General features: G+C 37.6%; 49 protein-coding genes and 1 pseudogene (1 of these 50 running past the window's edge). 31 read left to right on the top strand and 19 right to left on the bottom strand.

The annotated features are described in order from the left end of the window. From LY28_RS14045 to LY28_RS14055, 3 genes are all read left to right on the top strand, one after another. The coding region (locus LY28_RS14045) for a toxin C-terminal domain-containing protein (protein ID WP_207658111.1) at positions 1 to 1,283 on the top strand (1,283 nt) is incomplete at its 5' end. A 60-nt stretch (positions 1,284 to 1,343) separates the two neighbouring features. Further along, entirely contained in the window at positions 1,344 to 1,802 is a 459-nt protein-coding gene (locus tag LY28_RS14050; RefSeq protein WP_133250197.1) for a hypothetical protein, read from the top strand. A 252-nt stretch (positions 1,803 to 2,054) separates the two neighbouring features. Then, the gene (locus LY28_RS14055; protein WP_242981295.1) at positions 2,055 to 2,444 is read left to right on the top strand and encodes an IS3 family transposase; all 390 of its coding nucleotides are present in this window, start codon (positions 2,055 to 2,057) and stop codon (positions 2,442 to 2,444) included. A gap of 217 nt (positions 2,445 to 2,661) precedes the next feature. Here the strand turns inward: LY28_RS14055 and LY28_RS14060 are convergent, their stop codons facing one another. Next, complete coding sequence (locus LY28_RS14060; RefSeq protein ID WP_110462829.1) at positions 2,662 to 4,023, bottom strand: TrpB-like pyridoxal phosphate-dependent enzyme; 1,362 nt, start codon at positions 4,021 to 4,023, stop codon at positions 2,662 to 2,664. A gap of 285 nt (positions 4,024 to 4,308) precedes the next feature. Between LY28_RS14060 and LY28_RS14065 the strand changes: the two genes are divergently transcribed. Next, positions 4,309 to 5,100, top strand: coding sequence for a YwaF family protein (locus LY28_RS14065; protein ID WP_110462830.1), 792 nt, complete (start codon positions 4,309 to 4,311; stop codon positions 5,098 to 5,100). A 548-nt stretch (positions 5,101 to 5,648) separates the two neighbouring features. On the opposite strand, the gene LY28_RS14075 is transcribed toward LY28_RS14065, so the two are convergent. The 5 genes from LY28_RS14075 to LY28_RS14095 form a co-directional block, all read right to left on the bottom strand. Beyond that, positions 5,649 to 7,178, bottom strand: a complete 1,530-nt coding sequence (locus tag LY28_RS14075; RefSeq protein ID WP_110462832.1) for an FAD-dependent oxidoreductase — start codon at positions 7,176 to 7,178, stop codon at positions 5,649 to 5,651. Positions 7,179 to 7,352: 174 nt separating this feature from the next. Next, entirely contained in the window at positions 7,353 to 8,894 is a 1,542-nt protein-coding gene (locus tag LY28_RS14080; RefSeq protein WP_110462833.1) for a radical SAM/SPASM domain-containing protein, read from the bottom strand. A 165-nt stretch (positions 8,895 to 9,059) separates the two neighbouring features. Continuing rightward, positions 9,060 to 9,287 (bottom strand): hypothetical protein, encoded by a 228-nt coding sequence (locus tag LY28_RS14085; RefSeq protein ID WP_110462834.1) that lies wholly within the window; start codon positions 9,285 to 9,287, stop codon positions 9,060 to 9,062. A 179-nt stretch (positions 9,288 to 9,466) separates the two neighbouring features. Continuing rightward, a complete protein-coding gene (locus LY28_RS14090; protein ID WP_110462835.1) occupies positions 9,467 to 10,933 on the bottom strand; it encodes a PqqD family peptide modification chaperone in 1,467 nt (488 codons plus the stop codon). Positions 10,934 to 11,100: 167 nt separating this feature from the next. Then, positions 11,101 to 11,322, bottom strand: a complete 222-nt coding sequence (locus tag LY28_RS14095) for a hypothetical protein (protein ID WP_110462836.1) — start codon at positions 11,320 to 11,322, stop codon at positions 11,101 to 11,103. Positions 11,323 to 11,769: 447 nt separating this feature from the next. Here LY28_RS14095 and LY28_RS14100 point away from each other — a divergent pair, with 447 nt between their 5' ends. From LY28_RS14100 to LY28_RS14145, 11 genes are all read left to right on the top strand, one after another. Next, on the top strand, positions 11,770 to 12,477 hold the full coding sequence (locus LY28_RS14100) for a LytR/AlgR family response regulator transcription factor (RefSeq protein ID WP_110462837.1): 708 nt from the start codon (positions 11,770 to 11,772) through the stop codon (positions 12,475 to 12,477). Continuing rightward, complete coding sequence (locus LY28_RS14105) at positions 12,468 to 13,796, top strand: sensor histidine kinase (RefSeq protein ID WP_110462838.1); 1,329 nt, start codon at positions 12,468 to 12,470, stop codon at positions 13,794 to 13,796. Before LY28_RS14100 ends, LY28_RS14105 begins: the two co-directional genes overlap by 10 nt. 843 nt (positions 13,797 to 14,639) lie before the next feature. After that, the gene (locus LY28_RS19185; protein ID WP_165835575.1) at positions 14,640 to 14,777 is read left to right on the top strand and encodes a hypothetical protein; all 138 of its coding nucleotides are present in this window, start codon (positions 14,640 to 14,642) and stop codon (positions 14,775 to 14,777) included. A 64-nt stretch (positions 14,778 to 14,841) separates the two neighbouring features. Then, on the top strand, positions 14,842 to 15,318 hold the full coding sequence (locus LY28_RS14110) for a GyrI-like domain-containing protein (RefSeq protein WP_242981297.1): 477 nt from the start codon (positions 14,842 to 14,844) through the stop codon (positions 15,316 to 15,318). A 138-nt stretch (positions 15,319 to 15,456) separates the two neighbouring features. Then, on the top strand, positions 15,457 to 15,675 hold the full coding sequence (locus LY28_RS14115) for a hypothetical protein (RefSeq protein WP_110462839.1): 219 nt from the start codon (positions 15,457 to 15,459) through the stop codon (positions 15,673 to 15,675). 31 nt (positions 15,676 to 15,706) lie between these two features. Then, positions 15,707 to 15,931: a hypothetical protein gene (locus LY28_RS14120; RefSeq protein ID WP_110462840.1), complete on the top strand. Its 225-nt coding sequence runs from the start codon at positions 15,707 to 15,709 to the stop codon at positions 15,929 to 15,931. Between the two features lie 364 nt (positions 15,932 to 16,295). Further along, the gene (locus LY28_RS14125; protein ID WP_110462841.1) at positions 16,296 to 16,478 is read left to right on the top strand and encodes a hypothetical protein; all 183 of its coding nucleotides are present in this window, start codon (positions 16,296 to 16,298) and stop codon (positions 16,476 to 16,478) included. Positions 16,479 to 16,661: 183 nt separating this feature from the next. Continuing rightward, entirely contained in the window at positions 16,662 to 19,013 is a 2,352-nt protein-coding gene (locus LY28_RS14130; RefSeq protein WP_110462842.1) for a peptidase domain-containing ABC transporter, read from the top strand. A 1-nt stretch (position 19,014) separates the two neighbouring features. Beyond that, positions 19,015 to 20,892, top strand: coding sequence for a beta-barrel domain-containing protein (locus tag LY28_RS14135; protein ID WP_110462843.1), 1,878 nt, complete (start codon positions 19,015 to 19,017; stop codon positions 20,890 to 20,892). A gap of 114 nt (positions 20,893 to 21,006) precedes the next feature. Continuing rightward, positions 21,007 to 22,347, top strand: a complete 1,341-nt coding sequence (locus LY28_RS14140) for a hypothetical protein (protein WP_110462844.1) — start codon at positions 21,007 to 21,009, stop codon at positions 22,345 to 22,347. A 124-nt stretch (positions 22,348 to 22,471) separates the two neighbouring features. After that, positions 22,472 to 25,876 (top strand): insulinase family protein, encoded by a 3,405-nt coding sequence (locus LY28_RS14145; RefSeq protein ID WP_110462845.1) that lies wholly within the window; start codon positions 22,472 to 22,474, stop codon positions 25,874 to 25,876. A gap of 146 nt (positions 25,877 to 26,022) precedes the next feature. Here the strand turns inward: LY28_RS14145 and LY28_RS14150 are convergent, their stop codons facing one another. Continuing rightward, positions 26,023 to 26,580 (bottom strand): TetR/AcrR family transcriptional regulator, encoded by a 558-nt coding sequence (locus LY28_RS14150; RefSeq protein ID WP_242981307.1) that lies wholly within the window; start codon positions 26,578 to 26,580, stop codon positions 26,023 to 26,025. 186 nt (positions 26,581 to 26,766) lie between these two features. On the opposite strand from LY28_RS14150, the gene LY28_RS14155 reads away from it, so the two are divergent. Both LY28_RS14155 and LY28_RS14160 read left to right on the top strand, forming a co-directional pair. Then, the gene (locus LY28_RS14155; protein WP_110462847.1) at positions 26,767 to 27,468 is read left to right on the top strand and encodes an ABC transporter ATP-binding protein; all 702 of its coding nucleotides are present in this window, start codon (positions 26,767 to 26,769) and stop codon (positions 27,466 to 27,468) included. Between the two features lie 5 nt (positions 27,469 to 27,473). Beyond that, positions 27,474 to 30,518, top strand: coding sequence for an ABC transporter permease (locus tag LY28_RS14160; RefSeq protein WP_207658113.1), 3,045 nt, complete (start codon positions 27,474 to 27,476; stop codon positions 30,516 to 30,518). 126 nt (positions 30,519 to 30,644) lie between these two features. Here the strand turns inward: LY28_RS14160 and LY28_RS14165 are convergent, their stop codons facing one another. Together LY28_RS14165 and LY28_RS14175 are read right to left on the bottom strand one after the other, a co-directional pair. Continuing rightward, positions 30,645 to 31,838 carry a cation:proton antiporter gene (locus LY28_RS14165; RefSeq protein WP_110462849.1) on the bottom strand — a complete coding sequence of 398 codons (1,194 nt, stop codon included), beginning with the start codon at positions 31,836 to 31,838 and terminating at the stop codon, positions 30,645 to 30,647. Between the two features lie 353 nt (positions 31,839 to 32,191). Further along, positions 32,192 to 32,626, bottom strand: a pseudogene (locus tag LY28_RS14175) (asparagine synthase-related protein); the annotation flags it as partial. A gap of 345 nt (positions 32,627 to 32,971) precedes the next feature. On the opposite strand from LY28_RS14175, the gene LY28_RS14180 reads away from it, so the two are divergent. The 5 genes from LY28_RS14180 (at position 32,972) to LY28_RS14200 (ending at position 36,342) form a co-directional block, all read left to right on the top strand. Continuing rightward, complete coding sequence (locus LY28_RS14180; RefSeq protein WP_110462851.1) at positions 32,972 to 33,169, top strand: hypothetical protein; 198 nt, start codon at positions 32,972 to 32,974, stop codon at positions 33,167 to 33,169. A 420-nt stretch (positions 33,170 to 33,589) separates the two neighbouring features. Beyond that, the gene (locus LY28_RS14185) at positions 33,590 to 33,868 is read left to right on the top strand and encodes a hypothetical protein (RefSeq protein ID WP_110462852.1); all 279 of its coding nucleotides are present in this window, start codon (positions 33,590 to 33,592) and stop codon (positions 33,866 to 33,868) included. 220 nt (positions 33,869 to 34,088) lie between these two features. Further along, positions 34,089 to 34,595 (top strand): hypothetical protein, encoded by a 507-nt coding sequence (locus LY28_RS14190; protein ID WP_110462853.1) that lies wholly within the window; start codon positions 34,089 to 34,091, stop codon positions 34,593 to 34,595. A gap of 212 nt (positions 34,596 to 34,807) precedes the next feature. Continuing rightward, positions 34,808 to 35,773 (top strand): helix-turn-helix transcriptional regulator, encoded by a 966-nt coding sequence (locus LY28_RS14195; protein WP_110462854.1) that lies wholly within the window; start codon positions 34,808 to 34,810, stop codon positions 35,771 to 35,773. Positions 35,774 to 35,829: 56 nt separating this feature from the next. Continuing rightward, positions 35,830 to 36,342, top strand: coding sequence for a ClbS/DfsB family four-helix bundle protein (locus LY28_RS14200; RefSeq protein WP_110462855.1), 513 nt, complete (start codon positions 35,830 to 35,832; stop codon positions 36,340 to 36,342). A 27-nt stretch (positions 36,343 to 36,369) separates the two neighbouring features. Here the strand turns inward: LY28_RS14200 and LY28_RS14205 are convergent, their stop codons facing one another. Continuing rightward, positions 36,370 to 36,810 (bottom strand): hypothetical protein, encoded by a 441-nt coding sequence (locus LY28_RS14205; protein WP_110462856.1) that lies wholly within the window; start codon positions 36,808 to 36,810, stop codon positions 36,370 to 36,372. Between the two features lie 273 nt (positions 36,811 to 37,083). On the opposite strand from LY28_RS14205, the gene LY28_RS14210 reads away from it, so the two are divergent. Beyond that, a complete protein-coding gene (locus tag LY28_RS14210; RefSeq protein WP_110462857.1) occupies positions 37,084 to 37,443 on the top strand; it encodes a BlaI/MecI/CopY family transcriptional regulator in 360 nt (119 codons plus the stop codon). A gap of 58 nt (positions 37,444 to 37,501) precedes the next feature. After that, the gene (locus LY28_RS14215) at positions 37,502 to 39,037 is read left to right on the top strand and encodes a M56 family metallopeptidase (RefSeq protein ID WP_165835576.1); all 1,536 of its coding nucleotides are present in this window, start codon (positions 37,502 to 37,504) and stop codon (positions 39,035 to 39,037) included. A 95-nt stretch (positions 39,038 to 39,132) separates the two neighbouring features. Here the strand turns inward: LY28_RS14215 and LY28_RS14220 are convergent, their stop codons facing one another. Further along, positions 39,133 to 39,411: a DUF4491 family protein gene (locus tag LY28_RS14220; protein WP_110462859.1), complete on the bottom strand. Its 279-nt coding sequence runs from the start codon at positions 39,409 to 39,411 to the stop codon at positions 39,133 to 39,135. A gap of 37 nt (positions 39,412 to 39,448) precedes the next feature. After that, positions 39,449 to 39,919 (bottom strand): pyridoxamine 5'-phosphate oxidase family protein, encoded by a 471-nt coding sequence (locus LY28_RS14225; protein WP_110462860.1) that lies wholly within the window; start codon positions 39,917 to 39,919, stop codon positions 39,449 to 39,451. A gap of 150 nt (positions 39,920 to 40,069) precedes the next feature. Between LY28_RS14225 and pdxR the strand changes: the two genes are divergently transcribed. After that, positions 40,070 to 41,518 (top strand): MocR-like pyridoxine biosynthesis transcription factor PdxR, encoded by a 1,449-nt coding sequence (gene pdxR / locus LY28_RS14230; RefSeq protein WP_110462861.1) that lies wholly within the window; start codon positions 40,070 to 40,072, stop codon positions 41,516 to 41,518. Then, positions 41,515 to 41,994: a methylated-DNA--[protein]-cysteine S-methyltransferase gene (locus LY28_RS14235; protein WP_110462862.1), complete on the top strand. Its 480-nt coding sequence runs from the start codon at positions 41,515 to 41,517 to the stop codon at positions 41,992 to 41,994. Before pdxR ends, LY28_RS14235 begins: the two co-directional genes overlap by 4 nt. A gap of 237 nt (positions 41,995 to 42,231) precedes the next feature. Here LY28_RS14235 and LY28_RS14240 read toward each other — a convergent pair whose 3' ends face one another. Further along, positions 42,232 to 42,735, bottom strand: coding sequence for an amidase domain-containing protein (locus tag LY28_RS14240; RefSeq protein WP_110462863.1), 504 nt, complete (start codon positions 42,733 to 42,735; stop codon positions 42,232 to 42,234). 293 nt (positions 42,736 to 43,028) lie between these two features. On the opposite strand from LY28_RS14240, the gene LY28_RS19190 reads away from it, so the two are divergent. Both LY28_RS19190 and LY28_RS14245 read left to right on the top strand, forming a co-directional pair. Further along, positions 43,029 to 43,184, top strand: a complete 156-nt coding sequence (locus LY28_RS19190) for a hypothetical protein (protein ID WP_165835577.1) — start codon at positions 43,029 to 43,031, stop codon at positions 43,182 to 43,184. Between the two features lie 40 nt (positions 43,185 to 43,224). Then, positions 43,225 to 44,736, top strand: a complete 1,512-nt coding sequence (locus LY28_RS14245) for a recombinase family protein (RefSeq protein WP_110462864.1) — start codon at positions 43,225 to 43,227, stop codon at positions 44,734 to 44,736. Here the strand turns inward: LY28_RS14245 and asnB are convergent. The 6 genes from asnB to gatC all read right to left on the bottom strand — a co-directional run bounded on the left by asnB (position 44,643) and on the right by gatC (position 53,494). Continuing rightward, positions 44,643 to 46,214, bottom strand: coding sequence for an asparagine synthase (glutamine-hydrolyzing) (gene asnB / locus LY28_RS14250; RefSeq protein WP_110462865.1), 1,572 nt, complete (start codon positions 46,212 to 46,214; stop codon positions 44,643 to 44,645). The two genes, LY28_RS14245 and asnB, sit on opposite strands and share 94 nt — an antisense overlap. A gap of 257 nt (positions 46,215 to 46,471) precedes the next feature. Beyond that, on the bottom strand, positions 46,472 to 48,565 hold the full coding sequence (locus LY28_RS14255; RefSeq protein ID WP_110462866.1) for a glutamine synthetase III family protein: 2,094 nt from the start codon (positions 48,563 to 48,565) through the stop codon (positions 46,472 to 46,474). 272 nt (positions 48,566 to 48,837) lie between these two features. Continuing rightward, positions 48,838 to 50,151, bottom strand: a complete 1,314-nt coding sequence (aspS, locus tag LY28_RS14260; RefSeq protein ID WP_110462867.1) for an aspartate--tRNA(Asn) ligase — start codon at positions 50,149 to 50,151, stop codon at positions 48,838 to 48,840. Positions 50,152 to 50,154: 3 nt separating this feature from the next. After that, complete coding sequence (gatB, locus tag LY28_RS14265) at positions 50,155 to 51,600, bottom strand: Asp-tRNA(Asn)/Glu-tRNA(Gln) amidotransferase subunit GatB (protein WP_110462868.1); 1,446 nt, start codon at positions 51,598 to 51,600, stop codon at positions 50,155 to 50,157. Positions 51,601 to 51,721: 121 nt separating this feature from the next. Continuing rightward, complete coding sequence (gene gatA / locus LY28_RS14270; protein WP_110462869.1) at positions 51,722 to 53,188, bottom strand: Asp-tRNA(Asn)/Glu-tRNA(Gln) amidotransferase subunit GatA; 1,467 nt, start codon at positions 53,186 to 53,188, stop codon at positions 51,722 to 51,724. Between the two features lie 12 nt (positions 53,189 to 53,200). Next, complete coding sequence (gene gatC, locus LY28_RS14275; RefSeq protein ID WP_110462870.1) at positions 53,201 to 53,494, bottom strand: Asp-tRNA(Asn)/Glu-tRNA(Gln) amidotransferase subunit GatC; 294 nt, start codon at positions 53,492 to 53,494, stop codon at positions 53,201 to 53,203. 1,107 nt (positions 53,495 to 54,601) lie between these two features. Between gatC and glnA the strand changes: the two genes are divergently transcribed. From glnA to LY28_RS14290, 3 genes are all read left to right on the top strand, one after another. Continuing rightward, complete coding sequence (gene glnA / locus LY28_RS14280; RefSeq protein WP_110462871.1) at positions 54,602 to 55,927, top strand: type I glutamate--ammonia ligase; 1,326 nt, start codon at positions 54,602 to 54,604, stop codon at positions 55,925 to 55,927. An 85-nt stretch (positions 55,928 to 56,012) separates the two neighbouring features. After that, complete coding sequence (locus LY28_RS14285) at positions 56,013 to 56,582, top strand: ANTAR domain-containing response regulator (protein WP_110462872.1); 570 nt, start codon at positions 56,013 to 56,015, stop codon at positions 56,580 to 56,582. Between the two features lie 359 nt (positions 56,583 to 56,941). After that, positions 56,942 to 57,671, top strand: the 5' portion of a protein-coding gene (locus LY28_RS14290) for an ammonium transporter (RefSeq protein ID WP_110462873.1). 524 nt of this gene lie beyond the right edge of the window; the window shows 730 of its 1,254 coding nt (coding positions 1–730); it begins with the start codon at positions 56,942 to 56,944; its stop codon lies off the right edge, out of view.

Here is a 57,671-nt window from a genome sequence, read left to right on the forward strand (position 1 = left end):
ATACAGACCCGACAGGGCATGCAGTGGCAAAGTTAGGAACAAGAGGGGATACAGTACAAGCCATACAGGAAAAGTTGAATAAGTTAGGATATAATGTAGGCAAGGCTGATGGAATATTTGGGGAAAAGACAAAAGCAGCAGTAATAAAATTTCAAAAGGATAATGGTCTAACTGTTGATGGTATTGTCGGCAATCAAACATTAACAGAAATATACTTTGAGCAGAGTAAGCAAAGTGCAAAAGCTAATGGTATAAACTTACCGGAAGCACAGAAAGCAAAAGTCGGGCAGATAAGCGGTAATGTATCAATAATGACAGATGCGAAGTTCAATCAGGCCATTGCTAATATAGTAGAGACTAAAGCCAAGACAAACGGAGGTTCACTGAATACCGATGTAAAAAATAACGAAATAGTAGTTACAAAGGTAAATATAGGTACAAAAACGCCGACATCGGCTCCAGCTACAGTAACGCCAAAAACAGCTGTTCCGGCTGCATCATCTTCACAAATGAGTTCACTTACAAATACTGTGGCGAAGATATCATCAGCAATAGCGGAGTCAAATGCAGCAGCGGTAACAGCAAGCAAGTCTACGTCCAGTATAAGTAATGGAAATACAAAAAATATTCTTAATACTATTGTTAATACAGCCATAGAATTTGCTGCAGGAGCGGCAGTAGCAGCAGTAGCAGCAGATAATAATATGATGTTTGGGGCAGCTCAAGGAATAAGCGGGGAAAACATTCAAAGTGATTCTGTTGCTTTTAATACGGGAAAATTAACAGTTGATGCGGGTACTGCGATTAAAGGTATTTCAACTCTGGTCGGAGGACTTGGCGGAGAAATTATTGGGGTGGGACTTGATGGAACAATTATATTTGCTCCTGCCGGAGTTGCGGTAGCTGTGGCATCCGCAGGTGCAGTGGCATATGGCGGAGCAGTTACTTATAGAAGTATGAATAACTTGGTAAATGACAGCAGAGACTTGATTAATAGTGCTACTCAGGGGGGGAGTAATGCTTCTAGAATGACAACGAAAGAAGCTAAAGCGGCGGCAAAGGAGCTTGGATACGAACCCACAAATTATGTAACAAAGTCGGGTGAAAAAGTTTTCTATAATAAGAAAACAAAGACATATATAAGTCAAGATGTCGGAAGTGGTAATGGTATGGGTTCCCATAATGGTGGTGTTTGGAAAGCAGCAAAATCACCTGAAGCTTTAAATAGTAAAGATACAAGGCTTGGGACATATGATGCAAATATGAATAGGATTGGTGACTAAATGTATAAATATAACATATCAAAATATAATCCTGCTTTTAGAGATAGCAATTGGAGATATATGAAAGAGGATTGGACGGCAATATCTGATATTGGAAAAACTTTTGAGGGCAAGATATTAACTGTTGAAGACTATATTGCAATAGAAGATAGCTATATTAAAGCTATACAGACAATTTTTGAGTTCTTCAATCTTAAATACTTAAAAGTGTGCGATGTCAGAAAAAGTTTTGGTGATGACCAATTCTTGGATTTGATTAGTAGGCGTAAGGTTAAATATACTTCTGATACTTTGGAAATATACAATATTGCAGAAAGCATTGAAAAACTGGAATATAAGGATTTAGATTTGTTTTTCCGACTTATGTTGAGAGAAGATATTGGCGCAAAGATATTTTATCCTAGAAAGTTAAAAATATTTATATGCTATGACTATTTAATGGGGATTCACACCAGTCGGTCAATAGAAAAGATAATTCCAGAAATAGAAGCTTTGGGGCTATTTGTTGAAGCGTTTTAAGCTGATTAGCACAAAAATATTAGATATGAGATATGTGCAGAGCTAAATTAGATGTTGAGAATGGCGGTTGTCAATATTATGACCGTCTTTCTTTCTGTCTTGCAACAAGTAGACATAAAATCTGTAATACAAAACCTTTGTTATGCAAACTTTGTAAAATGCTTTTTACCACTTTTTAATTTGTAACAGTATAATTTACGTAAGCGATGGAACAAATAACGTAGTGTAAAAATACTCCAAACTTGATATTCTTTGGCATTTAAGATCAGAGATCATAATGATAATCCATTAGTCATTGATACCTTTGATGAAGCAATCAGGCAGGAGCCAGATGCTCATCCGCTGTTTCATAGTGACAGGGGATTCCAATACACAAGCAAACAGTTTTATCAGAGACTTAAGAATGCGGGAATGAAGCATAGCATGTCCAGAGTAGCTCATTGCATAGATAACGGACCTATGGAAGGCTTCTGGGGCATTCTGAAACGTGAGATGTACTATGGACATCGTTTTACCGATCGCGGCATTCTGATAAAAGAGATATCCGATTACATAGATTACTATAACAACAAGAGATTACAACGTAAGTTATTGGTCATGACTCCAATGTCATACCATAACAATTATAGGATTGCCGCATAAAAAACTGCCTGCCAGGAATGGACAGACAGTTAACCATAAAAATGAAATATTTCATTGTCCTCTTGACGGGGAGCACACCCATCTGAACCGTCCTCCAATCGTTAGCTTTTAGGTCTGCCTTTCGGAGAAAGGTTCAATAAGACAAAGTCTTTATATATAATTTTATTGCGGCTCAAGACAAAGCCCGGAGCTTTAGCCCGATTGCCTTATCTGCTTGTTATATTTTTGGTAAGCCTTCCAGATTGATTTGCGCCGATTCCGATACATATTCTATATCATCAAGAACTCCGTTAAAGTAATTTTCATATGCGGTAAAATCAAAGTATCCATGACCGCTCAGGCAGAACAGGATTACTTTCTCTTGACCGGCTTCCTTAGCCATAAGAGCTTCGTCCATAGCAGCAAGAATAGCATGAGCTGATTCGGGAGCAGGAACTATTCCCTCGGCTTTTGCAAATAAGACTGCGGCATCAAATACTGCTTTTTGTCCATAGGCTTTAGCTTCTATGATACCGTCATGGTACAGCTGACTTACAGTAGCAGAATCACCATGATATCTTAAACCGCCTGCATGTATTCCTGACGGAACAAAATCATGACCTAAGGTATACATTCTGGATATGGGCGCCATTTTAGCAACATCACCGTAATCAAATGCAAATATGCCTTTAGTAAGAGTAGGGCAGGCAGTAGGCTCTACAGCAACCGTACGGACTTTTTGACCATTGAATTTATCCTGCAAAAAGGGGAAGGAAATTCCGGCAAAATTTGAACCGCCGCCGCAGCAGGCAAAAACTACATCAGGATATTCATCAATCATTTCCATTTGCTTTTTTGCTTCAATCCCAATAATTGACTGATGCAGGCATACATGATTTAAAACACTGCCTAATGCATAATTTGTATCAGGATGTGCGGCAGCATCCTCGACAGCTTCACTAATTGCGATACCAAGGCTTCCGGAGCAGGAGGGATCCCTTTCAAGGATGCTTCTGCCGCTGTTTGTCAGATTACTGGGACTTGCGACAACGCTTGCACCGAAGGTTTTCATAAAGGAACGCCGGTATGGCTTTTGTTGATAACTGACATTTACCATATAAACAGAGCATTCAAGACCGAATTGGCTTGTGGCAAGGCTGAGAGCACTGCCCCATTGTCCGGCTCCTGTTTCTGTAGCCAATCTTTTTATTCCAGCGATTTTGTTGTAATATGTTTGAGGGATAGCTGTATTCAGTTTATGACTGCCGGTAGCATTTGTGCCTTCATATTTATAATAAATTCGAGCAGGGGTATCTAATTTCTTTTCCAGATTTCTGGCACGGTATAAGGGACTTGGCCTGAACTGGCGGTACATCTCACGTACTTCTTTCGGTATGTCGATATAGCGTTCAGAGGACATTTCCTGTTTGATTAATTCATCAGGGAAAATAGCTTTCATATCATCAGGCGTAATAATTTCCAATGTGGCTGGATTATAGTACGGAGCCGGCTTGTTGGGCATATCGGCAATGATATTGTACCATTGCTTGGGGATTTCACTTTCAGGCAGAATTACTTTTGTAATCTCATCTCGTCTCATTATATTTCTCTCCTCATCTGATTGTTATTGAATTAACCTAATAGATATCAGCTATTCTAGGCTATTTTGTATTGCTTCTTAGTATATTTTATTAGATTTGCAGATAAAGTCAACTCATATTTAAAAATCAAATTACAAAAATAGAAATATATTGAAGCTGCTGCTAAAAAAATCTGTAAGCAGTAATTTTATCTTATAATGCAGCATAAGTAGGGTGCTATAATAATATAATTTATCAGAAAGCCTTGTACAATTATTTTAAATAGGGTCAGGAGGAACCGATAATTGAAAAGCTATTTTTTTGAATACATAGACAACATCCCCGGAGAATTTCACAGTAATCTTGTTTCCGTTGGACATATTTTAGTAATCAGCATAATTATCAGCTTTTGGATAATTATGCTGCGGCTTTTTAAATATAAAAAAGAAGAAAAGAAGTGGAGGCTTTTGTTAATAGCCAGCTTATCGCTGCCATTGCTGGAGGCAGCTCAAACTCTATGGTATATATATGTCAGGCAGTTTTCATTGGGATATGCACTTCCGCTGCATTTATGCAGTTTAATGTGCATAATATTGCCCCTCATGGTTATTACAAGAAATAAGCTGCTTATGGAATATTCATATGCAATTGGGCTGGCTCCCTCATTTATAACAATGCTTACTCCAGATGTATATTATTATCCGAGCTTTTCATTCATATATCTCCAGACAATGCTTGCTCATGGAATAATTTGCTTTATTCCGGTATTTTTAATATGTTGTATGGGCTTCAGACCCCATATCCGCAATTTGCCTAAATCAGTGGCAATGATGATTGGATTGGCAATAATTATGATACCGGTTAATTATATTACAGAAGGTAATTATTTTTATTTAAGATATCCCGCGGCAGGCTCAATTATGGAGTATTTTGCAAAGTCGGCAGGCAGTCCGGGATATCTTGTTCCCGTGTTTTTATTGGGATGTATACTATGGCTGCTTATGTATCTGCCGTTCATTTTAACCGGGCATAAGAAAAAACACAGCAAACGGCTTGTCAAGGAAGATGAAATAAAACAATTGGTTATACATAATTAATATTTTCTTAATATAATGTTAATTGTAACGTAATAAAGGACTGATATAATAAATATGAAATAAAAAAGTCAATCAGCCTTAGCTATAGGATGTATTTCATTGGACGATAGCTTAGGTTTAAAAGAAGGATGCTTTTAAAGGCAATAAAATATGGAGCGGAGGTCAGGAACAGGAATTGGCTTATATGAAAGGAGGGGGGTATATATATATAAATTTATAACTATCCGGTGCAGAAGCTGTGGCGCAGTTGTTTACAATCTGCCGGTTAGCGAAATGAAAAAAATAAAATTTTTAAATATTATTTGTGAAGACTGTTTAGAACACAGTACTTCTGCAAAACCTAATATTAAAAAGTTGTCCAGTTAAAAAATGACAGGAATAATTAAAGCTGCTATAACATATAAAGTAAATACTGAAAACTGCAAATCTAAAATTTTTGTACGAAAGTAAAACAACGCTTATATAGGCGCTTTTTTTATGCCCTCCTACAGCGATATAAAAAAATTAACCCGCAAAAAGTAAATATGTTCAAATAGCTTGCAGGGAAACTATTTGATTCTCTCTAAGGGCTTTATTGCAGGTCCCTCTATAATATTGCCCTTGCAGTCAAATCTTGATGCATGGCAGGGACAGTCCCAGGTTTTTTCAGCTGAGTTCCAGCGTACTTCACAGCCAAGATGCGTGCAGGTAGTATCAACAACAAACAGATTGCCGTCTTTGTCGCGATATGCACCGGCTTTTCTTCCCTTCAGATTGACAGGCTTACCCTCATCCAATTCCAAATTGAAGTCCTCCGGTAAAGACTTTGTTTTTCCGTCAAGAAGATTTTCCACTACGTTAAGGTTTTCCGTATAAAAGCTTTTAGAGACAATTGGCTTTAATCTGGAGGGTGAAAAAATATGTTCAAATTCACTGCCGCCGGATAAGAGCAAGGCCTTAATGATTATAGCTGCGGAGGTGCCGCTGGTCATACCCCATTTTGCAAAACCGGTGGCAACAAGTATATTACGCTTTGAAGAAGTTACATACCCTATATAGGGTATATTGTCCATTGCGGTATAGTCCTGAGCTGACCAGCGGTAAGGGATATCAGCTGCAGAGAATGTATTGCCGGCATATAATATTAAGTTTTTATAATGTTCCTTCTCATTGTCATCTTGTCCTGTTTTATGGTGCTCTCCGCCTACTAAAATGAGCTGCCCGTCATTTTCTACAGGCTGAAATCTAAGTGATCTGGAAGGCTGCTCATAAGATATATACATACCGCCGGGAAATTTGGCCGGTGATTTTGCGGCAACTATATAAGAGCGTTCACCGAACATTTTTGCTGCATATAGTCCTCCTCCGTCATAGAAGGGATATTGTGTAGCTACAATTACTTTGCTTGAAGTGATTTTGAAGCCTGTTTTTAATGAGGTTACACAATGGTCACTGTGATGTATATCCATAGCAGCCGTATTTTCAAATATTTGTCCTCCTTTTTTTACAAAGCTTTCAGCTAATGCAAGCAAATATTTTCTTGGATGGAATTGAGCTTGATTATCGAAACAGATAGCACCCTCTATCTCTATTGGCAAGGGCAGGTCTGATTTATAGGATGCAGGCAAGCCTATGGAGCAGGCTGCATTTACTTCCTCCTCTATTTTTGAAATATAGTTTTTGTCTTGAGTAAATACATAGTTGGGTTGCCTGCTGAAATCACATTGTATATTGTTATCAAGGATTATTTCATTTATTGCAAAAATGGCGGCTTCATTTATTTGACCGTATTTTTGAGCACCTTCGCTGCCGATTTGTTTTATTAGCTTGGCATATATTAAATTGTGCAGGGATGTAATCTTTGCGGTAGTATGTCCGGAGGCAGCGGCAGCAATTCTGTTTGCGTCAATAATAGCAACGTCAAAGCCTTCCTTTTGAAGAAGATAAGCTGTGGTTATTCCTGTTATGCCTCCTCCGATCACTAAAATATTTGTCTTAATATCGCCTGTAGGCTGAGGATAGCTTGTCTTAGGGGCAGAAGCCATCCAATATGATTCCGGTGCTTTTAAAAATGTCCTTTTTACCAGATTTTCCGGCATAGAAATTCTCCTTATAACAGTTATATAATTTTATAACTATTATTATTTCCTGAAATTCAAAAAATATTTTAAAGGTATAAGACCGGTTTTAACGGTTGAAGGGTGCAGGTGCTTAAACAGCTGTCCGAGGCTATCTTCAATAATATATAATATTGTAAGGTAGCCTCAAATTGCTTAAATATAATTCATTTGCTTTTTCAGCATCTGGTAAAGGGATTCGCTTTCTTGTCTGAAATCTTTAGAAATAGAGCGCCCATTTTCAAGGACAGACAAGGCTTCCCCATATCTTCCGTTTTCACAAAGGATAACAGCGAGGTCATTGAAGGGGTCCAAATATTGCTTGTCGGACAGCTCTATGGCCTTTTGCAGGTATTGAATCCCTTTATCGGCATCGCCAAGCTTTGCTATTGAGAGCCCGTAGCCTTTGTTTATATATGGATCGGAGGGGTGTTTCCTGATAAGCCTTTCATTGGCTTCAAGAGCTTGTCTGTAGTTTTCAAGCATGAAGGAAACATATCCGTATAATTTCAGTACTTCTTCGTTTTCAGGCTCTGTCAGTAGTATTCTGGACAGGAGCAGCTCAGCGAGTTGATAACTGTTATTCTCAGCAAATTTTTTCGCTTTCTCAAGCATGGGCTGTATATCAGAAAGTCTTTCAAATTGGGCCTCCGCTTTTTTTATTGTATGATTGTAGGAACAGTAAATATTTTCTGAATATACACTTTTTCCTATTGTAAGCTTTGTATTTCCGCAGCCGCCGAGGCATCTGCTGCCAAAAAGACATTTCTGACAAATTCCTGACAGCTTATCCTTTGTCATATTCCTGTTCCAGGAAAAATTCTCCGGATTATTCCATAAGGCTTTTAAGGGTATTTCACGGATATTTCCTTCTATAAAATCTTTATTTCTGATTGATGTGCACCCTACAACATCCCCGTTATGCAGAATACCAAGCCCATATTTACCTGCGGCGCAGCCGTTCCAGGAGTATACGCTGCCTTCCCGCGCTTTTCGCCTGATTTCAATTTCCTTTTTATTGAAATAGCCTATGCAATCTGCAAGCTGAATCTCAATTCCGCCTTTGTTCATGGCATTGTAAGCAAAATCAATTACTTCATCAATGTGATGAGGCTGAGTTACCAGTTCGGAGTTTTTGGACATATTACCCATAGGAAGTCCAAGCTGAAGCTGCCATCCGAATATATTTTTTTGGGAAAGGATATCATGTATTTCATAAAGCTCTTTTATGTTAATATTGTTAATTGTGGTAATTACAGAGCAGTTCAAGCCATTTTCAGTCAAGACATCAATTGCGCTCATAATTTTGTCATAAGAGCCTTCTTTTCTTATATAATCGTGCGTATTCTTTAGACCATCCAAGCTAAGTGCAACTGTATTCACACCGGCGGTTTTTGCCCTTTTGGCTATAGCCCCGTTCATCAGCCAGCCGTTAGTAATCATATTCGGTATTACACCGTTATCGTTCAGCCTTTTTGCGATAATATCCCAATCTTTTCGGGTTGTTGGTTCTCCCCCCGATAAGGTAATCCATTTAAACCCCAGTCCTGCGATATCATCACACAGCCTTAAGGCTTCCTCGGTTGTAAGCTCTCCTTCAAGAGGACTTTCACAAGATGATCCGCAATGCTTACATCTCATGTTGCACCCCATTGTTATTTCCCATACTCCTGTAATGGGACTATAATTTACACTCATTTTAGCCTCCCTTTTTTGCGGGGGGATGCGGATATATACCGCATCCTAAGTTTTCTTAATACCAATAGGATTATGTAATTGCCCTTTATTAAAAATTTACAAAAATCAATTGCGGCTGAAAGCCTTCACCTTTCAGCCGGTATTAATCGACCTTGCTTAAGATTTTTATTTCAGTGATATTGTAGGCTCTATACCATATAAAGGTCTTACTGGAGGTTCAATGCCGTATAAAGGTCTTATCGGGTCAACTATGATTGGCCCTTTAATGCCGTAGAATAATCTTACCGGTGGATTGATGGCAGATATCAAACCGGAGGATGTATCAAAACCTCCTACCATGTCTAATAATTCTTCATCACTCAGCTGAATCATTTCTTTATTTTCTTTTTCCATAATATATACCTCACTTTTTTTAGTTTTACCTATAGGTATTATTTTCCCCAGTATTATTATATTATGGATATCATAGTTAATAAAGAATTATTTGTAAAAATCTTTCTAATTTGACACAAATTATTGTATAATTTTTGTGAATATTGTACAAAAACTTTATAAAAATACTTTTTATATACTTATCCTAGTTGTGTTTGAAGATATAATTTTTGTATATTTATCTGTTTGCAATTTGTTTTGTCCTTATCCTTATTTATGGCACACGGACCTAATTTATTTGTGCATAAGAATCTCAATTCGCATTTTAAACAGAATTCATCCTCCAATTGATTTATAGGCAGTTTTGAACGGATTTTTTTGAAAATATTATTTTTGAACATTTCAGATAATGAAGTATTTGATATGTTTCCAAGCTTGTAAGCATCATTTTTAAAGCACTGGCATGGATATACGTCACCATTGCCGGTGACAAAAAAGGAGGGATAGCAGGCAAGAATACTGGGAGCATCAGGTGGAATAAGCCTGCCTCCGTGACCGAATGAAAAAATGTTTATTTTGCCGGAAATTTTTTTGGAGGTATCACTATTTTGGCTGCAATTACAGATATAGGTATTGCGAAGGCTTTTTGCAACGCTTTTTATATATTGCTTCTCTGATACAGAAAGCAAGCTGTTTACACCGGCATCGTCTATTTTGCTATATTGGGTCATTGCCCATGAAAGATCACAGCTGCACAATTTTTTGCTTATTACCGATACCAGCTTATCCAAGGAGTCAAGGTTTATTGCCGATACTATTGGTTTTATGATTACTGTTAGTCTTTTTTTATTTAAAGAAAATTGGTTTATTTTTTCCAGTGCCTCAAAAATATCATTTTTAATATTGGAGGCTGTGTTTCCCCATAATACTTCCAGCTCTTTTTCTATAACGCTGTCAAGGCTTATCGTAAAGCTGTCTACAAACTCAGAAAGCTTTTCAAGGTCTAAGGAGTTTAGAAGAGTACCGTTAGTTATAAAGTGTGTCTCTAAGCCTAGAATTTTGGCTTCACGGCAGATTTCAGCCAGTTCATTGCGCAGAGTTGGTTCTCCTCCTGTAAAGATGACTTTAGAGCCTTTCAAATTTTTGAATTCCTTTAGCAAACCAATTATTTTTTCCTTTGATATTAAAGAATTCGATTTATGCTGTATTCTTTTATGTCTTTCTTCTTTATTGAAGCAATAGATACAATTCAGATTACATTTATCTGTCAGGCTGATATATATATCATTAAAAGGATACTTTTCCGCAGAGTCAATATCACAGACTGCACTCATCCAGCCGGCTTCGGCGGGAGTCCGGGTATAAGATAAAAATCCGTTTTGCAGTAATTCTTCTGCAAATGGAAGAACATCCTCCTCAAAAGTTGAAGCTTCAATCTGATATTGGTTTGTTAGTTTTTCTTTTACAAGGCTCATGCTGTTATAATTATGAATTGCATTATATATGGACGCCCCTGTATCATCCAAGGCAATCCAATAATGTATTGACGGATTAAATAAAACATATGTATCTTGCTCGTTTTCTATAATAGATTCGTAATTCTCAACTTTATATAAGTAGTTTGTATAATTATCAAATAAGGAAGTTTTATCATTTAAAGTTTGCATAAGATACTCCTTGCTGCTATTATTTTATGCAAGCAGGTCTATTCAAGTCATTGACATATCTAATGTCTTTTTTGATTATGTTTCAGCTTACTAATTTCATTGCTGTTAAGCATTTGTTTTTTTTAGCAGATTGTTTTCAGCTGACAGCAATTGATTTTTTATGCTTATCACAGCTTTTTAATTATAGCCTCGTCTGTGAAATCAAATTTTTTAGCTATCATACCACTCAATCTGGTTGGGAAAGGTGAAACAGTTATATCCGGAAGATTAATAGCAAGGTTCACTGATTCTACTAAGCCTCCGTTTGTTTCAAGGGATTCCTTTTCTGAAATTTCATTTAAATCAGCCTTAATAAAATCAGGTTTCTGTATTGATGGTTTTTTCCACATAATAAATTCCTCCTAAATATTTTATGTAATACTACTTGAATGACCTACTTATTCAAAATATACCATAATATTTAAAAAGTGTAAAATGAAGTTTTGGCTTTAGTAGCGAATGCAGTTTATATTGAATAGAAGCAATTACGGTTTAAGCCTTCACGACTATATTTATATTGTCTTTTTTAGCCGGCAGTAATTGATTTCCGGATTATAATACAGCATGTGTATGCTTAATATATTGCAAAAAACAAAAATATTTAAGGATATTTAAATTTTCACATAATAAATAAAAATAGAAATCTTATATTTTTATATTATAAAATATATAGTATACTATTTTTAGTATTTATTATAATTAATTTGAATATAAGAAATTATATTGAAGGACTCTGTATAGGTTTTATTTAACTTTTATGACTGCTACTGGCGTGGAGGTTAGCTTGAGGTGAAAAAATGATTAGGATATCTGTGTGTGATGATGATATTTCAATGACTGAAAATTTGAAAAAAGGTATTAACGACCTTAGATGCGATCTTGAAATACTTACATTTGATTGCGGCAATGCTTTGCTTCTGAGTGAATTCCTGTACAATGATATTATAATACTTGATATTGAAATGAATGACATTAACGGAATACAAGCCGCCAAGCAGCTCAGGGAAAATGGATATTACGGCATAATTATTTTTTTAACTTCATATAAGGAAATGGTTTTTGACTCTTTAAAGGTAAAGCCTTACGAATACATAGTGAAGCCTGTAGAAATAACTAAATTGAAGCTTATTTTAGGAGAGGCTGTTAATTATGTTCTGGAAAGAAGGAATACACATTTTGAAGCAGTTTGCAATTCTTTTACATTCAGAATAAAAGTATGTGATATATATTTTTTTGAAAGCAGAGGAAGAAAGATAGACATAAATACTAAAGATGGTATAAAAACAATTATAGGAAAAATAAATCAAATTGAGGCTTCTCTCAGCAATAGAAATTTTTTCAGATGTCATAAAAGTTATTTGATAAATCTTGAGCATGTATATATGTTTTCAAATAGTGAGATTACATTGGATAACAATCAGAAGGTACTAATCAGCAGATTAAGATTAAATTCTTTTAAAGAAGCCTTCAGGGCTTTCATGAAGGGAAACAGAAAATGTCAGTGAATATAGGTATAAGCTTGCTGCAATTGGCAGTAAATGTAATTGAGCTTTTTGTATGGTTTTTTCTGATATCAGTATTCTTATATTTTAAGGAAAATCACAAGAAGAAAATAGCTTGCTTTCTGGCAGTATATCTGATTTTATATATAGTTGAACGTATCTTCCCTCAAATTTTATTATTTAATTTAGCTGTTTCAATTTACAGCAGATTTGTCATATATATATTATACAGAGGGAAATTGTTGCATAAGTTTTTTGCCTTCTGGATATCAAATTGCTTAAATTATGTACTGGATATGTTTATAATTTCTATTGTCAGTACGGGTTTTGACGGAAACTTATTTTTCAGCTCCATGCAGGAAATGAACAGCAAGTTAATTGTAACCCTGACCAAATTGCTTCTGATTGCATTGATTTGTGTATTATTTAAAAGGCTTGTTTCTCCCAGTACTTTAAAAATAGAAATCATGTCAAATTCACATACCCTGCTATTGGCTATGCTGCCTATTTTCGGCTATGTCACTATGTGTGTTCTTGATTATGGTGTAAGGACATATATTAAGGTTCCCTTCAGCGTAAATTTATTTTTAATAATTACATATCTGGCTACAATTATTTACAATATAGTCGTTATGGTGCTTATTGACAAGCTGGTACTGAACAGAAGGTATAAGTTAATGAATGATATATCTCAAGAGCAGCTTCTGATCCAATTTAATCATTATGAGAGCTTAAAGGAAAAGATTGAACAAAACAAAAAGCTAAAGCATGACATGAAAAATCATATGTTATGTATAGAAGCTTTGATTTCAAACAATGCTCTTGAAGAGGCAAAGAAGCTTTTAAGCAGTATAGAAGGTATAATGCAGGAATCAGACTTGGAAATAAGCAGCGGTAACAGCATAGTTGATGCTATTCTAAATGAAAAAAGCAAATTGGCAAAGCAGCATGGAATCAGGTTTTTGTTTGAGGGTGTACTGCCGCAGGATTCCTTTATCAGTCCGATTGATATAAGTACTATTTTTTCAAATGCCTTGGACAATGCAATTGAAGCGGCTCAGCAGGATGATAATTCTAACAGGTTTGTAGAAACTACTATAAAGATACGGGGAAAATGTCTTCTCATACTTATAGAAAATTCTGTTAAGCAGGATATTAGTATAAAGGATAATACCATAGAAACCACAAAAGATAATAAAGGGAAGCACGGATTCGGCTTAAGGAATATTAGAGATAGTGTTGAAAAGTATGGAGGAGACTTTAATATAAGCTGTAGAGATAAAAGTTTTACTTTGGAAATTATGCTAAGCATAAGTGCTTGATGGATACATTTTATTACATTTATTAAACATGTTGTGAATGATGTATTGATTAAACATATTCAACGGATTATACTTATCTCAGATAGATTATTAAAAATATTTTTATTTGAAAAACATTTTTAATACACAAAGATGAAATTGACATGAAGAGTGCTCGGGCTTCATTGTATTTATGTCGGAGTAGTATTATTTTGGATTATAAACAGCGACTCCGACGTTTTGAAAGGACGATAAAAAATGAACAAAATATTTTCTATGGATATTTCAATTATTGAAATATTACCAGCATTATTAAAAATAGGATTTGTCATAGGCTTAATAGCTGGAGTTATCTTATTATTAAAATTTTAAAAAAAGTAAGTATATTTGAGGACTTTAGGGCTTTTAGATTATGCAATTTATTAACATAAGTTTCGAAATTTATACAACAGTACTCAGGGTTTACTATTTAAAAGTAGCAGTCTCTAATAAACAAATATAAACAGAACCATAAATGACTGTTCAAAATACTACCGCGGTTTGAACAATTAAATATGTGTTTAGTCTAGCTATTAACATGTTGCTTCTATTTTTGTGGGTTGTAATTTAATGCAGCTGATAAATATTATTTAAGTTGAAAAATTAGTTGGGGAATTAAGGTAATTTACAATGAATTAATTAAAAAAATCTTACATAAAAAAGGGTTTCTTTAAAAATAATTTGAAAACTTCAAAGAAATTAATTCTATAGTACATTTTGTTACATTATATATAAATATTACTATGAATAAATAAAGTGATTTTTAAATATACTTAATAACTTTAAACTAAATTTCATAATATTTTAAAGTTGGAGGAAAATAAAATGAAAACAGGTAAGTTTGAATTGATTAAAGAAAATGAGAAAATGTATATCAATGGAGGTACCGGTGTAAGAGAAAACAACGCCTCAATTTCATCTGTATTTAAAGGTATCTGCAGCTTTTTTGCACGTCTGTTTTGAGATAAGTCTAAACTACATTTGATAAACTATACATTATAAATACTAAAATCAGGAGATGACTATTTTGATATTGATTGAAGCAGGAAAAGAGATTAGGCTGGAAAATGTCCTATCATTAAGAAAAAAAATGACTCAAGAAGAGATAAACTCAGAGATGCTGAAGATTGGAAATGTTCTTCAGGATAACGGAGCTAAGAAGGCAGGGCCGGTGGTTACTGCTACCTTTGCAATAGAAACTTTAAACGGACAGTCTGTTTTGGATATGGAAATATTGATACCTTTGGACAAGAAGATTGCGGTGTCAGATGAATATACGCAGAAGCCGGTTTTTCATATAGTAAATGCTCTTTATGCAAGACATGAGGGAAATCCCTCAACCTTGCAAAATACATATAATGACATGCTGGCTTATATTAATCACAACAAGCTGCAGCAAATAACAGCAGGCTATAATGTGCAGGTTAAGGATGTTCTGCCTGGAATGACACCTGATGAAATGACTATTGATGTTTATATTGGAATAACCCCAAATATTTTGTAATTAGCTGCTGTAAGCCATGGAACAGTAGTTAATATATATTAAATTTACTTGCTTTTGAATTTATGTTTGCGCGCAGAATGGATAAAAATATTAGAATAAGCATTTGTGAACAAAAAATACAAATTGGAGGTGGAAATTATGGTATGTGAGTTAAGTTTGCATAATAACAATTTTTCAGAGTTAACCTATAGTGAGTCTTTAGAGGTTGATGGAGGTTTTGCTTTTATAATACCTGCAGGAGTTATCCTAGCTGCAAAGATAGTTGGAGCGATAGCAGCAGTTGGTGTAGTAGGAGCAGGTGTTTATGTAGGTTATAAGCAGACAACAGCAGATTTAGAAAAAAAATATGGGGAATAAAATTAATTTAGAATAAGAGGAGGTATAATTTATGACAAGTATTACTGCAAATGGTTTTCAAACGATAGAATTTCATGAATTATGTGAAGTAAATGGTGGGTCAGGGGCTTGGAATACTCTAAAGGACTTATTTGCAGCACTACCAGCACCAGTAAAACCTGCGATTCTTATTCCTGCTGCTGCAATAGTTTTATATGAGGGCGGAAAGAAAATAGGAAGTTATGTGGCAGAGACTGTTTATTGGAGTACACATTAAAAGAGGCTGACCTAAAACCAGAGGAACTGGAAAAGCTAATTTTTTAGTAAAAAACAATAAATCCTTTGGAGATTTTAAACTGAAATTATTAAAAAATTTAGACTTTTTCAGTAACCTCTTAAATCTAGGAGGTGTGCATATTGGGGAATATAATAAAGTTTTTAAATCAGAATTGGATTTTATATGTAATATTAGGTATCTTAAGCGTTATAGTATTGTTTACAATTGGGCGTTTGTGTGGCATTGCTATTGCACAAATTGTATACTATATAAAAAATTAATCAGTATAGATTATGGATAGCTAAATTTATAGCAGAATGATTGTTTTTAATAGACATTTAAAATTTGAAAGAGGTGAAATAAAATGACAAACCTAAATGCTAATTTCTCAGAATTGACTTATAGAGAGTCAATTAAGGTTGAAGGCGGATTTGCAATAAATCCTGCACTTGGTCCGCTTATTATGGTAATACCGGCTTTATATCCTGAAATATTCTTTCCGGGAGCGGCAGTTATTGGGGCAAAACTTGCAGTTGGACAATATTAAGAGAATGCTAGGTATAGGCTAATCAATTTTCATTGAAAATCATACACTTTGACATTATTTACAAAATAGTTAAACTATAGTAACATTATAAGAAAGACGGTGTGAATGGCTAAATATATTAGTAATCACATCGTTTTTAACAAATTATACAAAAATAAAGTCAGCTATAATGGAGATTAAATCATGCAAATCCCGTTCAAACGATATTACTGTATCAGACAGCATGACATTACTGACTGTGGTGCGGCATGTGTTGCGACGATAAGCAAGCAATATGGTTTTAAAACATCAATAACTAAAATAAGAGAGGTTGCAGGAACCGACAAACAGGGAACAAATGCATACGGAGTAATAAAAGCGGCGGAGGGTCTTGGATTCACCGCAAAGGGAGTAAAGGGAAATCAGGAAGCTTTTTTTTCTGAATTTCCGCTGCCGTGCATAGCACATGTGGTCGTAGAAGGTACCTTGCTGCATTATGTTGTTATACATAAAATTACCAAAAAGCAGGTAATGGTTGCCGATCCGGGTAAGGGAATGATAAAGTATACGCCGGAGGATTTCTTTAAAATCTGGACAGGTGTGCTTATACTGATGGTTCCCGATGTTACCTTCAAAAAGGGTGATGAGACAAAGGGTCTTTTTTCGCGTTTCTTCAATTTGATGCTGCCGCAAAAAAAGCTTTTGATTAATATATTTTTTACTTCGCTCATATATACTATGCTGGGTGTCGCAGCTTCCTTTTATTTTACATTTCTTTTGGATGACATTCTCCAGTTTAATCTTGAGAAAACCTTGCATGTAATATCAATAGGGATTATCTTGCTATATTTGTTTCAAACCCTGCTTGGGGCATTCCGCTCACATATGGTGCTATACCTTTCACAGAAAATAGATATACCGCTTATATTAGGTTATTATCAGCATGTTCTTGGACTCCCTATGAATTTCTTCGGAACACGAAAGGTCGGAGAAATTATATCGCGTTTTATGGATGCTTCAAAGGTGCGTGATGCAATTTCGGGTGCAACGCTGACAATAATGATAGATACTCTGATGGCTGTAGCTGGTGCAATCATTTTATATACTCAGAATTCAATGCTTTTCCTTATAGCATTAATAATAGCTGTTGTTTACGGAATAATAGTATTTGCTTTTAATAAACCTATAAAAAATATTAATAAAGAGCAAATGGAGCAAAATGCACAATTAACATCTTATCTTGTTGAATCATTAAATGGAATTGAAACGGTTAAAACCTTTAATGCTGAGTCGGAAGCGTCACTAAAGACTGAGGGTAAATTTATAAAGCTGCTCAGAGCAATATTCAAGGGAGGAATAATAAATAATGTTCAAAGCTCCATAACCGGTTTTACAGCTCTTGCAGGAGGTGTCATTATCCTTTGGGTCGGAGCATGGAATGTCATTCACGGCAATATGACAGCCGGACAGCTGCTGTCCTTTAATGCACTGCTTGGATATTTCCTTGAGCCTATAAAAAATCTTATAAATCTCCAGCCTATGCTGCAAACTGCAATTGTAGCATCTGACAGGTTAGGCGAGATATTTGATCTTGAGCTGGAAAAAGGTGAAAATGAGGACAAGCAAATAAAGCCTTCCGATTTAAAAGGAGATATATGCATTCAGGACTTGGAGTTCAGATATGGCACCCGCGCATTGGTATTAAACAATATAAATCTCACCATAAGGCATGGAGAGAAGATCGCATTTGTAGGTGAGAGCGGCTCCGGTAAAACTACCTTGGTTAAGCTGCTTATGAATCTTTATCCATGGGAAAAGGGTGAAATAACTATAAAGGGCTACAATGTCAAAGACATAAATTATGACGCGCTGAGGGAAAAGATTGCATACATATCACAGGATATTTTTATGTTCAGCGGAACTATAAGAGAAAATCTATGCCTGGGAAATAAAAAGCTTGAAATGGAAGAAATAATCGAGGCCTGCAAAATGGCACAGGCTCATGATTTTATTAATAAATTTCCATTGAGATATGAGACATATCTGGAGGAAAACGGTGCGAATTTATCGGGAGGTCAAAAACAGAGGCTGGCAATTGCAAGAGCTATACTTAAAAACCCGGATATATTTATTATGGATGAGGCCACAAGCAATCTGGATTCTATTGCGGAAAAGGCTATTGAAAGAACTATTGAAACCGTATGCAACGGAGTTACCACAATAATAATTGCTCACAGGCTGAGTACTATTAAACGCTGCGACAGGATATACGTTATGGAAGAGGGCAGGATAATAGAAACAGGCAGCCATGTTGAATTAATGAATAGAGGAGGCCGGTATTCTGAGCTTTGGAAAGAACAACTGCCTGACAGCACAGAGGATAATGACTTAAAGCGGAAGGCTTCCCATGACAAAATTTCAGCCGGTGGTGCAGTAGCAATTGAAAATAACCCGTTTAATGAAAGCAATACACTTTCACAGGTGGCAGCCTCCTCTGCTCAGATTCCGGCAGGCTTGGTAATTCCGGCTGCCGGCTTGGAAAAGGAGGATGAGTAGCATGAAAGATATACTAATAGATATAAACGACCTTACGGACAGCCGTGAAATGTATCGATCAAAGCCGCACTCCTTTGTATGGGTATTTACATATATTATTATTGCTTTGGTGGCAGCTGCGGTTTTATGGGCAGGCTTCGGGAAAAAGGAAATTGTAATAAAAGCAAGCGGACAGGTAAGACCTGAATCAGGCATCAGCACAGTTAAGAATATTGCTGCCGGAGAAATAGAAAAGATAAACTATAAGCAGGGGATGGCAGTTAAAGCAGGAGACATATTATATACAATTAAGCACGATAATCTTCTGGTGGAGAAGGAAGCCCAGAATACCCAGCTGTCAGAGCTCCTAAAAGAATTATTGAACCTGAATAGCTACAGAAAGTCAATTATTTCAGGTACTAATGAATTTGATAAAAGCAGTGAGCCTATGTATTACGAAAAGGTAAGGAAGCTGCTGATGGATATACAGTATACCCAGTCGGATACAAATTATAAGCTAACAAAGCTGAAGGAGGAACGAAGTATCAACAGCAGTCAGCTTTCAAATTATGAGGCTGAAATAGTATGCCTCAACAGCTATATGAAATCGTTGGATGATAATAAAAATTATTTGGAGGATGACAGCGAAATTGAAAGGCAATACAGCCAAAAGTATGAAAACTATATAATTTCTCAGAAAAATATAGACCGTAAATTTGAGCAGCAGTCAAATGATATTAAAAAAAATAGTCTTGAGGCTTTGAAGCAAACGCTGGCAGAGGAAAAAAAATTATTAAGTGCTTATGAAACTCTGAAAAAAAGTGTAAATGAAGGAGAAAGCTATTTTTCGGCAAGTGACGGTAACAGGGCCTTTTATACGGATTATGAATATAAGCTTAATACACTTAAAAATACCTATGCTGAGCAGAAACGAGTATACGAAGCTTATGAGGCGTTAAGCGGAGTAGCTGTTTCAAAGTCCGAGCTTGAAAATGCCAGAATACAGATGCAAAAAGCAGAAGGAGAATATTCCACCTTTAAAAGTAATTTTTTATCTGATATTGATAAAACCATCAGTGAAAAGGAAATAAGGGTGGCCGAGTTAGAGAGCAGTGTTTCCGGTACATTGGACAAAGAGACCCTTTTAGAGCTTAACAGCAAGGACAAAGAAAGCACCCTGAAAAAGCTATATATAGATGAACGGCAGGCAGCGGCTGATTCAATAGAAGGCTTGACAAACAGTATAAATTCACTGAAGCTGAACATAGCATTGGGAGCAGCGGAATTAAAAACAATTACGGATGCCGCAGACAGTAATAATAGTATTAATTACTCGGTGGTAGAAAGGACAAAGTCCCAGGAGCTTGTGTCGACAGATGAAAAAATAAAAAATACAACGGATAATATTACGGCAATAGAACAAAACATAAAAAAGCTGCAATTGGATATTGACAGTGCAATAGTCAAAGCCAGTATAGACGGTGTTGTAAATGTTGTATCGGAAGTATACGAAGGAGATTTCGTAGCGGGAGGAAGTGAGATTTTAACAGTAATACCCGATAAGAATTCCGCCTTTACAATGCAGATATTGGTTAATAATAAGGATATAGGGGAAATACATGCTGGAGATGCTGTCAAGTACAGCTTTGCAGCCCTTCCGTATAGAGAGTATGGTCAGGTTACAGGGAAAATAACCAATATATCAAAGGATTCAATAACAGACAAGAACTCAGGACAAAGTTATTATACTGTTGAGGCCACTGTTCCTGATATAAAGCTTTTTGCTAAATCAGGGAAGCAGGGAGAAATAAAGGTTGGTATGCTGTGTGAGGCAAATGTCGTAACAAAGCAAAAAAGCTACTTAATGTACTTCCTTGAGAAAATTAATTTGCTGGACTAGTCAGCGTATCACTGGAAATAATTTTTGTGCAGAAATAGCTTTGAGCAAGCAATGATTATGCACCTTTTACTTACTATTTGTGTCGTCGGCTGTATAGGCGAAATGGAGGTCAGCTTGAAAACATTTTTTTTAAAAAGAAAAATATTTGCCCAATTACTGCTGATTTGTTTTCTGGCATTTTTCATAAACAGTACTGAAGCCGCAGAAACAACAAATACAAGCATAATTAAGCTGGATGGCTGGAGCTTGGAGGATACCTACAGCATATCCTATGGAGAGGGTAAATTCACAACATACACCTACAGTGATTTTCAGGGTATGTATAACAAGAATTGCACTGATGAACAAATAAATGACCTTTCCCTTGAAAACAATAGCTTGCAATACCAGCAATACTGCCTTCAATATGACAGTATTTGTGACAGTATTGCAGAATACAGGCAGCTGTCGGAAAAATACAATGCCTTGGCGAGAGTCTATGAGGATGAAATGAACGCCGCCGCCGGAGCTCAGAAGGACACTGCCCGGCAAGGCATGCAGCAAAGCCTTCTTACTGCAAAAGCATATGAGGCCGAATTGGCGGCTGCTGTTTTGAAAAAGGCTGATATATATGTCAGCAGAGAAAATAGTCTCTTTATAAAAAATAACGAGGGAACAATTCGAAATCAGCAGTATGTATCTCAAACAACCGATTTCAGGAATTTTGTATACGAACTGAAAATGCTTGATGAAAAATATGATTTGCAGGGTATATATGCAGATTATGCCAAGCTGCAGGAGGATGAGCAAAGTATAAATAAGTCCAAGGACATGGCTTTTCAGGCGGATGTGGATTTTTACAGCTCAGATTATGATTATTATATAAATCAGCAGAAGCTTGTTAAGCAGCAATATAATAATCAATTTGAACAGCTCCTCAGCAGCTCTGGTATTTCACCGGAAACTCAGGGAACCGTTATCAAGACAAATATAGAAGCTATAAAAGGTATACGGCTGATAAGCTATGAGACCTTGGAAAGCAGTATTAAGCTTACCGACATTAAGGAAATGCAGCTGGATGATAAGTACAGGATTATTGACGGTAAAATAAAAATATTAAAGGAGTATTATTCGGATACTTCGGGTGAAGTCAGGCTGGCACAGAACGAAAAAATTCAGACAAGTATGGAGCGCAATAAATGGGTTATTCAAAGAAAGAATATTTTGAAAAATGCCCATGCACTATATAGGAGTAAATATTACGAAATTGGTATCAACGAAAAAAAAGCAAAAGCCTTGCATGATAAATATATAATTTTATTAAATAAATATAATTTTGGGCTGACTGATAAAATAACAGTAAAAGAGGCAGAGCTAAGCTATATGCAAGGCAAGTTCAATTTGTGGAATACTATTTTTGAATACGCAGGCTATTACAGTACTGTCGAAAAATATATCAGCGGAAATATACAGTGAAAGATTAATTAAGTGTTATAATCAATAAAAGGCTTATATTCAATAAATTTACAAAGTATTATTTTTATGCGTGGACACGCATATTTAAATAAAATTTTTATACATAAGGAGAGATTATTCAAAAATGAAAAGACTTCTATCATTAACGCTGGTATTGTGCTTGGTTTTAACCATGCTTTTTCAGGTTACCGGCAACGCAAATGCAGCTGAAGACATTTTAAAGCCCTTGCCGCAAGTTGGAGAGGTTGTGTCAGGCTTTAAAACAGTTGAGCTGAAAAATTTAGACCTGATAAATTCAAAAACTGCTTTGTTCGAACATGAAAAAACAGGAGCGAAGCTTCTATATATACAGAACAAGGACATTGACAGATCGTTTGACATAACCTTTAAAACTCCTGCAGCAGATAACAGCGGCATTAATCATGTCCTTGAGCATATAACAGTATCAGGCTCTCAGAAATATCCATTAAGGGATGTTGTATTTACTATTTCAAACCAGACATACAGCACCTTTGTAAATGCAGGCACTTTTTCGACTGCTACCACTTATCCCTTGTCCTCTATGAGTGAGGAACAGCTTCTTAAATTGACAGATATATATTTGGATTGTGTGTATCATCCGTCAGTTTACACCGATAAAAATGTGTTTTCAAGAGAAGCATGGAGATATGAGATGGCGGAGGCAAATGCTCCCTTGCAGGTAAAAGGGGTAGTTTACAATGAGATGAAGGGCGCACTTGGGAATATTGCAGCGGCAGCTAATGTAAACGTATTGAAAATCTTGTTCCCGGGCAGTGTTCAAGGTAATATTTCAGGCGGCAATCCGGAGGATATAAAAAAGCTGACATATGAACAGCTTATAAAGACACATGATACATACTACCATCCGTCAAATTCATTAATGATACTTTACGGTAATCTTGATTATAAAAAATTTCTTGATTTAATTAATGATGAATATTTATCAAAGTATGAGAAGCAGGATATAAAGATAGATGCAGGCATAGTGACACCGTTTTCCAAAAAGGCAGAAGCATCCTTTAGCTTCCCTGTTGCGGCTGCAGCAAATACAAAAAATGCTGCACAAATTGATTATGCTTATGCAATAACCGGAGCAACGGAAGAAGATGTAATAGGATTAAGTGTAATTGCAGAGCTTTTAAATTTGAATACCTCTCCGTTAAAAAAGGCTTTTGCCGGAGAGCAAATAGGCGGGGATGTTACAGTAAGCCTTAATGATATGATTGCTCAGCCCGTTATTACATTTTCGGTAAAAAATGCAGATGAAAATAAAGCGGCAGCTTTTAAAGCATTAGTGGATAAGTGCATGAAGAATATAATAAAAACAGGCTTTGACAGAGATTCAGAAGATGCCATGATGTCAGCTTCCTTACTGGGTAATTCCAATTTTACGGAGGCAGGAAATATTGGGGTGAATATATCATACTTAGCAGCTTATAGATGGGCAAATAGTAATAATACCGATTATTTATTCAATGTAATCAGCAATTTAAAAAGTATTCAGGCAAAGATACCGGATAATTATCTGGAGAAGCTGGCCGCAAAATATATTGAAAAAAATAATCATGCAGCCTTGGTAACAACTGTTCCCGAGGCCGGACTTGCTGAAAAGCTGGCCGGTAACGAAGAGAAATATCTGTCTGATTTAAAGGTATCCATGAGCAAGGAGGAGGCAGATAATATTGTTGCTGCTACAAAAGCATATAATGAGTGGAATAGCGAAAAAGTAAATCAAGAGGTTATTGATGATATACAGGCAGTTAAGATATCAGATTTACCCGAAGAGCTAAAGAATTATCAAATTAATGAAACAAAGGCACCTTACGGCATCAGAATGATTTCCGCAGATGCGGATGTTGGAGAAACAGAAACAACCTCCTTACTATTGGACACCTCCGCGATACCTGTTGAAAAACTGCATTATTTGCAGCTATACAGCAGTCTGCTGGGCAGGCTCGATACAAAGACATATACTCATGAAGAGCTGAATGCGAAAATTTTAAGGTATTTAGGCGGAGTCCAAACCAGCTTGAGTACCATAAGCAGGGAGGATACAAAGCAATTTAATCCATACTTGACAATAGCATGGATGGGCCTGATGGATGAGTACGAGCAACAGGTTGATTTGGTAAGGGATATTCTCCTTAATACAAGGTTTGATAACAGCGAAATTATATTAAGCAATGTAAAAACTTTAATTGCAAATTGGAAGGCAGCCTTTTCTTCTGAACCGATACATGTTCAAATGGACAGAATTTCAGCTCAATTTGACGATGACAAAAATTTTCAGAGCTATATTTCAGGAATAGAATACTATAGCTTTTTAACTGAGGTTGAAAAAGCCTTAGCTTCAAATCCAAAAGCTGTAATAGCCGAGCTTGAAGAAATTAATAAGCTGGTTATAAATAAGACAGATATGATAACTGCATTTTGCGGAAACAAGAGTAATATAAAGAACTATGAAAATGCAATAAAGAGGATTACGGATGCATTACCTGCTCAGAGAATAGAAAAGCAGGATTATACAAAGATACCCAGGCCTTCTTTAAAAGAGGGGATAGCTGTAGATTCTGCGGTTCAATATAATATGGTATTTGCAACATACGATAAAATGGACACTAAGTTCAGCGGAAAATATATACCGGTTGGATTGGTAATAAACGAGAATTATACCACACCCAAAATCAGACTTGGAAATGGTGCTTACGGAAATATTGAAAACATTAATTCAAACGGATTCTTGTTTGCATCCTATCGAGATCCGAACATAAAAGAAACCTTTGAGATATTTAAGGGAATACCTGAGTTCCTGAAGAATATAGATATTACTCAAAAGGAGTTAGACAGATATATATTAAAGGCCTTCAGTACTTATTCCGCTCCAAGCGGAGAGCTTGTGGGAGCGGGAAATGCCATCAGCGGATATCTCTCGGGAAAGCAGGCAGATGCGCAGTTAAAGATTTTACGCGAAATTAAAGCATTGACAGTTCAGGATGTAAAAGATACTGCCGCAATAGTTGAAAGCTTAATTAAAAACGGTGCTTGTTCGACAGCGGGCAGTATGCAAAAATTGACTGAAAACAAAGAGCTTTATGATGCGATAGTTGCAATTGACCAAGGTACGGAGGAAACTCTCACAAGGGCCCAATTCTTTGATGTATTGCTGTCAGGAGTTCCGGATACTATGGCTTTTGCAAAACAAAACGGATTAATAACCGGTGACGGCAAGGGGAATTATTTCGAGAATAACAAGGTCACCAGACAGGAGCTTGCTGTCATAATAACAAAAGCAGCCGCTTTAAACGGAGTACAGCTGAATGGAAAAGAACTGGCCATAACAGATATAGGCTTAGTAAGCCCCTACGCAGCGGAAGGAGTGAGGGCTGCTGTCAATTCAGGAGTTATGAAGCTTGATGACAAAGGAAACTTTAATCCAAGGTCAGAAATTAAGATGTCGGAGCTACAGACTATTTTAACTGATTTTGTTAACAAGCTGACCGGGAAATAAATATATAGCTCTTGTAAAAAATAAAGTGGTTTAGTTCCGGGTACAGGACTAAACCACTTATTAATGGCTGATTTTAAACGACACAGGGAAATAGGGCGTTTGCGGAATTTTTTCTTGAAACAAAGGCCCTTTTCAAAAATTCAGCATCATATAAAAACAATACTGCATAGAATCTCAGCCATTTCTTTGGCTGATTTTTGAAGGCCGGTTTTCAGCCAGTGCTGTATAATGCCGACACTGCCGTTTACGGCAAACACAAAAAAGTATTCATCGTTAATAACATCCGCCGATTTTGTATCCTTCAGTTTTGCATCAGCCGGTATGCTCCTGCAATATTCATAAATCAACTTTAATAATTTCTTTTGAAAAGCGACATCACCCTGCTCGCTCATCAGCACCTGAATATGGTTGCTGTTTTCCACAAAATACTCAAAGATGCTTTCAATAATTTTTTGGGCTGCATTTTTATCGGTTTCAAGTAGACGCTGGAGTCGTTCTTTAGCATAAGAAAGTGTCTGGTCTTCGATAGTGCGCAGCAGCTCATATTGATCTGTAAAATGATCGTAAAAGGTTGTCCGGTTGATATCTGCGGTTTCGCATATCTCCTTGATGGTTATTTTAGAAATCGGTTTTTGTTTCATAAGCTCAATTAAGCTGTCCTGCAAAACCATTCTGGTATAGCGGGTTTTTCTGTTCTGTCTCATTTCTTTCACAAAATCACCACCTTAAGGATTTGATATAATTTTGAACGGAAAACAACATATACATGCTGATTTGTTGGGCAATCTACGTTTTCAAAGCATCTGATGGTTGCTAAAACAACACAATGTCATTATACTGTTACTATGCAAAAGAGTCAAGAATAACGCTCAATCTGAAAGGTAGATAGTATGGCTCTCATCGAATTGGAAAACATTAAAAAAGAATATACTGCCGGCGATGTACGCATCAAGGCAGTTGAAAATTGCTCCTTTTCTATTAAAAAAGGTGAACTGGCAGTCATTCTTGGGCCCTCCGGTGCCGGCAAAACGACGGTTCTCAATCTGCTTGGCGGGATGGACAGTCCAAGCAGCGGCAAGCTTATCGTAGACGGAAACAGCATCCATGAATACAGCAAGAGGCAATTAGTTGAATACAGAAGAAGCAATATTGGATTTGTGTTTCAGTTTTATAATCTTGTGGAGAATCTGACTGCTCTCGAAAACGTAGAGCTTGCTTGCCAGATCTGCCCCGATTCTCTGAACCCGAAAGAGGTTTTGGAACAAGTCGGCTTGCTGGAACGAATGAACAACTTTCCCTCCCAGCTTTCGGGCGGTGAGCAGCAACGTGTTGCTATTGCCAGAGCTATCGCCAAGAATCCCAAGCTGCTCTTATGTGATGAGCCGACCGGGGCATTGGACAGCGACACCGGAAAGAAAATAATTGCTTTGCTGCAAAAAAGCTGCAGAGAAATGGGGATGACAACCGTTCTGATTACCCATAATGCTGTCATTGCTGAAATTGCAGATAAGGTAATAAAAATAAAAAACGGAACGGTAAAAAGTATAACGGTCAATGAGCACCCTAAATCCGTCGATGGGATTGTGTGGTGAGAACGATGATTTATAAAAATGCATTGATGAAGATAAAAAAATCATTCGGACGATATATTTCACTATTAATCATCGTGCTGGTCGGTGTTGGCTTTTATGCGGGAATCCAGTCCAGCGCCCCTGATTTTATCGGTATTGCAGATAGCTATTATCACGATTACAGTCTGATGGATTTCAAAATCGTCAGTACAATGGGCTTGAGCGAGAATGATGCGGCTGCGTTAGAAGCAGTAAAAGATGTTTGTTCAGTTACAGGCAGTTATTCTCTGGACGTTCTTGAAGGAGAAAAAGCCGTTCGTGTTCACGCCATTGAAGAATCGGTCAATAGAGTAAAGCTGACCGCGGGACGAATGCCGGAAATGGGTACTGAATGTGTAGCTGACAGCAAAAATTATCAAATCGGTGATAAGCTTAACATTGCCGGTGACGTTGAGGGTAAGCTGAAAAACACTGAATTTACTGTTACAGGGCTTGTCGAATCGGTACTGTATATTGGAAGCGATTACGGGAGCACAACAGTTGGAGATGGGAAATTATCTTCTTTTATTTTTATAAGCAAGGAGAATTTTGCGCTGGACGCATATACGGAAATTTATCTCACAATGGAGGGCGGGAAAGATTATACCGCTTATAGCGAAGGCTATGAAGCTCTGTCAAGGGAGCTGAATGACGAGCTTATAAAAATCAAGCCGGACAGGGAAAATGCGCGGTATGCAGAAATTTACAGCGAGGCAAATGAAAAAATCTCAAGCAATGAAATGAAGTTAATGGATGAAAAAGCCGATAGCGAAAAAAAGCTCACCGATGCCAAAATAAAATTGGATGATAACGCAAAAAAGCTGAAAGACGGTAAGGAGGAGCTCCTTAAAAACGAAACTGAGCTGAATGATACAGTGAGAGAAAAGACCGCTGAATTTGAGAAGGCAAAAGTCAAGATATCCGATGGCTGGAAGGAAATTGATACGGCGCTGAGCCAAAGCGGGCTAAAAAAGGTGGAACTTTCCTCCAAGGTAAGCGGGCTGAAGCAGGCAATCGAAGGAATGAAAGCTCAGCTTGCCGAATTGCCTGCCGACAGTCAGCAATACGCACAGCTTTCCGCCATGCTTACAGAGTATTCCGCTCAATATAAGGGACTTGTAAAGCTTAAAGAATCAGTTGATGCATTAACTGACCAAGAAACGCAATTAAAGGAAGGAATTGAAACCTTTCACGCTGAAATAGCCAAAGCCAGAGCTGAAATTGCAAAGGGCAGAAAGGAGCTTGCAAATAACGAGAAGAAACTGAAGGTCGGATATGACGAATATCATGAGAATTTAGAAAAATTTAATACTGAGATAGGGGATGCAGAGAAGAAGCTTGCTGATGCGAAAACAGACCTTTCCGGGATGGAACACCCGAAATGGATTATTTTTGACAGGGAGGCGGCTGTAGGATACAAAGAACTGTATACGGATATAGAGGTTGTGTCCTCAATTGCCGCTGTATTTCCAATCTTTTTTATTGCCATTGCTGCACTGATGACATCCAATACAATGGCCCGTATGATTGCCGAGGAACGCAGTGAGCTTGGTGCTCTTGCCTCTCTCGGATATAAAAATAAAAAAATAATCAGCACGTATCTTTTATATGTACTGTCGGCTACGGCACTTGGCGCAGTCATAGGATTTTTGCTTGGATGCACTGTATTTCCGCCGCTTATTTTCTTAAACTTTAATTATATTTTGCCGCCCCTTGTTGTTGGATATAATCTGATTACGCTGGCCGGCATTATGGCGGTAGCGCTGGCTCTGATGTCTGCAGTTACGGTAATTGCCTGCAATAGAGAGCTCAGTCAAAAACCAGCCGTCCTGATGCGCCCATTACCTCCAAAACACGGGCAGAAAATTCTGCTTGAACGGATCGGGATTGTATGGAACCGTCTTTCTTTTACATGGAAGGTAACCATGCGCAATATGTTTCGGTATAAGAAAAGAGCATTAATGACGATTGTGGGTGTAGCCGGATGTACATCGCTTATGCTTGTGGGATTTGGATTGAGGGACAGTATGGACGGCTTTGTCGATAGACAGTATGGAGATATTTTAACTTATAATGATATGATTGTGCTGAAGGATGAAGTGTCGGGCTTAAGCGGAGATTTGAAGGAGCTTTTTACAAAGGAGCAAATTAAAAAGCCTCTTTTACTGCGTCAGAGTGCGATGAAGTGTGAACAAAAGGATACTTCACTGAAAGCTTATCTGATTGTGCCTGAAAATACCAGTGCCACATTTCTAGCTTACTATCGCTTAACAAGCAAGTCCACAGGTGAGCCAATTTCACCTGACAGCGACGGTGTAATTATTACGGAGAAGATTGCCCAAGTGTTTAAAATCGGCAAGGGCGATTCACTAATGGTAAAGGATACCGACAACAACGCATACAGCTTGACAGTATCCGAAGTGGCAGAAAATTATATCACCAATTATATTTATATGGACAGTGCCATGTATAGCAGAATATTTGGAAAACCTGCGATGTTCAATGCGGTCGTTTCCGATTTTTCAGGTGATGAAAAAACTCTTTCAAAGAACCTGATAGACAGTGCTTTGGTGCTTAATACTACCTTCACCGGCGATATTATCCAAAAGGCTCTGGACGGAAACGCAAAACTAAACAGCATTATTATTTTGCTGGTTGTGGTTGCATCCCTTTTGGCCATTATTGTGCTTTATAATTTAACCTCCATCAATATCAGCGAGCGAAAGCGGGAAATTGCAACCTTAAAAGTTCTAGGCTTCCGGGACAGTGAAACAAATGCCTATATATACCGGGAAGCTGTGATTCTAACGCTGGTAAGCATTGCCATCGGTATTGCTTTAGGCATTGCTTTACATGGCTTCGTTATTGATGTTCTCGAAGGAACTACGCGGGTGCTGCTCAGGAAAATCGGATGGTTTAGCTTCCTTGCTTCAGCCGCCTTGACAATGGTATTTTCTCTGGTCATGCAGGTGATTACCTATTTTAAGCTAAAGACGGTTGATATGGTTGAATCATTAAAATCCGTGGAATAAAGCTTAATACAATAAAATGCAGTCAATGAAACTATCGCTGACTGCATTTTTATAGGTGTAAATGACGAGCCTGCTGCAATTTGTTAGTCCTAATTGGCAGAGAAGTCAATCTTAAAGAGAGCAATATCAGTTTGCACTGTCTAATTTTGAAGAATGCTTAGAGCTGAATGCCATTTTAAGCAATGCAGGAGTTATGATGGTTGTCAGTATTACTACAATTAAAGTCGGAATATATATTTCCTCGGAGATGATACGATTTTGCATTCCTATATTTGCAGTAATAATTGCAACCTCACCTCGTGATATCATTCCGACACCAATTTGCAAGGATTCGGATTTACTTAATTTAAAAAGCCTTGCAGCACCGCCGCAGCCGATTAATTTTCCAATAACCGCTATAGCGAACATAACCAGAGTGATTATAAGAACCTTTAAATTAAAGCTTTTTATATCCGCCGAAATACCCACGCTTGCAAAGAATATCAAGGATAAAAAGCCTGAGGATATGGCTTTTATATTTTTTGTAATATATTCTCTGTGTATAAATTGTGATAGTGCCAAGCCACAAAGATATGCCCCTGTTATTGCTGCAATACCAAGGAACTCGGATACAAATGCCAGAAGCAAGGCCAATGCTATGCAGAAGGTAAGTAAGTCTCTCTTGTGACTGCCACTGATAACTCCTTTGTTTATAAATTTTGGAACTACTGCAATCATTAATACTGCAATGACACAGAATATAATTATTTTAACAAAGGTAAAAAGCAGGCTTGTAACAGCCTGTGCACCGGAAGCACCGCTTTCAAGAGCCTTTGACATTGCCAGAACTACAGATATAAGTATCAGGCCAAGGACATCATCTATTACCGCTGCTCCGAGAATATTTACTCCCGCCCTTGTATTAAGCTTACCCAATTCAGTAAGAGTTTCAACAGAAATACTTACACTTGTGGCTGTGAGTATTACTCCTACAAAAAGGTTTTCCCAGAAATCAGTGAAAAACAGATATGCGGCTGCAGTACCTAGAACCAAGGGCAGCAGAATTCCAACTACTGCAATTGCGAAAGAGGTTTTGCCTGCCTTTTTTAATTCGTCAAGATTAGTTTCCAGACCTGCGAGGAACATAAGCAATATGACTCCCAGATCAGATAAAAGCTTTATGCTTTCAGTATGCTGTACAAGCTTGAGCACGGCAGGACCGATTATAACACCGGCAATAAGTGCGCCAAGAACTTCAGGCATCTTGAATTTTCGGCTAATCAAGCCACCGATTTTTGTAAATATTAAAATAATTGCGATATCAATCAAAATTTTTTCCATGGTAAATTAATAGATTTTCCTTTCGTTGTGGTAGATTAAAGATATTGTAAGGCTTCTGTGCAAATTCTGCAAAATGCAGAGGTATAAGGGTGCTTCCGAAAAAACCTTCAATTGGCAAGCATAAGCATATATACTTCCAACTGGAAGATAACGAAAAAAATTCACATAATGATAATAACATTTTTAAGGTTCTAATTCAATATAATATGCAGAATGCTGCAAGAGTTAAAAACCTTTTAGAGAAAAATATTCAGACAATAATTATGGGGTGCTATAAATAAGAAACATATATTATATGAGTCTATTATTATAACAACCCCGTAATATTATTTATGAAGCTTCAGTCTGGCAGGCTAAACAATTTTCACATTATACTCTCTGAACCAGTAATCCAGCTGTATCAGCCATGCAATAAGCTGAGGCCTTCCCATCAGTTGTCCATACCAGGTGATATTACTGCTGGATTGCAGAATCGCAAGGGTATCAGTATGAATGATATCCTTTAATATTGAGCTTGGGTTTGACATTGTTTCATGAAGCATATTATTGACTATTGACTCATAAACAGGATTATGAGTTTTGGGATAAGGACTTTTCTTCCTGTGAAGAATTTTATCAGGTAAATATTGACTCATGGCTTCTCTTAGCAGTGCCTTTTCGACACGGCCCTTGAATTTAATTTTCCATGGAACATTAAATACATATTCAAGAATCCGATGGTCAGAAAATGGAACTCTGACTTCAAGTCCGCTTGCCATAGACATCCTGTCTTTACGTTCGCTGAGAGAAACAAAAGAAAAATCGTCAGAACTGTAGCCAATACTGTTTTATAAGGATGGCTGAAGAGTGGCCGTTTTTTAGGTGAATTAAAAATATATTTTTTGTAAACCGATAAAATTCCAATAAGGGCTGGAAAACATATTCCAGAGTTTTATTTCGGAATATCAGACTGAATTTCTATAATAGGCCGATTTCACTTTGATATCAGCATTTTTTCCTACAGTAAACTTTATAAAAAAAGAGTTTGAAATTTAAAGTTCATGTTGCATTTTGTCGAATTTTAAATTATAATAATGCTAATGCTAAAAAATAGACGATATTATAAGTGATTTATTAAGAGAGGAGGAAAGGTTTTGAAATTCTATACTATACCTAAATGGACTAAATACATAGCACAAGATAGTAACGGCAACTGGTGGGCATATGATGAAAAACCGAAATACGATTTACGGCTTGACTGGTCAGCCAGCGGGAATTGTCAGCAGATATTTCCAGTAGTTGCTTCCACATTATCACAATATAAAGGTATATATCAATATCTAGATGCATAGAATTAATATTTTTATTTAAGAAAATTAGATGCAAATTATTTAATATAAATCATATAGTAAGCTTATTAAAATTGGAAAGTTAGATTCCATACTTGTGAAACAATAGGTGGAATTTAATTTTTCAATCAACATTTTCCTTTCAAAGGTAATTCTTTTTCCCCAGATATTCTCTGAGTGTATGCTTTCATGGTTATAGATGAATCTGCCGTATCCGGAATAAATAATAAATTCATTAAAAGGACAAAATTAGCTTGACTAAATATTATTACATATATAGTATTAAATGTAATAATATTACTGAGGCTGATTGCGGTTCAAGCCTATGGACGATTTTATATCGTTTTTTTCAGCCGATAGTAATTTACTTTTGGCAATTGAATTTATAGAGAATATGAAAAGGGTTGGAAAGGAGTGTTTTAAATGCTTGAAGTAACGCTTGTTCTATGTACGGCAATTTTTTTCTTGTCTTTGTTTTTACTTGTGGCTGCATTGCTTAAATGGAAAAAAGCAAGATTATTTTTGGGATTGCTAATATTTGTATTTTCTGTTATTGCAATGATACTGTTTGTTAATGTTCAAAGAATTAATGGTAATCCGGATTCGGGAAAGGAATTTATGCAGCTTTATTTTCCTTTATTGGTTTTTGCTATGTTTATGGCAATAGGAGCTGTATCCTCAATCAGAGCTTTGAAAAAATGATAAGCCGGTTCTGTAATATCTGGGCATGGCTTTCAGAATTAATATATATTCAAATAATATGCTATAATGTTAAGATATGTTGAGCTGTAATGGATTTAGAGGTATAATAGGTTGTATGAATTTAAACAGTATGCAATTGAGAACTTACACTTTCACATAAAAGTGTTGATTATAAGATATCTGTTTTAACCTATTAAAGCTAAAGAGAGGATTGAACTGTGTGGAGGATGCTCAGAAGGAAGCGTTTAAATACCAATTAGACATATTAAAAAATGAAATCAATTCAACCAATGATGTTATTAACCAGATAAATACAATTACTCAGTCAATAAAAAACTGGGCTATTACTGTTTGGACAGGGAGTATAGCATTAATCTTGATTAAAAGCCAATATGATTTGAAGAAATTTGTTATTTTTACTTGCGTAATTCCATTGCTGTTTTGGGTTGTTGACGGAATGTGGAGAAGACATCAAAGTAGAATGATTTATAGAATAACTCTTATTTCTAAATTTTTAAACAGCGAAGATTTTAAAGAATCGTTTCAAAAGAGTAAATTAATAAATTTCAAGTTACTTGATATGAGAGCAAGAAATAGCGAGCATGAAAAGGAATACAAGAAGGCTACAGATATCCGGAGAATTCTAATGTTTAATACAATAAAATATTTCTATGGCGGATTGGCTTTTGTAAGCATTATATTAGGTGTGTATTTTATAATAAATTAACCTCTTGTTCTGATTAAAATATTAAATCCCGGTCCAAGCTGCGTTCAAAATCAGCTTAAAAGCTTAGTTCGGCTAAAGAGACGAAATAAATATCGTCTCTAAGGCTTTGACCGTAAATTGACTTTAGTAAAATACCGCAAGTAAAATCAAGCGGTCATCTATCTTTTTTCTTATAATAAATATAGGGTGGTTAGGACGGGGTGAACAGATGAATGTACGAATGGCAGAAGCAAATTCAAATAATCGTTGATGAAATAGACAAATGTATTAAAAATTATAGGGATGAGGCTTTAACGCTGTGCTTTCTTTCTTGCAGGCTGTGCTATTCCGAATTTTATACAACGAGAAAATTCAAAGAAATATCGGGAATGCAATTTAGGGATTATCTGCGTCATAGGAAATTAGCCTTTGCACTGAAAGAGGTACGTGATAGTGAGAAAAGCCTTTTGGACATTGCTTTTGATTATGGCTTTTCATCACATGAAGCCTTTACCCGAGCTTTCAAGGGAACATATGGCGTAACGCCAAGTGAATACAGAAAAAAGCCTAGGCCTGTTGTTCTTCGTACAAAAATAAACCCTTTCGACCGCTACTTTTTTGGATTTGGAGAGATTGGTATGATAAAATCTGCAGACGATGTTAAAATTTATTTTGTAACCATTCCGGCACACAAATTTTTGCACATTAAAAACTATGAGAGTAATGGGTATTGGGACTTTTGGCAGAAGCAAAGCCTTATTCCGGGGCAGGACTGCGAAACCATCTGCGGTTTGCTGGATAGTATCAAGGGTAAATTGGATGACGATGGCGGGAGCGAAGTTAACAGCGGCAGCGGTCAGATTATGGCGTACATCAATGACCCTGAGGGCAGGCTTTGCGATTGGGGTGTTCTGCGTACAGAGTGTTATGGTGTACGTCTTCCCGTTGATTATCAGGGCGAAGTACCGCCGCAAATGCTTATGATTGATATCCCCGAAGCCGAGTATATTGTCTTTGAGCATGGACCGTTTGATTATGAGCAGGAAAATCGCAGTGTGGAGGATAAGATAGAAACGGCTATGTCAACTTTTGATTTTTCAGGAACAGGGTATAGCTTTGATACCTCCCCCGGCAGAATCATTTATATGTATCATGATCCGAAACGGTTTTTCAAATATATCAGACCGGTGCGTAATTAAATTGGTTTGGCATGGTTTCTGGTTACGTTAGACAGAGAATGAACAGGAGGGATACCATGCAGGCATATAACAAAAGTCAGGAACTGATTGCAGAGATAGAAAAGGCAGCAAGGCTATTTATTGCTGAATTTGACAGTGTAGAAGAAGAGGAAAAAAATAAAAGGCTGGAGGGTGTGGACCGTTCTCCGATGCAGATGATTGCATACCAGCTTGGATGGCTGAGCTTAATTCTGAGATGGGATGCAGACGAGCTCGAAGGAAAAGAAGTGATCATGCCAGCCCCTAACCACAAGTGGAACCAGCTTGGAGGCTTATACGACAGCTTTTATACAAAATATGCTTCGTATTCTTTAGAGGAGCTGAGGGACATGTTTGAAAAAGCGGTCACTGAAATGGTTGCATGGATCAATACTTTATCAGAGCAGGAATTGTTTGAACAGGACGCTAGAAAATGGGCTTCCTCCACACCGTCAAGATGGCCGGTATGGAAATGGATACACATTAATACGGTTGCTCCGTTCAAATCTTTCCGAGGTAAAATCAGAAAGTGGAAAAGACTGAACACATAAAGATAGAAGCCTTTCTATTATATCTGTTTAATTTTTATTTAATTTATTAAAATAAGGAATATATGCCTTGGGAGTAGTTATTCTAATAAGGTTACTATCGATATTTATTTCAATTGGGTTTGTTAGCCACCTGGAATATCCTGATTTTTCTGTAAAAACATATTTAGCCGAGTTAATCTGTAATTCCTCTTTTTTTAATATGCCAGTTGATATTTTTTTAATTTCATCCAATTTAAAGCTTTTATCTTTCTCTGTTTCAAAGCTTAATGCAGTATGTTCTTGATGAGCCAAGAAATTACTGAATATTGCTGACATACATATTGAGAATAAAAGTGCGCTAAAAATCACTGCTGTTACAACTTTTATATCCATTGGTAATTTACTAAAAAAACCGACGCCTCCTATTGCTGCTAATATAATAAAACTTACTAATAAAAAATGTATAAAATATCTAAAAAAAGTATTCATGTGTCTCTCCTTGGACTCAAAAGTCGATTCATTTAGGACATTAGAACCAGTTGAATAACAACTATATCTTTTTATCATTTTAGCATTTAAAATACTTAAATATAAGCATTTTGTAATTAATTACAAGATGCTTATATTTATCCTTATAATATTTTATTGCACTGTGTTAAAATGCTATAACTCTTTATTCTCAGTAGAGCTATATTGACAAAATAGTTTAATGGCGTTAAACTAAAAACAGGTTTAATATGATTAAACCAAGGAGGGCTTAATATGATTGAGTACAAGTTAGGTGTTATGGAAATGAAGTTTGCAGATTTAATGTGGGATAATGAGCCGATTTCATCCGGTAACTTGGTGAAGTTATGTGAACAGGAATTAGGCTGGAAAAAATCTACTACCTATACCATGCTGCGCCGCTTATGCCAGCGTAATATTTTTAAAAATCAAGATGGCTTTGTTGCTTCTATTTTATCCAAGCAGGAGTTCCATGCTTTGCAGAGCGAAAAGTTTATTGAAGAAACCTTTGACGGCTCGTTGCCGAAATTTTTAGCAGCATTTTCGACAAGGAAAAAGCTGACTGATAAAGAAATTGACGAGTTGGAAAAATTAATATGCCGGAACAGGGGTTGAGCCTATGCCATATTTTATTCAATCGAAAATCCTAGATACTTTTTTACAGGTTCTAAATATGAGTTTGACTGCAAGCAGCATAATATTTTTCGTGCTGCTTGCACGGCTTCTATTTAAAAGAGCTCCCAAGGTTTTCTCCTATGCTATGTGGAGTGTTGTGTTTTTTCGGCTGCTTTGCCCTATCTCCTTTGAAAGTATGTTTAGTTTGTTGCCGATAAATGCAAGTCCCATTTCAACAAATACTGTTTATTCGGAAAAACCGCAGATAAGCACAGGTATAACGTCTATTGACAATGAAATCAACTACCTGCTGCCCGTTACTGCAAACGGTGCAAGTGACGTTAATCCGATGCTGATAGCGGCAATCATCGGCGAAATTCTCTGGCTTACGGGGATTGCTATTCTTTTGGCGTATAGCATTGTTTCTATTTTGCGGCTGCGCAAAAAGCTGGTAGGCGCAGTAAGGTTATATGATAACATTTTTCTTGCGGACCACATTGCCTCTCCCTTTGTTATCGGCCTGTTCCGTCCGGTAATTTACTTGCCGTCGGCTTTATCTGAGCAGGAACGAAGCTATATTATTCTACACGAGAAAACCCATATTAGACACTTTGACCATGTGATGAAAATCATAGCGTTTGCGGCCTTGTGCCTTCACTGGTTTAATCCGCTTGTTTGGATAGCTTTTACGCTTACCATCAAGGATATGGAAATGTCGTGTGATGAAAGCGTGATAAAACAGCTGGGAGCTGACATTAGAGAGGAATATTCTGCATTGCTTTTAAGTCTTGCAACGGGCAGAAAAATCATTGCTGGTACTCCGTTGTCCTTTGGAGAGGAAGATATGAAAAGCAGGATAAAGAATGTACTATGCTACAGGAAGCCTGCTTTGTGGGTCATGCTGGCAGCATTGGCTGCTGTTGCCGCAATTTTTATTGTATTTGCGTCCAACCCACAGCGCACATCAATGGAATGGGCTAAAAGGCTGCGTGTTGAAGATATTTCAAAAATTGAGCTGGTCGTAATGCCGAGTGATAAAGATGAACAGTATCGCCTGTTTGCTCATTCCGAGTTTTCCGATGTTGTCGCAGTAGTTAATAAAAGCCGGGGCGGGTATCTTCCAAACCCGGAAAGTCTGGCAGGCAGCGGGGTAACATACTATATTACTACCACAGACGGGGTTCGCCATATATTCAGTAACAACGGGTATCTATTTATTGACGGGGATTCTTATGCTGCCGGGCGTGATTGGCTTTCATCATGGGAGGATGTAAAAGGAAATTCTCCTTTGCCAGAAACCTTTCTCTTTGGCAATGAGAGGTTTCTGACTCTTGATGAATTAAAGCTCATTGCAAAAAAGGGTGATGCTGTTTCGTGGGATGATTTTGCACTCTACTATGGGCAGGATATAGGTTTCGGACTGTATATCATGCACTATTCAATGGAGGAGCCTTATTATGTCAGAGTTGGCGGGGTGCCGGGAGAATCACCGATGTATGCTCGTCTATATTCTGCCGAAACGGAAAAGTCTATTGATATCCTGCAGGAAAGTATCGACGATTTCGTCAAAAATTCCGAAGCAGAAGGGCTTTAATGTATCCAAAGCCGCTTCTGGTATCGGAGAAGACCGTTGCTTTTTTGTGACAGCTTGTACAGCGGGTGTTCTGGCTCTATAAAATAAGCTTAAAATTATATCCTATCTGGGTTTTTGGGAAACCACCCCTTCTGAACACGTTTTTCCTGTTCAAAAAGCTCCTTTACACTCCAAAAGCTGGAGAAACCGGTAACCCCTAAAAGTGATGATACAAAATTATTTTTTATTAAAAAGGAAATTACCAAACACACTATTCCAACGATGATAAATAACGGATAAATGCGTTTGGAAAAGTAATATTCCGCTTTTATGACAATAGGGTGAAATAACCCAATCAGCATAAAAGAGCAGAAGCCAATCAGTATTCCATGCAATAGAAAACACTCCCTTCAAAGAATGCGGTGCGGCATCCTATTTATGATATTTACCGGTACACTCTGAAACTTGAAGCTCAATGACGGAAGTGCCCTTGAGCATATTTTCAGGGAATTCCCCCCCTGTAAACTGGGGAGTGTACTTATCAACCAGCTTATTCAGCACCTCGCGCTTGAATTCAGGCTCCTGTATTATTTGTGCGGTGCCGGTCAGAACCACGCTGTTGTAGATTGCTTCTGTGCCGCAGGCGCACTTGTCGTCCGGCTGTAAACCAAGAAGCTCATCAACTTCAAAGCATGCCTTGGAATTTCTGTTTACATTGTCGATTTTCAGCCCTTTTGGCAATCCATGCATGTAAATATTACCCTTATAATACACAAAGTGCATCGCAATCACATAGGGATAGCCATTCTCCCGAATGGTCCCGAAATGACCGCAGTCTGCCCTTTGCAGCAAATCCTCAATTTGCTCCGGTGTTAACTGGAAATGCTTCATTCTGTACTGCATATAATTCCTCCTGAATATTTTTATATATTTAACAGAATTTTCTCCGTCCAATATTCCTTGCAAATTCAACTATTTTATTATACACTGAAAGTGAGCCTATTAAAAGGTACACTTTTAAAGAAATAGTAGGGGACACCTTGGAGAAAAATCATGATTTACGTTGATAAGAATACTGATATTCCTTTATATGAGCAGGTTTATCTGCAAATAAAAAGAGGGATTGCAGCTGGAGGCATTTCCAAAGGTAAGCGGCTTCCCGGTATACGAACTCTTTCTAAAACATTGGGAGTTGCGAGAAATACTGTGGACAGGGCCTATACCCAGCTTGCTGTGGAGGGATACATCACTCCGCGTAAAGGCTGCGGCTTTGTGGTGGAAGGGGAGACGGATTCTCTGTTAAAAAAAATAGAGTGCCCTGCTCCGTCTGCTTCCGGCAGCCATGTCTGCCGTATTCAAAAGGATTGCAGAAAGATAGAGTACGACTTTCAGTATGGAAATTTTCCAAACAGCTGTTTTCCAATTATCGCGTGGAAAAGGCATACCGCTGCTGTACTGGGGACAGCTACTTCTGCCGGCATCACGCAGTATGGCAGCCAGCAGGGGAATATATCTCTGCGGAAGGAATTGCAAGCTTATCTGCATCATTCCCGGGGCGTGTTTTGTTCGGAAGAGCAAATTGTAATTGGATGTGGCTTGCAATATTCGCTGGATATTCTATGCAAGCTATTTGAAGGTCACAAAAAGATTGCAATGGAGGAACCGGGCTATTCTGGGGCAAGGGAGCTTTTTAAGAATAACGGATTCTCATTGCATGGAATTGCAGCCAAAAAGGATGGGCTGGATTTGACTTCTCTGAAAGGGGCGGAGGTATGTGCAGCTTATATCACTCCATCCCATCAGTTTCCCTATGGGTCGGTTCTTTCCATATACAAACGTAAAAAGCTTCTGAAATGGGCAGTTGAGAGCAATTCATATATTATTGAGGATGATTATGACAGTGAATACCGATATGATGCCAATCCTGTTCCTTCGCTTCAGTCTCTTGACAGCAATGATAGGGTTATTTATATAGGGACATTTTCGAAAGCTCTGTCTCCCGCCCTGCGTGTCAATTATATGGTGCTTCCCAAGCATCTGCTTGAGGATTATCATCGAAGGTTTTCCTCTTATTCCAGTCCTGTATCATGGCTGATACAGGAGGTGCTGTCCAGATATATGGCTTCCGGCGAATATGTGCAAAATGTACGTAAGATGTGTTCTGCCTATCGAAAGCGGCACGATGTGTTTGTGCAGGAATGTGCCGAGCAGTTTGGCAAAAACGCTGTGCTTCATGGACGGGGAGCAGGGCTGCATTTTTTGCTGGAGCTTCCGGAGGGAACGGATACAGAACGGCTGATAAGAAAGGCGGAGAAAGCTGGGGTCAGGGTATATCCCGTGCGACCGTTCTGGAACCGTTCGGATGACTGTCCGGATAATTTGATTTTTATGGGCTACAGTTTGCTGGATGAGAAAAAAATACGTGAGGGTATCCGGCTTTTAAGGTATGCCTGTGGAGAAGATATTGTGCAAGAAAATATAAAAAGGAGGCAAAGCTTATGAAATATACAGCATATATGAAGACCTCGATGGGGCTGCTTGGAATATCGGAGACAGATGGTTTTATTACAGAGCTGTTTTTTGAAAAGGATACACAAAAGAATGCCGGCGGACAAAAGACACCTTTACTTGAAAAAGCTGAAAGGCAGCTTACAGAGTATCTGTCAGGCAACCGTGCGGCCTTTGACCTTCCGATTGCCGCCGAAGGGACAGTATTTCAGAAAATCGTCTGGGATGCTTTGCGTAAGATTCCATACGGACAAACACGCAGCTATAAGCAAATCGCAGAAATGATTGGAAAGCCGAGTGCTTCCCGTGCAGTGGGAATGGCAAACAATAAAAACCCTATTTTGATTTTGATACCCTGTCACAGAGTGGTGGGAGCGGATGGAAAGCTGATAGGCTATGCCGCAGGTTTAGATATCAAGGAAAAGCTGCTGGAATTGGAGCGGACAAAAAGCCCACAGAAGAAGATTTAAATGGTGAGTATATCCCTCAAAAAACAACTGCTTGTGATGCACTGCAAAGCAGCTTTGAAAGAGTAACGGGTGCCTTGCAGACGGAAGCAAAGCTTAAAGGACTGGTAAAAGCGGTATAGAAACCGTACCTTACCAGTCCTTTTGAAATTAGAGATTATACAGCTTTAATGCTGACAGAATTCAGAGCCTGTTTTGCCAGACAAAGCTCTTTTAAAAAGGGTATCCAAGGCTCATACTTTATCTCCAGATATATGTAGGATTGGCATTTGTACCTTCGTTATTTATCGAGGTAACAATACGATTTCTGAGAGTAGTGCTCATAGTCACTTCCCACCGAATTCCGTTCTTATAATCATAATTTGCATCTGCAAATTTTATTATTGATGCATCGCTATTTACGCTTGTAATAAATATAGAATGTAAATCTGTTGTACTGGTAGACTTAATTGTATAGCGAATTATATCTCCCGCTTTTATATCTTTTAGGCTATTTGTAGTATAAATTCTTTTCCAGGTAGAAACTGCCCTGCCACTTGTTTCATACTTCATGCGAACTGCAAAGCCTTGGCATTGATATGCTGCCCAACCGGGTGTCTGCTGATCCCTCCATACATTTCCATATGTGCTTTTTTGAGCTTCCAGCGATACGGAAGAAGCGGCAGCAAATATAGTTAAAGTACTTGCAAATAAGAAAGTAAAGGCTAATAAAAATGACGCAATTCTTTTTGTTAATTTGTTCATAAAAACTAAATCCTCCTTTAAATAAATAATATTTGGAAGCCCTCTTTACAAGATGCTTAAATCAGATGCTGAACTTGTAAATTTTATTTCGGTTAAAAGCTTACCGAGCTTCCTTAATTGCTATTAAAATTACTTTATGTAAATTTACATATATAAGTTAACTATAGGTATAAAATATCATATTTTACAAAATATGTAAATAATATTTGCTTTTTAGGTTTTATCAAATTTAGTAATAGGACATTCCTTATATTTAATAAGATTTAATAATGTGAATTGAAGGAGGAAGCCTTATGCAGCCAGTATTTATTACTGAGAGAGAAGAACTGGTAAACGGATTTAAGGTTATAACTAAAAAGCCTGAATTGTCTGAGAATGAGTATAGAAAAATTGAATATCTGATAGTTGCAGATATTTTTAAAAGCCTGTCGGAGCAAAGCTATAATTAATTGAAGCATATTTAATGAATGAACAAAAGGAAGATGACCTATGGATGCGGTGTATGCAAGACAGTCTGTGGATAAAAAGGACAGTATCTCAATTGAAAGCCAGATTGAATTCTGTAAAAAAGAAATTGCCAATACAGATTACAAAATCTATACGGACAAAGGTTATAGCGGAGCCAACACAAACAGACCTGCATTCGAAGAAATGATAAATGATGTCAAAATGGGGAACATTGAAAGAGTAGTGGTATACAAGCTGGACAGAATAAGTAGATCCCTGCTTGATTTTGCACATATCATAGAAGTTTTCAATAAATATAAGGTGGAATTTATAAGTCAAACAGAAAAATTTGATACAAGCACATCAATCGGGAGGGCAATGCTTTCAATAGTTATGGTATTTGCTCAGCTGGAAAGAGAAACAATTCAGCAAAGAGTTAAGGACAACTATTATCAAAGAGGTAAAAGCGGTTTATACTTGGGCGGTACAGCTCCATTTGGATATAATAAGGCCGATACCCTTTTTAATGGGAAGAAAACCTGCATGTTTGAAGAAAACGAAGAGCAGGCAGGCTTTGTAAGAAAAATATATGATATGTATTTATATAATAATAAATCATTTACCTTTATTGCTAAGGAAATAAACACAAAATATAAATTTAAGACCAATATGGGCAATAATTGGTCCGCATGTGCAGTCGGGCGTCTAATACGAAATCCGGTCTATGCAAAGGCCGATGCAGATGTATATGTATATCTGAAAAGCAAGGGAGCTGTAATGAATAACGACATAAGCGATTTTACAGGTGAAAACGGTTGCTTTGTATATGGTGAAAGAAAAAATGTAAGCACCGGAAAATTCACCAATCTTGCAAATAATTTTGTGACGGTTGCCCTTCATAAAGGAATAATAAGCTCTGAACAATGGTTAAAATGTCAATACAAAGCGGATGAAGGCATACAGCTTAAAAATAGCGGCAGAGGCACATATACATGGCTATCGGGATTAATGAAATGCGGTTATTGCGGGTATGCAGTAACAGCCGTAAAAAGCAGGAATAAAAATATAGCATATATAAATTGCGGCGGCAGGAAGAATGGCTTTTGCAATGAAAGGAAAAGGGTAATACACTTAAAGGATATTGAACAAATTGCAGAAACAAAGCTGCTGGATAAGATAAAAACCTTAAACAGCGATTTTGATTTTGAAATTAATTCTGACTCCAAGCAGGCCAATGAGCTCAAAATAAAGCTTGCAAAGGTAGAAGAAGATATCAGAAAGCTGGTTGATTCCTTACTGATGCTGAATGAGGTTTCCGGCCGATACATAAACGAAAAAATATTGGAATTGGATAAAAAGAAAAAATTGCTATTGAAGCAAATTAATAAAATCACAATGGAAAGCAGCTCTGAAAAAATTAACAAAAGGGATATTGGGAAGTATTTAAAAAATTGGGCTGATTATAAGACAGAGCAAAAGAAAAACATCGCAAGGACCTTGATAAAAGAAGTAATCATAACTGATGAACAAATTGAAATTATATTTAAAATTTGATTTTCTTTTGTATCCTTTCGTTCCAGAAGAGAAGACATAAACCATTTGACAGAAAGCCAAGTTGCGATTCTGCTGGTTCTCATGCTTTGCGATTCACTTTTAATCAACGGGCATTCATTTTTACTGTCAAGGTACATTTGCTTTACAAAGTCGAGACCCTGTTTTGGCTTTGCAAAATCGGAATTGAAGAAAAACACTCTTGATTCAGGGTCATGAATCCAAGGGAAAAAGTCCCTGTTAAGCATTTCTGCTCTGTAGAACCAAGGATATCCGCCGAATATTTCATCAGAGCATTCACCGCTCAGAGCAACAGTATGGCGTTTTTTTACCTCACTGCAATAAAACAATAAGGAAGAGTCTATATCAGCCATTCCCGGCAGGTCTCTGGCTTTTACCGCAGTCTGCAGCAGGTCTGCTATTTTTTGCTGGCCTGCGGTGAGAACAGTGTGCTTCGTACCAAGGTAATTTGCTAACCAAACAGCATAATCATCATCGCTCTCAGGCTGAAAGCTGGTTTGGGTGAAGTGAGTTTTATTTCCTTCGTACTCAAAGGAATATGATGATAAAATTGATTCATTTTCCGGTGAACAGTGGCTGCTTTCGCCGTCATTACTATTACAAGCTGAATTCTGTTTTTTGCTTTTTGCTACGGAGGTAATGACAGAGGAATCAAGACCTCCTGATAAAAAGGTGCATAACGGCACATCAGAAACCAATTGCTTGTGTATGGCATCAGTTAAAAGAAATCTCGTTTTTTCTATAATGTCATTTTCCTTATCCTCAAGGATGTATGCTTTCAATGTCCAATATTTATACAGGTTTAAACCGTTTATATCAAAGGTTCCATGATAGCCGGGTGAGATTTCCAGAATATTTTTGAATATTCCATTATTGAAGGGCCGCATGGGGGATAGGTATAAAAGCTGCCATATGCCTTCACTGTCTATTTCGGCATTAATCTGGGGATGCTTCAAAATGGCTTTGATTTCAGATGCGAATATAAGCGTATTTCCCAGCATGGTATAGAAGAAAGGTTTAACTCCCATTCTGTCTCTTGATAGATAAACCTGTTCCTTTGACGCATCATATATGGCAAAGGCATATATGCCGTTCAGCTTCTCAGAGCAATTTTTGCCCCATACCGCATACGAATAAACCACCACCTCTGTATCACAGTGGGTTTTAAAATGGACGCCGCAGCTAATAAGCTCTTTACGAAGATCATCGGCATTATAGATTTCACCATTGTAAATAATTGTGTACACTTTGCCTTCGAAATTAACAGTCATAGGCTGCAGGCCATTTTCAACATCAATTACAGACAATCTGTTATGTAAGAAGCATACATAATTATTTCTAAAGAAGCCGTTTTGGTCCGGCCCTCTGTGACCCATAGTTTTATTCATCTCATTAAGTACTTCCTGAGCGATATCCAGAGTAGTATCTTTGAAATTAATTATTCCCAGAATAGAACACATGATAAATTCCCCCAAATAATACTGATTATTTGTCAAATAAAAGAGACAATTAACATCGGCGACGCCATTGTCTCTTTTATGCACTATTAATTATATGATGTTCACAGGAATAAAGTGCATGTACTTTTAAAAAGAATGCAAATAGCCCTTGACAGGGGGAAGGAAGCTTGAATTTGTATATGACAACAGGCTGTCTGAAAAAAATCAGGCAGCCTGTTGTCAATTTTATTATTAAGCTTTTAAGGGAGAAGAAACTATTATATATTAAATAACAGCTCTGCGTATGTTGGGAATGGATAAATATCTTTCGGAATGATAGCTTCCAGCTTATCTGCATCAGTCCTAAGGCCTTCCATTGCCGAAATAACTGACTTGGAATATGCCTCTGCCTGACTTAAAATGTTAGCGCTGTCGTCTGAGGCTTTGTTCAAAGCCTTTTTAAGTGAAGCAATATTTGAAGTAAATGAACTCAGTACAGATGACAATTCTTTAAGAACTGTGGACTGAGCGGAAACCTCAACAGGCATTCCTGTTGTTTTTACGGAATTAATAGTATCTGACAGCTCCTTGCTGTATTTGAAGGCAGCAGGTAAAATCTCAGTTTTAGCCATTGAAAGCATAGTTAACGCTTCAATATTTATAGTTTTGATATAGTTTTCAAGAAGTATCTCATACCTTGATTCAATTTCTGATTTGCTTAATACATTGTGCTTAACGAACACTGCTACATTTTTATCACTGATAAAGGTTGGAATGCACTCAACTGTTGATTTGAGATTTGACAAGCCTCTGCGTTCCGCTTCCTCAACCCATTCCTCAGAATAATTATTGCCGTTGAATATGATACGCTTATGATTCTTAACAGTGTCAGAAATTAACGCTGCTATTTCAGCAGGCAAGTCACTTGCAGCTTCCAGCCTGTCTGCATATTGCTGGAGAATCTCGGCAACAATAGTATTTAAAACAAAGTTACAGCCGGAAATAGAAGCAGAAGAACCAACCATTCTGAATTCAAATTTGTTGCCTGTGAATGCAAACGGTGAAGTCCTGTTACGGTCTGTAGCATCCTTCGGAAGATTCGGCAAGCAAGCAACGCCTGTTTCAAATATTGAGCTGTAATTCTTTTCCTTAGCCTTTCCGTTCTCCATCTGAAGAAGGATATCTGTAAGCTGATCTCCTAAGAATACGGAAACGATAGCCGGAGGAGCCTCATTAGCACCGAGCCTGTGGTCATTTCCGGCAGAAGCAACCGATAAGCGTAACAGATCCTGATAATCGTCAACTGCTTTAATTACTGCACAAAGAAAAATTAAAAATTGAGTATTCTCATGAGGAGTAGAACCCGGCTCCAACAGGTTTTGACCTTCATTTGTGGACATTGCCCAGTTATTGTGCTTACCTGAACCATTAACCCCTGCAAATGGCTTTTCATGCAGCAGGCAAGTCAAATTGTGCTTAATGGCAACCTTCTGCATTATTTCCATAGTCAGCTGATTATGATCTGTAGCTATATTTGAAGTTGAGAATATAGGTGCAAGCTCGTGCTGTGCGGGAGCAACCTCGTTATGCTTTGTCTTTGCTGCAATACCAAGCTTCCAGAGCTCAGTGTCGAGATCCTTCATGTAATCCGATACTCTTTCCTTTATGTTTCCGAAATAATGATCTTCCAATTCCTGACCCTTTGGCGGTTTTGCTCCAAAGAGAGTTCTTCCGGTGAAAATTAAATCCTTACGTTTGCTCCAGAGCTCTCTGTCAACAAGGAAGTATTCTTGCTCGGGGCCAACAGTGGTAGTTACTCTGGTTGCAGGGTTCCCGAACAGCTTCAGGATTCTCAGAGCTTGCTTGTTAAGAGCTTCCATCGAACGCAGCAGAGGAGTTTTCTTGTCAAGAACCTCTCCGGTATATGACCAGAAGGCTGTGGGAATATACAAGGTTGAACCTTTAACAAAAGCAGGAGAGGTACAATCCCAAGCAGTATAGCCTCTTGCCTCAAAAGTTGCCCTCAAGCCGCCGGAGGGGAAAGAAGAGGCATCGGGCTCACCCTTGACCAAATCTTTGCCTGTAAACTCCATAATAACTTTTCCATCCTCAGTAGGCGCTATAAAGGAATCGTGTTTTTCTGCGGTAATACCTGTCATTGGCTGAAACCAATGTGTAAAATGTGTCGCTCCCTTTTCAAGAGCCCAGTCCTTCATAGCACTGGCTACAACCTCTGCTACAGATTCATCAAGAGCCAACCCCTCATCTATAGTTTTCTTTAGTGACTTATAAGTTACTTTTGGAAGACGTGCCCGCATTGTTGCAAAATTAAAAACATTGCTTCCATAAATTTCAGTAACATGATTTTCCATATTAAACCCTCCTTAAATAATTTAAAAGTATCAGGCGATGCATATCCGCCTGTAATTTATAATGGTCCGTATACCTTATAGGTACACACATCACAAAAGTGATGCTTTATAATTTATATAAAAAAAGACATTTTACTCCTTAAATATAAGCTGGAGTGAAACGTCTTTGTTTCACAAAAGTCAATTACTATCGGATAAAGCTTCCCCTAAGACTTTAGTCATATGAGCAGACTCTATTTTCAAAAATAATAACTTCGAATAATAATATTGTTTTATGGCGACAGCCTTGACAAATCTCTTGGAAACAGAGAAGCTTCCCTGACATTCTGCTGATTGAGAAGTCTCATCAATAGTCTCTCAAGACCGATACCCAGTCCGCCGTGAGGCGGCATACCATATTTATGAATCATAAGATATGATTCAAATTCAGCCGGATCCAGACCTTTATCTGTCATTTTTTGAACCTGCTCAGTATAGTCATGGACTCTCTGGCCTCCTGTAGTTACTTCCAGCCCTCTGAAAAACAAGTCAAAGCTGAGCGCATAATCAGGGTCAACCTTGTCATCCATCGCATAAAAGGGGCGCTTGGAGGAAGGAAAGTGAGTAATGAATACAAACTCACTGTTATACTCTTTTTTGATAAACTCGCTTACGGCAAGCTCTTCATCAGGCTCAAAGTCATAATAATTCTTGATTTTGCGGCCGGATTCCTTTAAAATACCCTTAGCCTCCATAAATGTGAGGGCGGGAATAAAATCAATTTCCGGCAAATCAACATTCAGCAGTTTAAGCTCCTGGGAATAATTGGCTTTGAGCTCCTCCATGACTGCACGCAGCATACCGGTTTCCATTGCCATAACATCGTACATGTCATCGATATATGCCATTTCAAAATCCAAGCCTATATATTCGTTTAAGTGCCTTGAGGTATTATGCTTTTCAGCCCTGTATACCGGCGCTATCTCAAAGACTCTGTCAAATACACCGACCATCGTCTGCTTATAGAATTGCGGGCTTTGGGCTAGATAAGCCTTTTCTCCGAAATAATCCAGCTTGAAGATATTGGCACCGCCTTCCGCACCGGATTCAACAATTTTGGGAGAATGTATCTCAGTAAAGCCATTTGCAAGCATATAATTTCTGAAACCTGAAACAATGCCCTCCTGAAGCTTGAATACTGCCCGTTGCTTATGATTTCTCAAAATGTACGGACGATTCTCAAGATTTGTCTCCAGAGAAATATTCAGCCCCTTCTTGTTGATGCTTATAGGCATCTGAGCGTATGGGGAGGAGAGGACGGTAATGTAATTCAGGTGCAATTCAAAACCATTCTCAGCCCTTTTATCAAGAACAATACTTCCTGAAACCTTGATTGAAGAGTTTTCCACAAGTGTATTTAAGTCAGCATCACATTTTTGAGGATCAAATACACATTGAACCAAATACCTTGCGGTGCGGAGTATAATAAATGCAAAGCTTCCCATATCCCGGATTTTATATATGGAACCGTTCAAGGTTAATTCAGAACTGTTTTGCAGGTTATCAGGACTAAACGGCCTAGATGCGGAACTTTGTACTGGCATCATAAGCTATACACCTCCTTTACGTTTATCTAACTCATTTCGAAGTATCTGCTGAATAACCTTGGGATTGCCCCTGCCGGTCAGGGCTCTTGAGCACTGACCCATCAAAAAGCCAAAGGTTTTTTCTTTTCCGCCTATATATTCTTCAACTGCTTTTTCATTATTTGACAATATCTCTATTACGGTTTTTTCGACTTCGCCTGTATCATTGGTTATTCTGTAAGCATTTTCGGCTACAATTGTCTCCGGGTCTTTTCCGCTGTCAAACATTGCAGACAATACTTTTTTTGCATTTGCAGCAGTTATTTCTTCATTTTCAAGCATTTTTACCAGGCTGCCTAGAACCTTGCCGCTGAAAGGAATATCTTCCGGCAGCATACCGCTGTCATTCAACCTGCGTAAAACCTCAACAATAATAAAATTAGATGCAGACTTAGGATTTCCGCATTCTTCGGCAGTACTTTCAAATAAATCCGAAAGACTGACCGAGGTGAGGAGCAAGGAGGCATCTGCCTCATTAAGGCCGAAAGCGGAGGTATATTTAATGAATTTTTTATCAGGAAGCTCGGGCATGGAATTCCTTATAGATTCTATTTCTTCCTTGGTAAAGGTTACCGGAACTATATCAGGTTCGGGAAAGTATCTGTAATCATGAGCATCCTCCTTGCTTCGGAGAGATTTACTTTCGCCCTTGTTGTCATCCCAGCGTCTGGTTTCCTGTATTATTTTCCCGCCGTCCTCAAGAATTTCCGATTGCCTTATAATTTCACTGTCTATAGCTCTAGCAATGGCTTTTAAAGAGTTAATGTTTTTCATTTCGCTTCTTGTTCCTAATTCATCTGTTCCAAAAGGTCTTATTGACACATTGACATCTGCCCTGAGGGAGCCTTCCTCCATGCGGCAATCGGATATTCCGGAGTAGAGCAGCATCAAACGGACTTTTTCAACAAAGGCTTTTGCTTCCTCTGATGATGACAAATCGGGTCTTGTAACAATTTCAATAAGCGGAACTCCGCATCTGTTATAGTCAGCGAGGCTGTATTTGCCAAAACCGTCATGCAGCAGCTTTCCGGCATCCTCTTCCAGATGGATGCGCTCTATTCTTATAAACTTTTCTCCATCGGAAGTATTTATTGTAAGGCCGCCGTCCTTGCAAACCGGCAAATCAAATTGTGAAATCTGATATGCCTTAGGCAAATCGGGGTAAAAATAATTTTTCCTGTCAAGCTTTGAAAATTCATTAATTTCACAGTTTAGCGCTACACCGGCTTTTACGGTATACTCTACAGCCTTTTTGTTAAGAACCGGTAAAGTTCCGGGCAATCCGGTACAAACCGGACAACACCTTGTATTGGGTTCGCCTCCGAAACTAACCGGGCAATCGCAAAATATTTTTGATTTTGTAGATAATTCACAATGTATTTCTAATCCAATAGTAGGAATATATTTCATAATCATGTCCATCCACGCCTTGAATCTGTACAAAAAACCTTAATATTGCCGGCATGGATTCGATCCCCCTTTTTTATTTATTTAAGCCTTAAATCTATATGCAATATATTTCAGAAGCCGTTTATATAGCCGGTACTCTGAAATTATTTATAAAAGCAGCTTCAAAAGCTCCTGCCGCCTTGAAAATATCATTTTCTCCAAGAGGCTTTCCCGTAAAGGAAAGCCCTATCGGAAGCCCATTCTCATCATAACCGCAGGGTACTGAAATTGAAGGAAGTCCTGCAATATTTACCGCAACGGTATAAATATCTGCCAGATACATCGTTAACGGATTATCAGTATTCTGTCCGAGCTTAAATGCAGTTTCAGGAGTGGTTGGATGAAGAATTATATCGTATTTTGTAAAGGCTTGTTCAAAACCTTGACTTATCATTGTTCTCAGCTTAAGTGCCTTTTTGTAATAGGCATCATAATAACCGGAGGCAAGAGCATAAGTACCAAGCAGGATACGCCTTTTAACTTCCTTTCCGAAGCCTTCTGCTCTGGATTTCCCTATTAATTCCTGATAGGACTTGCATTTGTCAGCTCTGTAACCATATTTTACTCCGTCATATCTGGATAAATTTGAACTTGCCTCAGCAGAGGACATCAGATAATATGCCTGAATAGCATACTTCAATGATGGCATTGAAAATTCCTCAATTTCCGCACCGAGCTTTTCCAAAGCAGATATGGAAGTGTAGAGTGATGCTCTCACTTCACTGTTTAGCCCTTCTGTCAGATATTCCTTTGGTAATCCAAGCTTTAAACCCTTAATATCAATATCACCTGAAAACAGCGAGCTGTACAAGGAAGGATTTTTATAATTTAAGGATGTACCATCTTTTGCATCATGACCTGCTATGGAGTCTAATATTATCGCACAATCCTCAACTGTTTTTGCGATCGGACCGATTTGATCAAAAGAGGAAGCGAAGGCAACTAAGCCGTATCTTGAAACCAGCCCATATGTGGGCTTCATGCCGACTACTCCGCAAAAGGATGCAGGCTGTCTTACTGAACCGCCGGTATCAGAGCCCAATGAACCAAGAGCGAGCGATGCTGATATTGAAGCAGCAGAACCACCGGAAGAACCGCCGGGCACCCTTGTTAAATCAAAGGGGTTTTTAGTCTTTTTAAAAGCGGAGTTTTCGGTTGAGCCTCCCATGGCAAATTCATCTAAATTTGTTTTGCCAAGAATAACAGCATTTTCGGAATAAAGCTTATTTACTGCAGTGGCTGTATAAGGAGATACAAAGTCTTCAAGCATTTTAGAAGCACATGTAGTCTTTGTAGCTTCAATACAAATGTTATCCTTTATGCTGAAAGGAATACCGCAAAGCAGGGAGTGATTGCCGCTGTCAATCAGCTTCTGGGCTTCTTGTGCCTGTGCGGCAGCCTTATCCTCACATGTGGAAAGATAAGAATCAATTTTGTCATCTAAGCTTTTAATTCTATCAAAATATAGTTCTGTAAGCTCGGCTGCACTTATTTCCTTAGCATCCATAAGCTGTCTTGCCCTTTTTATAGTTAATTTAGTTATATCCATTTATAAATCCTCCTACTCAATCATCTTAGGTATAGCAAAACAGTTATCTATAGTATGCTTTGAGTTTGATAAAATTTTATCCGTATCGGTTGAAGTGCCGGGATTATCTTCTCGCATATTGTTTGTGACACGTGAAATGTGTTCTGTTGCATCTATATTATCGGTGTCCGTTTCTTTAATTGCATCCATTAAGCCGATAATGTCCTTCATGTCATTTGCAAGAGCATGCATTTCGTTATCATTGAGAGACAGTTTTGCAAGTGCTGCTATATATTTAATGTAGTCATTTGAATTAGAATTTGTCATAAAAACCTCCACGCCATATTCCGGCACAAAATTTGAAATCCCAAGCAGAGAGCCTCCTGCATCGTCTGCGGCAACAAGCAGCTTTCAGCCAGTACTTCCGGCTGAACCTTTGTATAAGTGCAGCCATATTATTAAATCTTACCCAACCATACAATGTATTATTATTAATTTCAACTTCATTTGAATTTTTTTAACTAACGTTAAAAATAAATAATTAAGTTTTTTGCATAATTTAATTTTTATATTGTCAAATCAGTGACTTGACGGCATAAAAAAAGCTGCACCAATAAAGCATATTAAATGCCTACTGACACAGCGCCTTTGCTGTAGTTTTTTATTTTAAAATCATTATATTATACATATTACAAATTTGCAAGTGTTTTTTATGATGTTTTCAAAAAATATTATCATATTCTTGGCATACCACTGTATATGAGAGGGGTAGTTGAGAAACTGCATCATATATAAACTTCATGAAATTTGCAGGATTTGAAAATTAAAATTGCAAAAATACTTGACGGATTATAAAATCCTTAGTAAAATAATAATCGAAGCAGTTGTTGAAGCGAAGCAGTATAACGGAACATATTTAGAATATGATATGTATTCAAGGCGTAACAGCGTAACATATTATAGGGTAACATATATAATAGAATAAAAAGAAATAATTAAATTAATGGCTTATCCGGATGTAGTACAATCGGCTTTAGCCGATAGCAATTGACTTCCGGCAGGGAATATATTAATTTAAAGAACAACGGCGTTCTCAAGGATCGATTTTAATCAATAATTACGTTATTTGATTTGATCTTAGAGTACGCTCTTTTTGTGCAGTGATTTTTCTTACGCCTGTATTAAAATAAAAACCCAGTAGAAGCAGTTATATACACAGAATTAAAAGTAGTATAAAATTGTATTTGAATCATATTATTTACTGTTTATAACTCTTAAAGATTTACCAAAGCCGATTACTGTTTAAGGTCTCATAAGCATTAGTAATTTTGAGTTTAAATGTGTATACTATAAATTCCGGACGAATAAATATCTGTATTCTGGGATTAAGAAGGTGATTCAAAGAACTAAATAAATACGGAAAGGGTGAAAGAAATGGCTTCTAAAAATGATATTCTGAAATTTATTGAACAAAATGATGTGAAATTTGTCAGATTACAATTTACAGATATTTTAGGCCAATTAAAAAATATTGCGATTACTGAACAGCAGGTTGAGAAAGCTCTTGATGAAGGGGTTATCTTTGATGCATCTGCAATCGCGGGCTTTTCAGAAGTAGAATCATCTGATATGCTTTTGCTTCCGGATATGAATACTTTTGCTATTATTCCGTGGAGACCGCAGCATGGAAAGGTCGCAAGATTTATATGCGATATCAAAAACTATGATGGCTCACAATTTATGGGAGATCCAAGATATGTTTTGAAAAAATCGGAGGAGAAAGCGAGAAAGCTTGGTTACACCTTCAATGTCGGACCGGAGTGTGAATTTTTTCTGTTCCAGATAGATTCAGAGGGAAGGCCTACCACTAAGACGCATGATGCTGCGAGCTACTGTGATCTTGCTCCAATGGATTTGGGTGAGAATTGCAGAAGAGAAATTTGTATGGTTCTTGAAGAAATGGGCTTTGAAATTGAAGCATTACATCATGAGAATGCTGCCGGCCAGCATGAAGTGGATTTTAGATATAGCGATGTTATGACTGCGGCAGACAGGATAATGACCTTCAGAATGGTTGTAAAAACTGTCGCACAAAGAAACGGATTGCATGCAACATTTATTCCCAAGCCTATATTTAATACCTACGGATCCGGAATGCATATTAATATGTCTCTTTCAAAGGACGGAAGGAATTTGTTTAATACAGGTGACAGCGGTTTGGATATTTCAGATGTGGCAAAGATGTTTGGAGCAGGTATCCTTAAGCATATAGACGGGATTACAGCTGTGGCTAATCCTCTTGTTAATTCTTATAAGAGATTTGTCCCTGGCTTTGAAGCTCCGGTTCATATTGCATGGTCACATATGAACAGAAGCCCGCTTTTAAGAGTACCGGCACCGAAGGGTGAGGCTACAAGGCTTGAATTAAGAAGCCCGGATCCCTCATGTAATCCATACCTTACACTTGCTTTGATTTTGGAGGCAGGCTTGGATGGTTTGCAGAAGAAGATGGAAATAGCTCCTCCGGTTGATGTAAATACCTACAGCCTTACCCTTGAAAAAGAGAAGGAGCTTGGTATCAGAAGATTGCCTTCTAATCTGTCATTGGCAATAGAAGAGATGAAAAGAGATTCATATATTAAGGATGTACTAGGTGAGCATATATTCAGTAAATATATTTCTGCAAAGGAAGCAGAGTGGGCAGAATATAATAATTGTGTTCATCAGTGGGAGATAGATAGTTATCTTACTGCATATTAATTGCAAAAGCCCAACTATCAGCCGATAGTAATTACTATAATAAATTCACTATAACTTATTCGCACTCAGACGGAGGTGATTGCCAGTGAATGCCAGGGGGGTTTTTATAGTATGCAGTAAGCCTGAGCTGATAAAAGATTTGAGAGCCTTAATGCTGCAGCAAGGTTATTCCTCGGTGGAATATGCGTTATCTGCAAGCGAGGCCAGACGAAAACTTGATTATTTTGAACCTGGGCTGATACTGGTAAATGCCCCGCTACAGGATGAACTGGGAGTAGAGCTTGTTCTGGATATTGCTGATAAAACTGATGCAGGGATAATAGTTCTTTCAAGGCATGAACATTTGGCGGAAATGCAGTATAAGCTGGAAAGGGTGGGAGCACTGGTGCTTCCTAAGCCTATCAGCAGAACAATATTAATTCAGACGGCTAAGTTTGCAGTTCAGTCGAGAAAATCTATAAAAGGCTTAAAGCTCCAGAATGATGACTTAGAAAAGCGTATACAGGATAGAAAGATTGTTGAGAAGGCTAAGTGGATTCTTGTAGAAAAAATGAATATGACCGAACCACAGGCTCACAGGTATATACAGAAAAGAGCTATGGATTTGAGGATTTCTCAATTGAAGGTGGCGGAGGAAATATTCAATAGCTTTTAAAATTAATAGGGCAACACAGTTGCATAAAAACAACTTGTTTTTATATTCACACGAAGGCGTGTTTAGGGGAAATGATATTTCCTTTAAATGCGCCTGCTTTTTTAATACCGGTTGGTTACTAAAGTCAATTACGGTTCAAGCCTTCGGGACAATATTATATCGTCTTTTTAGGAGAATAGGCTTTTAGGCTGATTTTGAACGCAGTTTGAATTTGTTTTGATAGTAATTGAATTTTAAAAATTAATTATATCCGGTGCGGTAACAAGCCTGACTTGCAATTCTAGATATGCGGGGGTTCGGGTAAAATTATCATAGGATATTTGATATATAACTTATATTATTTGAATGGGGGATTTTAAATGGGAACAATTAACACAGGCGATACAGCATTTATAATTATTTCGGCGGCACTTGTATTTTTAATGACACCGGGTCTTGCTTTATTTTATGGAGGAATGGTAAAAAGAAAAAATGTACTGAGCACCATAATGTCATCATTTTTTATATGCGGATTGGCTTCTGTACTTTGGGTAGCAATAGGCTATTCGCTTTCCTTCGGCAAAGACACCGGAGGTGTTATCGGAAGCTTGAACTGGGCTTTTTTCAACGGAGTTACCGGAGAGCCCAATGCCACCTATGCGGCAACAATACCGCATACCTTGTTTGCAGCATTTCAGATGATGTTTGCAATAATAACACCTGCATTAATTACAGGTGCGCTTGTTGAAAGAATGAAGTTCTCAAGGCTCTTTGTTTTTATAGCTTTGTGGTCAATAGTTGTATATTACCCCATGGCACACATGATGTGGGGAGATGGAGGCTTGCTGAGAAATCTCGGAGCCATAGACTTTGCAGGCGGAAATGTTGTCCATATAAGTTCAGGTGTGTCAGCGGTTGTTGCAGCGATTATTCTTGGGAAAAGAAAAGGGTATGGGGTTGCATCTGGTCAGCCGCATAATATTCCATTGATATTTATAGGTGCGGCCCTATTGTGGTTCGGCTGGTTCGGCTTTAATGCAGGCAGTGCTCTTGGAAGCGGAGAGCTTGCAGTTCATGCTTTGTTGACAACAAATACCTCGGCTGCAACGG

The sequence above is a fragment of the Ruminiclostridium sufflavum DSM 19573 genome (genome assembly GCF_003208175.1).
In the GTDB taxonomy this organism is placed as follows: domain Bacteria; phylum Bacillota; class Clostridia; order Acetivibrionales; family DSM-1351; genus Ruminiclostridium; species Ruminiclostridium sufflavum.

Bases quoted from the DNA above. Each gene is read 5' to 3' on its own strand.
- LY28_RS14050 (WP_133250197.1), top strand. From the start codon at position 1,344: ATGAAAGAGGATTGGACGGCAATATCTGATATTGGAAAAACTTTTGAG.
- LY28_RS14060 (WP_110462829.1), bottom strand. From the start codon at position 4,023: ATGAGACGAGATGAGATTACAAAAGTAATTCTGCCTGAAAGTGAAATC.
- LY28_RS14075 (WP_110462832.1), bottom strand. From the start codon at position 7,178: ATGCCGGAAAATCTGGTAAAAAGGACATTTTTAAAAGCACCGGAATCA.
- LY28_RS14080 (WP_110462833.1), bottom strand. From the start codon at position 8,894: ATGAGTGTAAATTATAGTCCCATTACAGGAGTATGGGAAATAACAATG.
- LY28_RS14085 (WP_110462834.1), bottom strand. From the start codon at position 9,287: ATGGAAAAAGAAAATAAAGAAATGATTCAGCTGAGTGATGAAGAATTA.
- LY28_RS14090 (WP_110462835.1), bottom strand. From the start codon at position 10,933: ATGCAAACTTTAAATGATAAAACTTCCTTATTTGATAATTATACAAAC.
- LY28_RS14095 (WP_110462836.1), bottom strand. From the start codon at position 11,322: ATGTGGAAAAAACCATCAATACAGAAACCTGATTTTATTAAGGCTGAT.
- LY28_RS14100 (WP_110462837.1), top strand. From the start codon at position 11,770: ATGATTAGGATATCTGTGTGTGATGATGATATTTCAATGACTGAAAAT.
- LY28_RS14105 (WP_110462838.1), top strand. From the start codon at position 12,468: ATGTCAGTGAATATAGGTATAAGCTTGCTGCAATTGGCAGTAAATGTA.
- LY28_RS19185 (WP_165835575.1), top strand. From the start codon at position 14,640: ATGAAAACAGGTAAGTTTGAATTGATTAAAGAAAATGAGAAAATGTAT.
- LY28_RS14115 (WP_110462839.1), top strand. From the start codon at position 15,457: ATGGTATGTGAGTTAAGTTTGCATAATAACAATTTTTCAGAGTTAACC.
- LY28_RS14120 (WP_110462840.1), top strand. From the start codon at position 15,707: ATGACAAGTATTACTGCAAATGGTTTTCAAACGATAGAATTTCATGAA.
- LY28_RS14125 (WP_110462841.1), top strand. From the start codon at position 16,296: ATGACAAACCTAAATGCTAATTTCTCAGAATTGACTTATAGAGAGTCA.
- LY28_RS14130 (WP_110462842.1), top strand. From the start codon at position 16,662: ATGCAAATCCCGTTCAAACGATATTACTGTATCAGACAGCATGACATT.
- LY28_RS14135 (WP_110462843.1), top strand. From the start codon at position 19,015: ATGAAAGATATACTAATAGATATAAACGACCTTACGGACAGCCGTGAA.
- LY28_RS14145 (WP_110462845.1), top strand. From the start codon at position 22,472: ATGAAAAGACTTCTATCATTAACGCTGGTATTGTGCTTGGTTTTAACC.
- LY28_RS14150 (WP_242981307.1), bottom strand. From the start codon at position 26,580: ATGAGACAGAACAGAAAAACCCGCTATACCAGAATGGTTTTGCAGGAC.
- LY28_RS14155 (WP_110462847.1), top strand. From the start codon at position 26,767: ATGGCTCTCATCGAATTGGAAAACATTAAAAAAGAATATACTGCCGGC.
- LY28_RS14160 (WP_207658113.1), top strand. From the start codon at position 27,474: ATGATTTATAAAAATGCATTGATGAAGATAAAAAAATCATTCGGACGA.
- LY28_RS14165 (WP_110462849.1), bottom strand. From the start codon at position 31,838: ATGGAAAAAATTTTGATTGATATCGCAATTATTTTAATATTTACAAAA.
- LY28_RS14185 (WP_110462852.1), top strand. From the start codon at position 33,590: ATGCTTGAAGTAACGCTTGTTCTATGTACGGCAATTTTTTTCTTGTCT.
- LY28_RS14195 (WP_110462854.1), top strand. From the start codon at position 34,808: ATGTACGAATGGCAGAAGCAAATTCAAATAATCGTTGATGAAATAGAC.
- LY28_RS14200 (WP_110462855.1), top strand. From the start codon at position 35,830: ATGCAGGCATATAACAAAAGTCAGGAACTGATTGCAGAGATAGAAAAG.
- LY28_RS14205 (WP_110462856.1), bottom strand. From the start codon at position 36,810: ATGAATACTTTTTTTAGATATTTTATACATTTTTTATTAGTAAGTTTT.
- LY28_RS14210 (WP_110462857.1), top strand. From the start codon at position 37,084: ATGATTGAGTACAAGTTAGGTGTTATGGAAATGAAGTTTGCAGATTTA.
- LY28_RS14215 (WP_165835576.1), top strand. From the start codon at position 37,502: ATGAGTTTGACTGCAAGCAGCATAATATTTTTCGTGCTGCTTGCACGG.
- LY28_RS14225 (WP_110462860.1), bottom strand. From the start codon at position 39,919: ATGCAGTACAGAATGAAGCATTTCCAGTTAACACCGGAGCAAATTGAG.
- pdxR (WP_110462861.1), top strand. From the start codon at position 40,070: ATGATTTACGTTGATAAGAATACTGATATTCCTTTATATGAGCAGGTT.
- LY28_RS14235 (WP_110462862.1), top strand. From the start codon at position 41,515: ATGAAATATACAGCATATATGAAGACCTCGATGGGGCTGCTTGGAATA.
- LY28_RS14240 (WP_110462863.1), bottom strand. From the start codon at position 42,735: ATGAACAAATTAACAAAAAGAATTGCGTCATTTTTATTAGCCTTTACT.
- LY28_RS19190 (WP_165835577.1), top strand. From the start codon at position 43,029: ATGCAGCCAGTATTTATTACTGAGAGAGAAGAACTGGTAAACGGATTT.
- LY28_RS14245 (WP_110462864.1), top strand. From the start codon at position 43,225: ATGGATGCGGTGTATGCAAGACAGTCTGTGGATAAAAAGGACAGTATC.
- asnB (WP_110462865.1), bottom strand. From the start codon at position 46,214: ATGTGTTCTATTCTGGGAATAATTAATTTCAAAGATACTACTCTGGAT.
- LY28_RS14255 (WP_110462866.1), bottom strand. From the start codon at position 48,565: ATGGAAAATCATGTTACTGAAATTTATGGAAGCAATGTTTTTAATTTT.
- aspS (WP_110462867.1), bottom strand. From the start codon at position 50,151: ATGATGCCAGTACAAAGTTCCGCATCTAGGCCGTTTAGTCCTGATAAC.
- gatB (WP_110462868.1), bottom strand. From the start codon at position 51,600: ATGAAATATATTCCTACTATTGGATTAGAAATACATTGTGAATTATCT.
- gatA (WP_110462869.1), bottom strand. From the start codon at position 53,188: ATGGATATAACTAAATTAACTATAAAAAGGGCAAGACAGCTTATGGAT.
- gatC (WP_110462870.1), bottom strand. From the start codon at position 53,494: ATGACAAATTCTAATTCAAATGACTACATTAAATATATAGCAGCACTT.
- glnA (WP_110462871.1), top strand. From the start codon at position 54,602: ATGGCTTCTAAAAATGATATTCTGAAATTTATTGAACAAAATGATGTG.